The sequence below is a fragment of the Porphyromonas macacae DSM 20710 = JCM 13914 genome (assembly GCF_000379945.1).
In the GTDB taxonomy this organism is placed as follows: Bacteria; Bacteroidota; Bacteroidia; order Bacteroidales; family Porphyromonadaceae; genus Porphyromonas; species Porphyromonas macacae.
This window is the reverse complement of record NZ_KB904127.1, coordinates 1-57,671: the sequence shown is the minus strand read 5'-3', so window position 1 is coordinate 57,671 and position 57,671 is coordinate 1. Positions and strand designations below refer to the sequence as shown.

Below are 57,671 nucleotides of genomic sequence, written 5' to 3'. Positions count from 1 at the left end.
ACGTTCGGAGATTCGTTCTCTCAGGCTGGCAGACACGTTGTTTAAGCACAAAGAACGGATGGAGACGGCTGCCATGCTTCCCAAACTGGCATTGGTCGGTACCTACACGACTTCCAAACCGAATCTGTTCTCTGCACCTCGAAATAACTTTGATGGCACCTGGGGTATCGCTCTGGTAATGCAGGTTCCCATCACGGATATTTTTACAGGTGTGGAAAAACGCAAACAGGCTCATGCCGAGCGAATGGTGAAACAGCAGGAGCTGGCCGAAGCGCATGAAAAAATCAGTTTGCAAATCAAACAAACCTTATTGAACAATCAGGAGGCACACAAACAAATGAGTGCTGCCAGACTGAACCTGAATCGTGCGCAGGAAAATCTCCGTTATGCACAGATCGGTTACAAAGAAGGGGTTATCCCTCTCTTAAATCTTACAGGAGCTCAAACAGCCTGGGCTCAGGCTCACGATAATCTGATCGATGCCGTAGTGGCTTTGAGACTTTCCGAATGCAAAATAAAACATGTTATTCCACAAGAATAAAAGACGATATGGACGAGAACAAAGACATGCAGATCAGATCATCTGCTAAAGGTGCTAACGATAACGGCACTACAACGATTACAGTCGGTAAACGCCAGAAGACCATGGTTTTCACTTTTTTGGTTGTTTTGGTTGTGGTTATTCTCATTGCAATAGCCGGTTTCATATTCTTCAATCCACATCAAGAAGTCATTATCGGGCAAGCAGAGGTCGAAGAGGTGCGTATCTCGGGAAAAGTGCCGGGGCGTATATCCGAATACCTTGTAGAGGAAGGACAGAAAGTAAGCAAGGGCGATACGCTGGTGCGCATTTATTCTCCGGAAGTACTGGCCAAGCTCGAGCAGGCCGAAGCTGCCAAGTCGGCTGCCGAGTCTTTGAACAAACAAGCTCGAGAAGGAACGAGCAAAAATTTGCAAAATACGGCTTTCGAGATGTGGCAGAGTGCCAAAGTTGGTCTTGATGTTGCGCGCAAAAGCTACGAGCGAGTGAAAAACCTCTATCAACAGGGAGTTATTTCGGCCCAGAAACACGATGAAGTAGAAGCTAAATTCCACTCCATGGAAGCTGCCGAACGGGCTGCCAAAAGTCAGTACGAGCTGTCCAAAGCCGGAATTTTCTCTCAAGAAAAAGCTACAACTCAGGCTTTGGTCGATCGTACTAAAGGAATATTGAGCGAAGTCGGTGCATACATGGAAGAGAGTGCTTTGGTTTCTCCTCTGGATGGTGTGGTAACGGATATTTTTCCTCATCGGGGCGAACTCGTAGGAAGCGGAGCACCGGTTATGAATATTGCCGATACGACCACTATACACGTTCTGTTTTCGATCAGAGAAGATAAATTGAGCAACGTACACCGCGATACCGAACTCAAAGCTTATGTGCCGGCATTGGGAGGCAAAAATATCTCGCTGCGTGTAACAAAGATGAAAGATATGGGTGCTTATGCAGCCTGGAAGGCAAAGAAGCCGACCGGACAGATCGACGTGCGCACTTTTCAGGTAACGGCAAAACCGGTAGAACCCGTACCGGGTTTCATAGCCGGTATGTCTGTTGTTCTTGATGACCCAAAAGTAAAGTAGATGGCTCGCAGGGAAAATGTTAGCCGGATGACATCGGACCAGTTCTGGTGCAGCTTAAAAGCCGTAATCATCAGAGAATGGCGTCTTGTGACCACACACTCTATTTATTTGGTGGGTATGGTCATCGCTCCGCTTGTCACCCTGTTTTTCATGCTTTCGCTCATGCAATACGGTCTGCCGAGTTCGTTGCCTTTGGCAGTGGTAGACTTGGATAATACCAAAACCACTCGCAGTCTGATACGCAATCTCGACGCTTTTGACCAGACGGACATTGTTATGAACGTGTCTGATTTCACAAAAGCCAGAGAAGCGATGCAGCGGGGCGAGGTTTACGGTATTTTGCTTATTCCCGGAAATTTTACGGCATCGGCAACTTCGGGGAAGCAGCCTAAGATTACTTATTACACGAATAATAATGTAATGATGGGCGGGAGCCTCCTGTTCCGGGATATGAAAGTGATCAGTGAAATGGCTTCCGGTGCGGTGGGGTTACAGGTGGGATTGGCAAAAGGCGAGCTTAAAGAAGAAATCATGGGTAAGGTTCAACCCATATCGGTGAAAGCGCATATCACAGGGAATACTTGGCTTAACTATTCTATTTATTTGAATAGCGTTATTATTCCCGGTGTTCTTCAGTTGCTCATTTTGCAGATGACGGTATATGCCATCGGGGTGGAAATCAAGAAGAGGACCTCCCGAGAGTGGTTAACCAAAGCCGGCGGATCCATTCACGTAGCTCTTTTGGGCAAACTGCTCGTGCACACCGCTATTTATATGGCTGTCGGCTTATGCTGCCTGGGTGTTATATACGGCATTGTGGGCTTTCCGCTCAACTCCGGCTGGGCACCGATGATACTGGCCATGTTGCTGCTTATACTTGCAGCCGAGTCGTTGGGTATTCTGTTCATTTCGCTGTTGCCCATATTGCGCTTGGGATTGAGTTTGGCAAGTTTATTCGGCATGCTGGCTTTTTCCATTTCGGGCTTTTCATTCCCGGTTACTGCGATGCACGGTTCGGTACGTGCCCTAAGCAATCTGTTCCCTTTGCGCCATTACTTCCTCATTTATGCAGATCAGGCACTTAACGGTATTCCTCTCTCATACAGTTTGAAGTCTTATGGTGCCTTGATACTGCTCATGCTGATACCGCTGTTTAATTTGCGCAATCTGCGTGAAGAACTGCTGTTGGTTAAATACATTCCATAAAAATCGGACATGGTACGAATGGCAAACTCTATCAAAGAGAAACTTTCAGATATACATTATATTTGGCTGACGGAATTAAAAGCCATTTTTGCAGACCAGGGAGTGATGATTTTTTTCTTTCTGGTTCCTCTGATTTATCCGTTGCTCTATGCCGCTTTTTACAATAATGAGGTCGTTCGTGATGCCAAATTGGTTTTCGTGGACGAAGACAATAGCCGGCTGTCACGGGAATATATTCGCAGAATAGATGCCACACCGGATGTCGAAGTGGTTAAAATATTACCGACACTGGAAGAAGCAAACGAAATGCTGCGACGCAAAGAGGCTTATGGCGTAGTGTTGATTTCCAAAGATTTCTCGAAAGATCTCACCCTGCGCAGGCAAACAAACGTCACTCTATTCAGCGATCTTTCCAGTGTGCTCTATTACAAAGGTTTCATGGTGGCACTGAACGACGTATCGCTGACCATGGGAAGAGAGTTGACTGCTGCAGAAGATTACGGACCTTCGGATTTAGCTACGGCTATAAAAGTTCGCCCCGTAGAAAGCGAGTACGTGGCTTATTATAATCCTCAAACCGGTTTTGAAAGCTTCCTTATGCCGGCTATTTTAGTGCTTATTTTGCAGCAAACCATGTCTTTGGGCGTATGTATGTTGGCCGGTACGGCACGCGAGCGAAATGAGAAGCACTATATCATTCCGCCGATGATGGCGCACTACGGCGGTCCGCTGCGAGTTATGCTGGGGAAGAGCCTTGCTTACATATTCGTATATGTATTTAACTGTATCTGGATTTTAGTGCTGATGCCTTATTTCTTATCATTGCCCCGGTTGGCGGCATCGATAGATCTGATCCTTTTCTTCGTTCCATTCCTTCTGGCCAGTACGTTCTTTGCCCTGACGCTTTCTTTGTTTGTCTATCGCCGGGAAGACACGATGATTTATATCGTTTTCACATCCGTAATTTTCATTTTCCTGGTCGGCTTATCCTGGCCTCTGTATGCCATACCGCCTTTCTGGAAAGCCTTCGGTTATCTTATTCCCAGTACACCCGGCGGGCAGGGATTCTCGGCTCTGAACGGAATGGGCGCTACGCTGACCGAAGTGGAGGTGCAATACAAAACGCTTTGGATACAGACGGCTTTCTATTTCATCATTGCAGCCTTCGGTTATCGCCGGCAATATGTAAAGAGTAACCGTTCTTCATAACCTCGATTATAAAAATACAAGGCAACAAAAGCCATGCATAATCAATATTTACTGTTAATAGAAACAGCCACCAAAGCCTGCTCCGTGGCAATGGCATCTGCCGACGGGTCGCTTTTGGCACATGAATATGTGGAAAATGCGGAGGCCGGACACGCTTCCCTCATCGGCCCTATGGGAGACCGTGTAATTAAAGAGGCCGGCGTACAACCCACAGCCGTAGGTGTAAGTGCCGGTCCGGGTTCATATACGGGATTACGCATAGGTTCCTCTTATGCCAAAGGCTTATGTTTCGGTTATGGTATTCCGCTGGTTTCCGTCAGTACGCTCGAACTTATAGCTTTCATGGCGAAAAAGGAAGCGGATACGCTGGCAGCAGACCGGATATGCCCTATGATCGATGCCCGCAGGATGGAAGTGTACATGGCTCTTTTTGATCGCGCAGCCGGAAGGATAACCGGAGACAGACCGTTTATCGTCGATGAACAGGCTTTTGCGGATGAAATGGCAGAACATAAGATTCTCTTCTGCGGCAATGGTATGGAAAAGTGCCGTCCGTTGCTTTCTTCTCTTTCCTCTAACGCTTTGTTTTCAAGCAAACCGATTGAGCCGGATGCTGCTTATATGGCTCCCATCGTTTTGAAAAAACTGGAAGAAGGAAACACCGAAGATATTGCCTATTGGCAACCGCACTATCTTAAAGAGTTTCATGCCGTAGTAGGACAAAACAAAGTACTCAACCGCCAAAGCTAATCTTGCAGAAGACTTGCTTTCCTGAAATATAACGACAAGGCCGTCTTGAGGATTTACATCCGAAAGATGGCCTTTATTCATGTCAATTATTTTATCCACAGTATGTTAAATTATGCTTTTTTGTTTTATTAAACTCTTCCGGATAACATAAGTAGTTGTCTTTCTGCTTGTTTTTGCCTACTTTTGTGCCGTCTAACCAATACGTGTAAACAAATGGACGACCCTAACCCTCCGAGAGAGAAAAACGTGGTTTTGCCATAGTCGCTTGTTACACACCTTCTTATCTATCCCATAGATAACCCGTGTGTTTCCTTTTCCCGCCGAACTCTATGATGCGGGCAGATACCTACAGACTGTGGTTTGGCCACCATAGTAAATAATCAAATAGCAAAAGGAGACACTCAATTATGACCACCTTTCTGGATTTTGGAATGGGCATACAGGTTTTGCCCGAGTTCCGGCCGAAATGCTGGGTAAACGTAGAATGCCCGGATGAGGACGATTTCAATTATCTTACTCAGGAGCTGCATGTTCCTGCAGAGTTTCTGTCGGATATTGCAGACTCGGACGAGCGCCCGCGTATCGAACACGAAGACGACTGGCAACTGACCATCTTACGTATTCCTGTGGAGAGCAGCACGGCGGCAGTGCCGTACAGTACGGTGCCGTTAGGTATCATTGTGAAAGAACGGTGCATTATCAGCGTCTGTTACAAAAAGTCGCAGATGTTGCCCGATTTCATCAGCCATCTCAAGCGTAAGAATATCAGCATACGAAATGAGGCGGATTTTATCACACGCCTTATCTACTCGTCCGCCGTGTGGTTTCTGAAATACCTGAAACTTATTTACGTAGAGGTCTCTGCGGCAGAAATGGCTTTGGAGCGTAGCGTAAAGAACGAAGATCTTCTACGTCTCATGAGACTCCAGAAGTCTCTGGTTTATTTTTCTACTTCCATCAGAGGGAACGAAGCTATGCTCGGACGTATGCGTGTCACTAACAGGAGACTGGAGGTCGATCCCGATCTTGAAGAAGACGTTGTTATCGAGCTGAGACAGGCTTATAACACCGTTAAGATCTACTCCGATATCATGGGCAGTACCATGGAGGCGTACGGCAGTATTATTTCGAACAACTTGAACACCGTCATGAAGCGTATGACCAGCATCTCCATCGTACTCATGGTTCCTACGCTGATCGCCAGTTTGTACGGTATGAATGTCGAGCTTCTTTTCAGTGATAAGTCTTGGGCCTTTTCGGCTATTCTGGTCTTTTCTTTAAGTTTATCCGTTATCGTTTTCTATTTCTTCAGACGTATCAAGTGGTTTTAATTGAAGAGAATTTGGGTTTTTTTACTATTTTTATTCATAAATCATATTGATTGTCTAAAAAATCGGAAAAGAAATGGGAAATTTTGTAAAAGAATTTAAAGAGTTTGCTCTTAAGGGCAACGTAATGGATATGGCTGTGGGTATCATCATCGGTGGTGCTTTCGGTAAGATTGTATCCTCTTTTGTCAATGATGTATTGATGCCGCCCTTAAGTCTTTTAATCGGGAAAAATTTCGTAGACTCGAAAATTGTTCTGAAAGAAGCCACCACCACTGTGGTAGAAGGGGTAGAGACGGTTGTACCGGCTGTAACGCTTAATTGGGGAGCTTTTATTCAGACTGCCCTCGATTTCCTTATTATAGCTTTGGCTATTTTCCTTATGATTAAAGGTATGAACAGTCTTCGTAAAAAGAAAGAAGAGGTTCCTGCCGAGCCGGCTGCAGATCCTGCAGACATTGCTCTTCTCAAGGAGATTCGCGACGAACTTCGCAAGAGATAGCATACCGGTCTTTTTCTTATATCAAGCGCAGCCTTTCCGGAAAAGGGATGGCTGCGCTTGATTTTATCCTCTGCTTCATAAAACTTATTCTTGTGGGGCAAAAAGAGTCGTTTTTCACTTCACACATTACAGTATCGTAAGGTAAACCTGCTCTTTCCATGCAGTATCACTACATCCGGGGCATTTAATAAATACAAGGAGAACAGACCCGCATCTTCACACGAGAAACTCTCCGATTAAACCCGCTATGGTTGTTAACACTCTAAAGAGTAAGAAACTAAATAAAAAAACTATATTTGACTACAAACTAATAAGCACAATGGGTATGAAAACGAACAAATTAATGCTCTTGACCTGTAGTATATTCTTCTCGGGTATTTTGGCTTTTGCCCAGAATGTGGATCCTTATGCAGATGATGTATATTACACGAAAGAAGACGCAAAAAAAGAACAAATCAAGGCTGAAAAGGCAAAAGAGCTGAGAATTCAGCAATATAAAAAGATGCAAGAACGCGAAGAAGCCCGAAGAGCTCAGCAGTTCAACTTGCAGGACCAACTGAATCACAGTTCTCAAGATGCCATCGATGCATATAACAGACGGACTTCTCCCGATGTAAAGGACAGCATCCTGAGCAGTGCACAGGAGGCTCCCATCGAATTGAGCACCTATCAGTCTTCCAGTAAGCGTAAAACCTACGGACGTTATTCCGATCGTTTGAGACGTTTCCATTCGGATGATGCCGTAATCATCAATGCGGACAAAGTCTATCTGGTTACAGACGACGGGCTTATGCATTATGAAGATTACAACTCCTATTATGGCAATGGCAACATTTATGTAAATGTTTATACCTATGAGGACCCATGGGCATATTATTATGACTCCTGGTATCCTTGGTACACTTATCCGCACAGATACTATAGAAATCATCGCTTCTACTATGGAGGTTACCGGTGGAGATTCTGGTATGACCCCTGGTATGATCCGTACTGGTACGGATCGTATTATGGCTACTACCCCGGATACTACGGATGGGGCGGTTACCATTATGGTTACTGGGATGGATACTATGATGGCTATTGGTACGGCGGAGGTCGAAGAAATAATTATTACAGACGCAACGATGTATCGCTGAGCAGGCCTCGCGATGGGTATCGTGGCAGTGATTACTCCGGTTACGATTATGGTAACAATACCAATAGAAACGGATCGGCACGCAGCGGCTGGATGGACTATAACCCCCAAACCAATCGTTATGCACCGAATAAAGACAAATCCTCTTCTGTAAACAGCAACGGTTCGCGCGGTGAATACAATAATAGCGGTATCGACTATAACAGACGTGGCAGTTGGAGCGACCGTAACAACCAGCGTGAATATGGTACTGTAGACTCGCGCAACAATACGGTACATACACGTATCAGACAAGATATCAACACGAACGAACGGGCTATCAGAGAGCGTTCCGTAAATAATAGCGGCAGCAGAGGTTCTTATCAAAGCAGAGGCAGCTATAACAAAAGCTACAATAATAACAGTTATAACAACAATAACAGGAGCAATAGCCGGAGTTACGAAACGAGATCGTCTACACGCTCTTCATACGATTTTCCTTCACGTTCCTCTTCAAGCGGAAACTCTTCAAACAGCAATGGCAGCTCAAGAGGTTCTTACGGAGGACGCCGGTAGTCTAAACCTTATATAATGAAACAATGAAACTGAAATATCTTTTTACTTTGGCAGCATTGGCTGTACCGGCCATTGTGTTCGCACAGGGCGAGGCTGCCGTTCAGCAATATTCGCGTCAGGATCTGGGCGGATCGGCACGTTTTCAATCCATGGCCGGGGCTTTCGGTTCACTGGGAGGAGATTTCTCGTCCGTGCAGCAGAACCCTGCCGGCATAGCACTTATGCGTGCCCGTTCGGAGCTTTCCCTCACTTTTTCCGGCGGTTCCGTAAAAGACAACGCTTCCTGGCTGGGCAATAGCAACAGGATGTCCAAGGGGCTCTTCAAGATAGACGGCATCAGTTACACCTCCAGCATGAACCGCGGTAAAAAAGCAGGGTATAGTTTTGGGTTCGGCATGAATAGAAACGGAAGCTTCGAGCGAAATATATCTGTTGGAGGTTTGGCTCCGGATAGATCCTATTCGGTAGCGGACTTTATTGCCGGAATCACTACACTGGCAGAAGATAATATAGGAAAAATAGCACCGGATAATCTGGGCAAATCGGATGCCTGGAACAAAGGAATCCCCTGGTTTCCCATTTTAGGCTATCAGTCGGGGATGATTAACCCGACCAATAAGAACGGAGGGCCGTATCATACTCGCTTCACATACATGGACGGAAACCGGTTGGTCCCGTTCGGTCCCCGATCGGCAGAGTTGACTCAGTATAGAGAAAGCGGAGATATTCTGAATATAGACTTCAGTTTTGGCTTGAATGTTCAGGAAACTTTTTACTTCGGAGCATCACTCACGTATAAAAGCATCTTTTATAAACTGAGAAGCGGCTACAACGAATCTTTCATGAAGCCCGACTATCTGTTCATCCAGAACGCATTGGAAACGGACGGCAGCGGCTTGGGAGGCTCGTTGGGGATGATCGTACAGCCGGTACAGGGCCTTAAGTTCGGTGTGGCATATTTTACCCCCACATGGTATTATATGCGTGATCGCTACATCGGTTATGCCGAAAGTCGTACGCCCAATCTTTCGCCCGATGGCAGTTATGAAATCGTGGATAAAGACGGTAAGCCGGTATTTTTCCTGAAAACAGAATCGCCCGAAGGTACCACAGATTATCGGATGAAGACCCCGGGACGCTTTGTGGCAAGTGCTTCTTATATTTTCCAAAAAATCGGATTGCTCAGTTTCGACTATGAATATCGTAAAGTAGGGCAAAACCGCTTGTCCGACACCGAGTACAACTATAATGTTTACAAAGACATCAACGATGCGGTAAGAGATGATTTCGGAGAAGAACACACCTGGCGTGTGGGCTTGGAAGTGAAGCCATCCGTACGCAGTGCATTAAGGGCAGGATATATGTATCGCACCAATCCGCTGAATAAGAAACTGACGGAAAACTTCGAGGCTCCTGCACCGGTGGAGATTATTACGGGTACCACTCTGCCTCATTACACGTTATTTGAAGGACAACAGGCATTTACTTTCGGGGGTGGTTACCGCATAACTCCCAAGCTGTATATGGATGTGGCCATGATTTTTGCCTCGCAGAAATCCCATACCTATACGTTCCCCTCGATAAATACTCCGAAGGTTAAGGTCGAATCCTTACCTGCCATCAATGTAGACAGCAAAAAGTTTTCAGCGGCATTAACCATCGGATATAAATTCTGACGAGAGCGAGAAACACCTTTATGTGTTTTATCAATTTTGTTTGTTTTCATTTATAGTTTGGCTACCCCGAGTTCCTTTTCAGGAGCTCGGGGTAGTTTTTATGTTATCGCAGGATATTTATTTTTTGATAAAAACGAATCTATTCATTTTAGCAAAGAAAAAATCTGCCTGATGGTTAAAAATTCTTCAGGCAAAGAATTTTCAACCAAGTTAACTTGGATTTTTATTTTCCTTAACGAGAATTCTCAACCATCAGGCAGAGTCTTTTATCTTCTTGAAGGTTGTAAAAAGTTATGGGAAAGAAGATAAAAAATTGATAATGGCAGGGTAGTGAGTGCCGAGACAGTTTTGTTATTCTTATTTGTTGTTTTTGCAAAGAGAATTCCAGCATAATGCGCTAAGTGCTCCGCCAATGAGAGGGGCTGCAATAAATAACCAAAGTTGCTGCAACGCGATACCTCCTTCAAAAAGAGCCGGACCTATACTGCGTGCCGGATTCACGGAAGTGCCTGTAATGGGTATTCCGATGATATGTACCAAAGTTAAACTCAGTCCTATTGCAAGTCCGGCAAAATTTCCTGCTCCTTTTTCATTGTCTGTCGTACCCAAAACCACAAAAACAAAGACATAGGTCAGAACTACTTCAGCAATAAAAGCCTGAGCCAATTCCCCCGCTTTGTATACATTGGCCCCTGTAGCGGTGGGACCCGCATGGCTTCCTGTTGAGACCAAAGCGTAAAGAATAGCAGAGCCAAGAATGGCACCGATAATCTGAAATAAAATATACATAGCCATATCTTTACCTGTCATGCGACCGGAAAGAAAGACCCCTAATGAAATAGCCGGATTGATATGGCAACCGGATATACCTCCAATAGTATAAGCCATCACAACAACAGACAAACCAAAAGCAAAGGCTACCCCTAAGGTGCCTACACCGGCTCCAACCATACCCACAGCATTACCGGCAAAAACAGCACTGCCACAACCCAACAGTACCAGAACCATTGTTCCTAACATTTCCGCAATGTACTTTTTCATAAGATTCATATTACGTTAAACAAAGTGGTTTTAATTATCTACAAAATAATTGAGGGAAGAAAAAAGATTTATAAAAAATAAAAGTTCGACTTATTATGGCATTTATGTAGATAATTATTTATAAATGTAGCTAATTGAAAAGCAATTAACAAAATATTCGATCGTTATATTACAAATTAAGTTTGATTCCCAAGAAATATTGCTGTCTATTGGTAATTATTATTTTTTTCGATGAATGATACGACCATATGCTTTCTAACGTAAAGTTTCGAGATATCCGAAAACGCAGTAACGAACTGAGTCGGTAACCTCGTCCGTAGACAAACGGCATCTCATAATAATACTGTGCTCTGGGAAGAGAAGCGTAAAGACGGGCAGGCCAGCCTGTGGTGTTGAATATCGCCCCTCCCAAGCCTATTCTGAAACGTCGGTTGGAGCTGTTGTAATCGCCTTTCATTCCCCAAGACCAGCCATAATCGGAATACTCGTAGTTCTCTTCTGTTTTATTATAATTATAAAGCCTGATGTATCGCGCCTGCATCTGTATGTTCCATAAGCCGGAGGAAGGCAGCAAATGGAGCGATGCCGTAAAATGACGTTTACGCAACGACTCTTTATCATTAACTCTTCTATGGCTCAAATGGAATTTGACAATCCGTGAAAAAGAATAACCGAGATAAGCCGTGCAGTCCAAAACAGAAGTATTACCCTCCCGGCCATAACGTGGTGCAGGGCTTCCGTAAATATCGGCATAACCTCCCAAAGTCATACTCCTGAAAGCCGGCAATTCGGCTGAAATGAATAGACCTTTCTCATTGCCCGGTACGGAAAAATGAGTGAATGATCGGCTTTGCGGAGACCAATAGCGAGGACTTATATAACGCATCAGCACCTTGTATGACCCTGTCAGATCTTGTTGCCATTCAATCCCCTGAACACATGCCAAAGCATCTTTCTCTTGTCCACGGGCTATTTCTCCATAAAGACGAAAGCCGGCATTATCGTTTTCATACCGGTAAAAAGCTCCGTAGTTGAACTGCTTTTGAAGATATGAATATTCGGACGTCGTGTATGGAGCATAAGATTTTCGTAGTAGACGGTTACCCCATGAATGGCGGGCAGCCTCTATACCGAAACGCCATTTTCCCGAACGAAAAGAAATTTCACCTCCCACACTGCGAAAGCCGATTGCATTTTTACGTGCCAATTCATCCTCCGTACGGTGCAGACCGTTGTTTTGTAAGGAGGTGATGATTTCCTCTCCCTCTTCTTCCCGTATGGTAGCATCATGCGGAACTTGGGATGCGAAAAGAAGGGCAGTCCAGGCCCCGGAAACCCATCGGGCACCGGCACCACGCATATAGCCATACTCTACGGTGGAAAATTTGGGACGAATGGAGGAGGCTTCCGGCAAACTGCGATGAGAGAAGAGATTGCCGCCATAGCCGTACTGTGCCTGATTGAGGATAAGCCCCAAGCCCATACCCACACGGAAATCACCCAGTATCAGAGTTTCCAATGCACCCGCTTTGCGCAGCATCAAATGCCCCGAATAAGCGTCATAGCCCCGTATATAACGGTTGAAAAAAGGTTCTCCGAAATCTTTTTCTGCGGTAAAAGCAACTGAAAGCCGGTCTTTATACCGGTGTCGCCATCGAAAAGAAGTAGCAAAAGGCTTTCCCAAATATGTTTTTTCTTCCGATGTCGCACGGTGCGTACAGGTCAAGTGCAGTTCGCTCTTCCCGTCGCGTATCATACGTATGGGACCCGGGCTTTGGTTAACCGTATCCGGCACATAAACAAAAGGTAAAAACCGCTCGATGGTATCCATATCCCAGCCTTCGACGTTTTTCAGATCATATAAAGATGTGAAAGGGGGATGCTCCAGTCTGTATTTTATGAAATGATGGATTTGAAACTCATTCAGAAAAGGTAAACGAACCAACTCCTCCCGGGTGATTTCATTCAAATTCTGCGGATCAGAGACAGCTGCTTCCAATTCATCCCGGAGGTCGTCGGCCTCGGTTTCACTCATCCGTCCGTCCTGTACGGCGATGCCGATATATTCTTCCAGCCAGATACGCCAGGCATCGGGATTGACGATACGCTGTGCCGGACTCGCGAATGAAACACAAAGCAGCAGAGACAGGAAGGTAAAAAGAGATGAAAAAGTTAACGCTTTATCGCTTGCACGATTCATTATATAAGGAGGTATCGGATTAAAGGTTTTTATAGAAAAAGACTGTGTGTCAGCATGCGCAAATTACTGCAACTTGAAAGGGGCTGTGTCGAGACTTTTTTGCACAACCCCTTTCAGGTACATCAATTCTCTACGGGCGTAACGATGATAGACGTTGCCCCTAACGTGATTACGTCGCCGAAGTGAAGTGAAGCGAACTCGCCTTTCTCCAATAAACGTCCGGCTAAAAATGTGCCTGTACGGCTGTCGTCGTCTGCCACCCATAACCGTACGTTGCCATCTGTTGTATGCCCTGCTTTGAAAATACAGTGGTGGCGGTCCATGCTGGGGTCGGACGTGAGCACCGCTATATCTACCGGTGTATCTTTGTTTCTACGCCCCAGATGCGTTATTCCCTCATAAAGAGGAAACTGCTGCTTAAAACCAAAAATATTTTCGACTACAGAAAGAACGGCCAGAGGGACGGCCTCCGTTCTTTCGGACGTATTCTTGCGACGCACATTGAGACGCATACGAAGCTGGTGCCCGCAAGCATCGCATACCACATCCAAACGCCCTTCCCGCTTTTCTATGGCTTCCCGTATTTTCTCGTCGGAAAGTGTAATCATCTGATCGCACTTGGGGCAAAAGACACGTTTCACTATGATTGTTTTTTAGGAGTAAGGATTGATTTGTACTGCTCCGGGTTCTTCAGAATCTCCACCGCTTTGGCCGTATCCTTATCGCTTTTGAGCATATAACGAACGGCTCCGCTCTGATAGTAGTAACGCGATATAATGGCGTTGTTCAGGTAATCGGTGATTTCTTTTTTGAAGGTTTTCATGTCGCGCGACAGATCCGGCTTCAACTGCGCTTCAAGCTCTTTGAGCGTATTGCCCGCACGCTCCAGATAACCTTCCACTTCGGCAACTTCTTTCAGTTTTTCCAATACTTTGGAGCTCTGCCTGTCGTAGTCGAACTTTTTGGCCTTCAATAATTGTTCAAAACGGGCATAATCTGCATCTGTGATGCTGAATTGCTCGGGTTCGGCTATCGTATCGTGATTGTTTACATAATCGGTAATGAAATCAAAAACATCATTGTTGATATCCATGTAAAACAAAATGGTGGGCAGAGAATCTTGCTTTATGGTTATGTCGGGTAAAATTCCGCCTGCATCTTTTACCGGTCTTCCGCCTGCAGTATGGAATTCATGCGTCAGGCTGTCGGGCAGAACGGCTGTTTTCCCTTCCCGGGCTTTTTGATAGTCGATGCGCTGGATGCAGCGACCGCTGGGTATGTAGTACCGGCCTGTGGTTATTTTGAGCGTACCGTTATAAGGTAAATTCAAAGGACTCTGTACCAGACCTTTGCCATAGCTTTGATTACCTATCACCACGGCGCGGTCCAAATCCTGTAAGGCTCCGGCCACGATTTCGGCCGAGCTGGCACTGTGTCCGTCAATCAGCACTACGACAGGCATAGTGGTATCTATCGGTTCGTTCTGTGTGCTGTAGGTGGTTCGCTCCTGAACACCGGGGCGTCCTTTAATGGACATCACTTCCCGTCCCTTGGGCACAAAGAAGTTGACGATCCTTACCGCTTCGCCAACCAGTCCGCCTCCATTGCTGCGCATATCCAGCACCAAAGATTTGATGCCGTGATTGTCTTTCAAATCGCGCAGTGCCGTTTCCACCTTGCGGGATGCCTGATCGGTGAAAGAAGAAAAACGAATGTAGCCGACGTCTTCACCCAGCGTGCTGTAGTAAGTAACCGGGTCGACAACGATTTTGGCACGCTTAAAGGTAAACATGCGGTCTTTCTTTTCTCCGGGCCTGCGTACTTTCAGTTTTATGGTGGTGCCGGGCAATCCTTTTAGAGCAGCACTGACTTCGGGTGTTGTGGACTTGCGAAAGTCTCTTCCGTCGATCTCCAGTATGATATCTCCGGCTCTGAGACCGGCTTCGGCTGCCGGTTGCCCCTGCATGGGACTGTTAATGATTACAGAACTGTCCGGCCGCTGGGATATGATCGAACCTATTCCCGCATATTCTCCTTTGGTGAGTAATTTCAGCTGGTCATTATCTTCGCGGGCAAAGTATTCGGTATAAGGATCGAGGCTGCCGAGCATGGCACGAATCCCGATTTTGGAAAGCCGCTCCATGCTGACGGTATCCACGAAGTTTTGCTCCACATTTCCCAAGATGGAGCCCATAACTTCCAATGCCTGAATATAATTGAACTGATTGGCATGACGTAAACTGTCCGTTGCCTTATTTTGTGCCATAGCCGGCAAGATACAACCTGCGGCAAACACCATCGATATGAGTATTGTTATTCTTTTCTTCATAATGCGAATATAACTATTTAGCTACGAAGGAACATGCTCAGGACGGTAATAACTTACGCAAACAGGCTGCAGCCAAACGAATATCTCTGAGGGACTTATCGGTAAAAAGCACCTGTGTATCCGGTCGTCCGAAATAAAGGATGCTGAAAAGAGCTCGTAATGAAGGGTATGCTCCGCTACGAATGGCTCTCCGGCCTTCCAGCATGGTGCAGAAACCGGGTTTTGAAGCTAATATATCCGTAGAAATACCGTACTGTTGCATATCTGCCATTAAAACGTTTCGGTGAAACAATAAATTATGTGCTATCACACATTGGCAGGCATTGAGCTGTTTTTCCAGTTCCCGATAGGCAACCGTCGGTTCTATGCCCTCAGCCAACATGCAGCTATCGATGCCATGTCTTGCCGTAGCTGCCTTGCTTACTTCACAATCCCTTTTGAGGATGAAACTCTGCTCCGAAAGCAGCTCCCCGTGTTTGTTCAACACGCCGAAAGCCAGTTGTACGACGGGTAATTCCTCCGGAATTGTTCCTTGCCGGTAGCACTCTTTGTTTACCTCGCAGGCAGTTTCGGTGTCGATTGCCAGATAAAAGGGAATCGAACTCTTCGATTTACCGGATGCCGGCTTGAACAGCATAGAAGAGTCTGCATCCACTTGTCCCATGGTGATACGGAGATTCGGAGATAAAAAAGATTCGTCCTTCTTATGCTGTTTTCGCATAAAAAGGACGATAGATAAGAGGGCGACAAGAGACAAGAAGAAATAAATCACCTTCGTAACAGCCGGTTATCTTATTTGCGACCGAAAAAGAAGTCCGAGTCTCTTTTCCTGGCTTTATTTACCCATTCTTCGGGTATAAACTTCCAGTTCGGTTTCTTATCAGGGGTTATGCTGCCCCGGTCTTCAAAGTATTCGATCAACGTCAGCAACTGATCATGCTTGCAGATAGCAAGAATACGGTTGGGCAATTTTTCTCTGTCTATACCTGCACCATCGGTGAGGTGTCCGCCTGCACCGCCTGCACGGTAGCTGTTCATCGCTACACGATAGCGGGCTTTCATGTCGAACGGTTTACCGTTGGTAAATCCTGTAATCCGCACACGTTCACCGATCGGTTTACTCAGATCTACGACATAGTTTATTCCCTGTGCCGAACTGTAATTATAAGTAGGAACTTTCGTTTTGTATGTATCCGTGATTTTGGCATCGGGTCGGAAGACTATTAAACGATCGTTCGGCCCTGCCATCGTTGCCGCCCACTGTTTGTAGGAGTGTTCCAGATAGCCTTTGACTTCTTCGCCGGTCAGTTCCATGGTATAAAGCATATTGGAATAGGGGAAAAACTGAAATAAATCCCGCACACAAAGATCTCCGGCATCCAATTTGGCCGAAATCTTCAGTGGAGCAGCAAAAGAAATATCGGCATCCGTGACGGCCAGCTGAAACTGATGTATTACATCCATAAAAGCAGAAGCTCCAAACAATGCATCCGCAGCAGCTACCGGAGCATTCAGGGTTCCCACCTTTTTATCCAAGTAAGATTTAACTTCTTCCCGTTCTGCCGCAAAAGTTTGCAAAAAAGCGGAGTCCGGCTCATACCGGTTGATATCCAGCAGATTAGCCTCGATATGCTTGCTCATCGGCTGTTTATTGCCTTTCCCGGTGAAAGTTATGTGTATATCCGATGCCCAATTCACATTATTGGCAGGATCTATCATCAGTACGCTGTCGCCCCGCGTATTCACAATCCATTCGTTGGCCGTTTTATGGTCATGGCCGCAAAGTACGATGTCTATACCCGATACATCCTGAGCCAACTTGCGTCCGGCATTCTCCATATAACGCGGATTATCATTATCCACACCGCTATGGATGAGAGCAATGAAAAGGTCCGGTTTGGATTTTTCTCGAATTGTTTTCACCCAATGGGTTGCAGACTCTTCAATCGATTCAAAGCGTATACCTCTCCAAAGATGTTTCGGAAGCCATTCGGGAATGGCAGGAGTAATAAGCCCCAGTACTGCAACCTTAACGCCCGAATACTCGAAAATCTTATAAGGAGAGAAATATGGTTTGTCCGTAGCCGTATCGATGGCATTGGCTGCCAAGAAAGGAAATATCGTCTGTTTGAAACATTTGTCGTATATCTCATGTCCTGTTTCAATATCGTGGTTGCCGACAGCGGCTGCATCGTATTCAAGATAGTTCATCGCTTTGACCATGAGATGAGTATCTGCCGTATTGATATAGTTGTAGTAATAGGCAGGCGGTTGACCCTGGAAAATATCGCCGCCATCCAGTAAAAGAACGTGTTCATTCTGCTCGCGGATCTGTTTGATGGCTGTGGCAAAGCGTGCCAAACTTCCTGAACCGTCACGGTCCAGGATAAAATCATAAGGATAAACATTGCCGTGCATATCCGATGTATGGATGATGCGCAGTTCTACTTTTTTTTCTTTGGATGAGCAGGCTGTCATCAACAAAGCGGCCAATACAACGATCGAAGTTGCAAAGAAGCCTTTCACACTGTTTTTCATTTTTTCTTCTTTCGATTATCCTGTTTATATATATAGAAGAACGAATACCTTTCGCCGTTATAACGTCAAAGGTATTGTTCTGAATCTTGAATATAAAAGTATCAACCGACCTTACTGCCCGGGGCCACCTCTGCCTGAGGCATCACGACCCGTAAATCTCCTGTGGCATCGACTGCCGACAGTATCATCCCGCAACTTTCTATGCCGCGCAGTTTGCGCGGGGCAAGGTTGGCAATAAAGCAAACTTGTTTGCCCACCAGATCTTCCGGCTTATAATAAGCTGCAATGCCGCTAACAATGGTGCGGCCGCCCAAGCCGTCGTCTATCCTGAATTGCAAAAGTTTATCCGTTTTAGGTACTTTGCTGCATTCCAAAACGGTACCCACACGAATGTCCATTTGTTCGAACTGTTCGAAAGCGACCTCGGCAGCTATAGGTTCGGCCCTATGAGCTTTTGCTTCGTTTTCTGTTTTGATATTCCTCAGTCTTTGCATTTGAGCCTCGATAGCTTCGTCTTCGATTTTCTCAAAAAGCAATTCTGCTTTACCGAGAGTATGCCCCACAGATAGCAAATCCACTTCACCCAAACGATCCCACCCGAACGGTTCGGTTTGCAGCATATCCAGCAGTTTCTCCGTACTGAACGGCAGGAACGGCTCGAAAGCGATGCTCAAATTTGCGGTAATCTGAAGGGCTACATTCAAAATCGTAGCCACTCTGTCCATATCCGTTTTGGCCAGTTTCCACGGCTCGGTGTCTGCCAGATATTTATTACCGATACGTGCCAGATTCATAGCCTCTTTAAGAGCTTCTCTGAAGTGGAAATTCTCCAGATTGAACTCCAGTACCGATTTAATCCGGCGGAAGTGTTCGATTGTCTCGCGATCGTATTCGTTCAGTTCTCCACGAGCCGGCAGTTTACCGTCGAAATATTTATGTGTAAGCACCAAAGCACGGTTAACGAAGTTGCCGTAAATAGCAACCAGCTCATTGTTGTTACGTGCCTGAAAATCGCGCCAGGTAAAGTCGTTGTCTTTTGTTTCGGGTGCATTGGCCGTAAGCACATAACGCAGTACATCCTGCTTGTCCGGAAAATCCTTGAGATACTCGTGCAGCCACACAGCCCAATTACGGCTTGTGGATATTTTATCTCCTTCGAGATTGAGAAACTCATTGGCTGGCACATTGTCCGGTAGAATAAAACTGCCTTCGGCTTTAAGCATGGCGGGGAAAACGATACAATGGAAAACGATATTGTCTTTTCCGATGAAATGAATCAGACGTGTATCTTGGTCTTTCCACCATTTTTCCCAGTCATCGGGACGCAATTCTTTCGTATTGCTGATATATCCGATGGGTGCATCGAACCATACATAAAGTACTTTGCCTTCGGCTCCTTTCACTGGTACAGGAATACCCCAATCCAGATCCCGGCTGACGGCGCGCGGTTGTAATCCCATATCCAGCCAGCTTTTACACTGTCCGTATACGTTGCTTTTCCATTCCTTGTGATCTTCCAAAATCCACTGACGAAGCCAATTTTCATGCTGGTCCAAAGGCAAATACCAGTGCTTCGTTTCGCGCAGCACGGGTTTTGTGCCACTGATAACGGAGTGCGGATTTTTCAGATCTGTAGGATTCAGAGAGGTACCGCACTTTTCACACTGGTCACCGTACGCTCCCTCATTATTGCAATGAGGGCAAGTGCCCACGATATAACGGTCGGCCAGAAACTGTTTTGCTTCCTCATCGTAATACTGTTCATTTGTTTGTTCTATAAACTTATTGTTTTCGTAAAGTTTTCGGAAGAATTCAGAGGCCGTTTCCCGGTGCATATCGCTTGTGGTACGACTATAAATATCGAATGTGACACCAAACTCCTCAAACGACTGTTTGATCAAATTATGGTAGCGATCCACTACGTCCTGCGGTGTAATACCTTCGGCCTTGGCTTTCAATGAGATGGGCACCCCATGTTCGTCGGATCCGCCGATGAGCAGCACATCCTCTCCTCTCAGACGTTTGTAGCGGGCATAAATATCGGCAGGTACATATACCCCTGCCAAGTGACCGATATGTACGGGGCCGTTTGCATAGGGCAATGCGGTAGTAATCAGTGTTCGTTTGAAGTCTTTCATCTTTAAGTGTCTATAAAATCCAATTTGAAATGTAAAGTTAATGAATTACCGAAAGAGCCGTATAATCCTTAATAAATATCTATTCGCACCGATATTCAATAAAATATATAAGTATCGACTTTAAAAAAAGAGTACCGATAACTATCGGCACTCTTAGAGCTTTTACAATACTTGTTTATTAGAATGGTTTTTTACTTCGTCCTGTGTTGATTACACGAAAACTTCGCACTTGAAATACATCCGGCTTCGTATCTATTTTTATATCCTCTGCCGAGTTTGATTTATTTGATTTGAAATTAACTGTAATCTCGTTATCCACAGGTATTTGTGTCATAAGATACTCCCAATAGGTTTTTCTGTTTTCAAATCCTAAAGCTAAGCCTTGATCGTCATTCGGATAAAAATGCTCCGTAAAGAAACGAATGCGAAGGGGGAGGAGTGCCTTGGAAAAATCTTTTGGAAGCTTCAACTTTATAGTCATCGGAGACCCTTGAGATTTCCAAACAGAACAAGGATTGTTATTGCTGACGTCGGTATGATTAGCCCGGATAGAAACGAAATTATACTTATCGCGTATTTGTATCTTTACACGTCGTTGCAAATCCCCTTGCCCTTTCACTCTTACAATTACTTCTGAATTATAAATCACTCCTTTGGGGAGTGCTGCAAATTGCAATGTTACCATACCATCTGAGGAAACGCTGGCATCGGTTATGATTTTATCATTCGGTTTACGAATAACCTCGATCTGATTATTTTGGGTACTCAATTTTCCCTTATCGGGATAGTACGAAGCTTTAAAAGTTAAAGAACGAACACCATCTACAACAACAAAACTCGGTTTCTCTACTCTCAACAAACCTTTACCATCAGAAAAAGAAGGGTACGGTTGCATCTCTTCCGAAAGAGCAAAGTTGTTATCCGGGATGGCGCGTTTAGCCTCTTCCAAAGTTTTACGACCTACTTCCGGAGCTCCCTTGACCCCATTGATAATGATCTTCAGGAGCTGATTACGTTTGATATCGAATCGCTGAGATTTTTCTTTGCTGTCGACCAAATCAAGTTTGAAATAACGAAAATCAACTTGATCTTTTAATCGGGCTTTGATTAAAAGATAAGGGTGTGTATCGACATCTCCCTGATTAGATTGTTCATAGGCGAAAATAGGTGTTTCGGCAGGAACGAAATCGCTCTCTTGAGTATCGTAAAGAGGATTACTCATCACCGGTGTTACATGTTGCTCATTAAAACTTACACCGTCAAATGGAGCTATCGTTCCTTTTCTTGTATTATTATACAGTGCGTATGAAACATCCAACAAATCTCCGGTAGTAACCACCAATAGGATTTTAGCTTTATTACGCAAAAGGCTTACCGAGCCCAGATCCTGTTTATCCTCAACAAGTTCATACTCTTTACGCTGCCACATGACAAAAACCTCATCTTTTGTTCTTTCTATGGCAGGTATAAGCTCTCGCTCATCACGCCCCAACCAATCGGCGATTTTATCTTCAGGCAGCGAATAGTTGGCTACGAAATGAATAGTACGTTTTGCTTTTGACTTATTCACTCTGGCTGTAAAGGCATACTTACCTCCACCCAATGATTGCACTTTTGCGTGAGAACGCTGAGTAAACAAACCTTGTTCATTGAAAATCCACAACTCCAGAGAGTTGATAGCCGATTCATCCTCGGCACCGGAACGCAGAATTTGATAATCGGGCATCTTAACGGAAAAAGTTATCAAATCCCCTCTTTCACCCGCAAGTTCGCCCTCTTTTCCCTGAGTACAACTCCAAAAGAGTAGCGGAAATAATATTATATACAAAAATCGTTTCATAAATAGTCTGTTTGAATGTTAGAAATTATAATTCTTCACATCCCGAACACAACGGGTATAAGCTCTTTCCGGTGAACCGTCTCTCCCTCTTATCATTTGATGAGCCACACCATTTGCAGCCCAATAAAATTTCCCGGTCATAATTGTTTTAACCGCACTCTTATGATTATTTTGAAGTCTATCTATAAGTGCTATTTCTGCGTCTGTGGGTAAACGCCAGTCATCAAGTATTTCTTTCCGTCCGTTGATAATTCGCGTTTCTGTATAACCCGCACAAGTCCCCAAGGCATTGGTCAATTCAATCTTTCCATTTCTATACATATCGTATAAGATATTGTCTCCATTATTTCTAACATCTTCATACCTAATAGGGAACGTTGCACCAAGTTGTGAGGCCAGTTCAAAAGAAGGAGAAACCATTTTGGCAGTTTCACGATCATTTTTTGTAACTAACTCTACTACACGTTCGTATTCACGATACTTGCGACGATAAATGCGTTTATAGAAAGTTTTTTGTTCTGTTGGAGGAAATCCTAAAATCATATTTCCATCTTTGGGAGGGATAAGAATTACCACATGATACATTGATTTATTATTAAGATTATCGGGTAATTCTTTCCGCCAGCTTGATTCAACACCGAAGGTATAAGCAATATACTGCTCGGGATACTGCACCACATGGATTTCTTCCATTAAATTATCATTGTTCGTCAACTTTATCGTAAAATGTTTCGGTACATTATTTTCTTGTAATTCGGCATTAAACGATATTTTGGTGGAACTTATCGATACTTTAGGATATTGAGAGCTATGAGTCGGAACCGGTTCTTTTACTTCTAAGCCTGTATCTGAGTCAACATAATTGTACGTACAGCTTGTGATTTCTGCTTTTACAGGGCTTGAAGACTTATAAGCGACTTCGTAGGAGGTGACTACACTCATAACAACATTTTGCTCTTCTACCAGCAAATATTTTGGAGAAGAGATCCCGAAATCTTCTTCTTTCTCATCCCAGGGTTTAACCGAAAGTTCACGTCCTTCCACATCGACAGGAGTGTCTTCATCCAAACCTCCGAGGATCTCTATCAAAACAGAAAGGTCGTAAAGTGTATTTACTTTCAATTTGTTTTCTTTCGGTTTAATGGGGATTTTATAGAAATATTTTTTAGCAGTATTGTCCTTTTCACCTTTTTTCTTCATTGTCAAAGTGAGTAATAACTGTGGGCGTTCATTACTTCCATCGGTCCATTCGGAATAGAACGAATAGAAATGAGCACTTTGATTCGTTTCATTCAGTGGAGAAAAATTCGACATCCGCTCTTTGATGCTGTTTGGCACATTCTCTGCTTTGTTTAGGTAACCTTTTACTCTATAACTGAGTAGCTTTGCCTCAGGAGTACCAATCAGTTCATAACCGTCGATGGCTATTTGGGGATTATTAATTCTGATTTTAGAGATCACCCGCTTAAGGCTTATCTTTCCAAGATTCTTAGTTTTGGGGTCTTTCATATCTACTTTTTTAGATATGTTTCCGATCATTACACAAGACTGAAATCTCTGCTCGTTTAGATTGGTATTCTCAATAACAAGACTTTTCAGTTCATCCAGTGTTTTGGGCATTGAATTTTGCTTAAAATCTTCGTTGGCAACAAGGTAAATCTGAGTTTCAATATTTCCGGGAATTTGTTGTTGCTGTTCGTCAGTTATCGCCACTTTATATTTGCCTTGAGAACTATTCAAAACCTCACAAGTATTGTGCACAAGGATGTTACCGTCAGCCCCTGCCGCAAAAAGCCAGAGTTTCTCTATCTTGTTTTCATTATATTGTTCATCGACGTTTTCTGTAGCTCTTACCACATTTTGGCTTTTGATATTGATGCTGAATGTAAGTTCACCGTCTTTCAGTAAAGGCTCTGAACCCGGTTCGTTATCTTTTGATGAACAACCGCTGCATAATCCTGATAGGAAAATTGATAACAGCATTATTGTCGTATAAAAGTTCTTTTTCATAATCGTTTCCTCCAATTAACTGTTATTCTGCCGGTTGAACAATTTTTATTATGGCTTTCTGCTCTGAACTTTTATTCAGAATCACAACTTTACCATTAACCGTGAAGTAAATTTCAGCATTTCGAGGCTCATTACCTCCCTCGCTTTTAGCCATAACACTTATCGTATAGTCCGTCCCGTCAGCTTTTCCCTCTGATACGTAAGAAGAATGAGTGTCAAAACCGAAATTCAACCCATCAGAAAGTGTAGCTTTCCACATCGTACCTTCAGAAGCTTTTATCCGAACATGGAAAGTAACAGGCTGTCCATATTTAATCGTATGCGAATGACCGTCTGTAAGTTCAGCCGGATCAAGATGCACCAAATACGGTCTAAGGAAATCGTGCTGTAGATTTTCTTTATCCCAGGGCTGCACAGAAGTTGTCAATAATAAACCGTTGTACTCGCCGATTTGAGTAATTGTTCCCTTGAGGTGATAATGATGATTCCGAAGAATTTGATATTTATTATTGCCACCCTCAGCATTGATATAGGTTTTATATGTTGTTGAAATGCCATTATACAATGCTTTTACAAAAAGTATCGGAGCACGTCCTATGGTATCTGAAACTGAATTTGAGAGATTTTCATAAACATAAAGAGCATCTTTATCCGATATAATCTGTTGTGACTTGCCGTGATTAATAAGAGAAACAGATTTACTGTCAAAAGACCAATTCCAAAGAGTATTCTTATCGACAGATTTCTTCAGATCTGCAAGTGTTGAGTTTTTGGCATTGCGAATAATCTCTATAGACTGTATTTTAATGTCATCGTTCTCTGCAGTTTTTTGATTAATCTCCAGAGTAATCTTGGCTACGGTACGGACAAGTTTTACCTCTACACTGTTTTTTCGACCTTCCGCAATGGTGATATTTTCTTGAATACCAACCATTACCGGAATTAATTCTTGATTGTTTTTTCTTTCAGGCAATTGTATTTTTTTGAAATCGTCAAAAAAGATTGTCTTGCTCAAAACAGCAGTCATATCAGCCGTTTCGTTCGCAATAACTACCACTTTGCTGTTTTGGCCAACATGGGCTTGAAGAGATATAGTAGCAGATAAGTTACCTTCTTCATAATATTTTTGCACATCAAGAGCCATACCCTTAAAGACCATTACCCTAAGGCTTTTGATTTGAGTGTCTCCGCTAAATAATTTGCGATCTGCCCGCATCACGGTTCCACTCAGGTTAAGGACAACATCTGCTTCTTTTACCTCTTTCACATTATTGTCTAATGCTTCATCTGCACCGCATCCCGAAATAATCAGAAAAAACGGTATAAGCAGGAATGGGACTATTTTTCGTAGAAACATATTATTCATCTTAGTATAACATTTCGAGATTAATACCATACGAATTGGTGAACCTCATTCCATGGAGATACCACAACCGAAACTTCAAGGTTTGCTTTCAAATCAATGAGAACGTTAAGCATACGCCCGGCTTGTGGAATTAACAATTTCCCTTTATTGTCTTTATTGACTGTGAGTTTGTTTTCTCCTTTGACAAAAAATGAGATATCCAGAGGCATATTATCTGATGTCGGATAAATAGAAAAGACATCGGTTAAAAGGTTACCGGATCTGTCTTCTCTGCCCACCGGGTGATATTTGACCTTTTTACCCATAAGCTCTCCCGTCGCAGAATAAGAATCGAAAGTCTCGCCGACTTCTATTCCATTACCTTTTATATCAAAAGGAACTATGGCTGTCCTTTTTTCCGACTCTTTATTTTTCACCCATTCGTGATAACCTCTTACCACAATACGTACTTGGGCGGTTTTGTGTTGTATATCAATAGTCTTATCCGAGTCATCTGTTACTCCTCCATAAATGATATCTGCGGTTAGAGAACCTTGAAATAGATTGGGAGCCATCTCTGCTACGCCGTTTTGCGATTGCAGCTTTAATACAATATCTTCTGTTTTTTCTGCTGCTTTGAACTGTTCGTACATGTACTCTGAGAAATTAGCCCAAGCGACAAAAGTCAGAGTTTTGGTACCGGAGTAATTTACACGAATAGGTTTACGATGAGTGATATCATTTTCATCCATTTCGATGCGATCAACCTGCTTCCCTTTCTCATCAAAGACAAAAACTATTGCGCGTTTTACCTCACCGGAAGCGGTTATGTCTTGTTGATCTGCATCTAATGCACGTATTCTTACATTAAATGGATGGGAACAGTCAGAGAGATCCTCCTTAATGCATGAAAATATTGTAAAACACACCATCAATAATGATAGAAGGAGGGAATATTTCTTTGTGCAATACATTGTCATATGATTTTATAGAACAAGTTTTAGAGAAAAGGGAGAGTCTGCATAGAGAACTCTACAGGCTCTCCCTTTTAGATTGGCTATCGTATGTTAGCTTTACCAAACAACGTTTTGGTTAACAACAATCCATTCTGCAACTTCACACTTAACATCGAGGTTTGCCACTTTTTTGTGATCCTCAGGATTATTTGTACCGGGACCTGTAATTTTTAGAGTAACCATGTACTTATGATTACGCTCAATCTTGTTCAATCCTTTACCCGTTGTGTAAGTGTATCCATCCTGTTCCCAGTTAACAAGCACAGGATAGTATGTATTACAGTTGTCATCAATCCAGCCAGCTTCTTTAGCTGCTTTCTTTTGATCTTCTGTCAAATCTTTTCCATCAGCTTGGACAAGGGTGGCTTCAACACAAAGAATAGTAGGATGCTGTGGAGAATTGTTTTCCAAAACATAAAATCCCATTCCATTTAATTCTTTGTTTTTATTATCATCCGCACATTCTATAACCAATGATGTTTCTTCGGTATATTTTTCCGGAGTATAGCTTCCTTTAGGAGTTTTAATACCAAACAAATAATTGAGATCATTATTAACCAAAGATGCTCCAAAAATGTTGGATTGCTTCTTTGCAATAAGGGCTGCAACTCTTTTCAACTTAACATTGTAAACAGTCTTAAAACCATCGGCCATTTCCACGTTTATGGTCTTAAACTCCATGCGAGCATTCACCCTTTTAATTACAAGAGGATTCTCACTTAAAATATTGTAGCCGGCTTTGTTTTTCCATCCATAAGCATTTTTACCTTCTTTAAGGTCGATGGAAACAGGCTCACAAGTCATGATCAAATTTTTACCTTCTTGTGTAGCTTTTGCCAATTCTTCTGTTGTTTTCAAAAGCTCTTGTAATGTTTTACCCCTGAAGTTTTTCTCTCCATAATTAGCGACAATTACTAATTTGCGTGTTCCGGCACTACATTCGATATTTTCTACTTCTGCTTTATTCTTTTCTTCTTTATACGCCTCTTGTGCTTCACCGTTGTAGATCATGACAGCCAGTTTGTTAATTTTGGCCTCATCCAGATCAGAACCCAAGCGCATCTTCGGTTCAGATTTCACAACTACGCTTACAGTGGCATTTTTCTCATTATGAAGAGCTTGTGTTTCTTCATCTTTGTTGCAGGCTGCTAAAGACAAAGCAGCTAATCCTAATAGTAAAGATTTTGTTACTTTCATTTTGTTACAATGTTTTTATTAAACTTTTAGTAAATTATTATGATTGCTGATTTTAAAAATTATCTTTAAGATACTTCTGTAGTTCATCAAGATTATGTGCGGCTTGTTGACTTCCATTTGCTTTGGCTTTTTGTAAAAATTCTTCCGCTTTGGCCCAATCTTCATTATAAGCATAAGCCAAGCCAAGCATAGGCCAGATTCTGGAGTCATTGCTTCTTCTTTGAAGTCTATTTACAGCATCTTGATATCTTCCGGCTTGAAGGTCCAAAATTGCAGCATTGATAGCCGGTTCCACATCTTTGGTAAATGTTTCATCTGCAATAGCCCATGCTCCGTACTGTTCTTTACTGCCTTTGGGGTGACTCTGTGCTACGGCGTACACTTCTGCCAGGCTAAGACGGGATGGGTGAGTTTTAATGGTTTCTTTGGCTTTTTCTAAAGAGAATCCTTTCACCACAATGGAGAATACAAGTTCGCTGCGTCTAAGAGGAGGATAAACTTCCTGCAAAAGCATGGAGTAAACCCGCCCATTATCCAAAGCCTTCAATGCTTTTGTACGTCCTTCCGGGGTTGGTATTTTCAAAGCTTCGAGAACATCGTCTTTGGCTGCGAAAGAAAGATTGGATACAGCCTCTTGCAAACCTTCCCAGTCTTGCCCTTTCCAGCTGTTATCGAAGCGTCCTTTTAAGAAAGGATATTTAGAGACCAGATAACCGGCAAAAGAAATGGCTCTTTTCTTTGAGAGTTCTATGTTATAGTCCACTCCTCCTTCGGGAGAGGCATAACCGACCATACCAAGACGATTGAAAACGATATCCTCATTACCTTTTAATTCATTAAGTTTTGCATCGATCTTTGCTAATTCTGAAGGATTATTCTCAAAGTCGGGGATAATATTATACTTGCCGACTTTATAAGATATGTTTGCAATCAATGTTTCTTCACGCCTTTTAACCAATTCTCCCTTTGGTACTATCATGCTGAACTTATATTCAGGTTGGTAGAGAGGATAAAGAAAATTATTTGTCAGAACTTCTTCACTTGCTCCGAGATGACATTCTGCACATCCGCTGTCTTCTGCTCTCAGTATTAAGGAAGCATCTTTCATCCAGGGCTTATAGGCGATTGAGGTGCTATAATTAAATTGTTGGAGTTCTCCGTTTTTACGAGGAATGATAACCGTATTTTCAGTTTGCCCGGGTACCGCTTTATAGTTATTCTCTATGAGCATTTTACGCTGAATAATATCATACCTTTTGCGACCTGCTACAACAAACTGAGGAAGTACGATTTCTTCTGTACCCTTGTTGGAACGAATAATTGGTGTAGCCACCCTCTTTAGATTTGTTCCCATTTTCGGCATATCTGTCAGATCGATCAGCATATTCACATTAACAGATTGACCGACTTTGTGTCCCACATACTGTTCCTGCAGCTTCATACCGGTCGTCTCTTTCTTTTGTGCGAAAGATACCGAAGCACTGCCGGTTAAAAACAGTAAAATCAATATATAACGAGTTGGTTTCATGTCGATAAAGTTATTACTTGATGAAATAAATTAGTGATACAGTGGCTTTGGTAAGGCCAAAATAATTATTGGTTCCTTCGCCTATTTTTTCTCCACATTTAGCGCATTTGAATTTTTCATAATCCAGATAAGCATAGCCGGCACTTATGGAAGCTTCCAGATTAAGTCTACGGTTTATGACCCAATGATATCCATAAGTCAAACCGCCACCGATGCCCCAACCTTGATATCGAAAATCTTTGAGATCTTTAAATCGACCAACAGGTAAATTAATATCGCTAACGTTGTATTCACCACCGATTAAATGAAGACCTAAAAAATGACCGGAAAACGACTCGCAAGTCCAAAACCTCAATTCAGGCATTACTACCCAATGTTTAAACTTACGGTTCTCATGAAAAGAGAAAGGATTATATCCCCCGGAAAGATCTACCGTCCACTTGTCGTTAAGTTTAAACTCCATGCCCAAATTGGGTGTTGTGGTACCCATATAAAGCACATTCGTTTTCAACGAAATATTCTGGGCATAAGTGGTCAGCGATGATGTAAGGACCAAGAGTGTCGATCCCAAGATCAAAAACTTTAAAACCTTGTACATATTATTTTCTTTTAACTCTGTTTTCTAAGAGTTGGAATTAAACGATTATCTTTTTAAGATTGTTTTTTGGTTTTTATTATTAAAGATGAATACCTAAAAACAAATCACTGAATTAAGACTAATTGACTATGTAAAAGTCAGGAATGACTTTCTGGACTTTTTGAATCTTGACAAACAATTAAGACAAAGTTGCTATGGATTAACTTTTCAGTTAATCGGAAGAGAAAGTATCGACACTATTTTTGTAAATTTTTTATTAGTAAAAATAAGTCAACACTCTGAGGGGAACAAGTCGTTTGCAAAATCAGACTTCATCCGAATTCTGAATCAAGATCGAAAGTTGTCAACTATATATAGTTTTGATTTTCAGTTAAGTACAGCCATTCTGAAATATGCTTCTTGTATTACGACTCATGATTTTATGTTGTTTTTAAAAAATTTTCAAATCAAATGCAGAACAAAAGTATAACATAAATAAATAAAAAGCAAGAAACATTAATATTAAAATAAGGTTTTTTTACGGCAAAGTCAAAAATCAAAAGAAGTTTTGACTTAAAGAGCCATATACGCAATACCTTGAATTTTCTACTTATTTAGTGGGATAATTGTATTAGAATTTGGCCGTTTTTTGAAATTATCTATGTTTGATCTTGGCCAATCCGTTTTTAATCAATAACCTGTTTTTTTGCAATGACTAAGGTTGCTTTTTGAAGATATTAACTATCCCATAGATTTTTTAATATGGAAAACCATGGATATCTGCCTGAAGATTTTTGTCCGAATATTTGGAGTACTTCTTTTTGTTGATTCACAAATTGATTTGAGACGATATTCTTTTTGACGGAAAGTTTTTTCAGTACACGTCACAGTACACGTCACGAAAACCTTGTTGATGAAATTTTCTGCCTGATGGTTCAAAATCCATCAGGCAAAGAAAAAAAATCCAAGTTAACTTCGTTGAAAATTCTTCAGGCAAAGGATTTTGAGCCATCAGGCAGAGAATTTTTATGCTTCTTAAAAATTCTTTTGGGTTTTTGTTTGATGGGTTTTCCGAAAAGCGATGAGATTATTTTCTGCTCAGTTTTTTTAACGACTTCATGACCTTGGAATGAAATTTTCTCTTTCAACTTCAACGGGATCGATTTTCCCGAGGATGATTAACGGGAGGTAACAGTTGTGATGAGCCAGCGATTGGCGGCCTTAGGCTCGGCTTTTAGAATGCTGCCGTAGTTTTCCTCATTCATGACCCAGTCCAGTGCAGCCAGACGCAGATAGTTGGCAAGTTCTTCCGGGGTGATGTTCGACTTTTCACATTCCCTGTCCGGTTTTTCTTTGAAATCTACGTTAATGATCAAAGTTCCGCGGGCACTTGCCGTATCTTCAGGATTTCCCTCGAAAGTTAAATCTACGTCGATGTCTACAGTATTGTCTGTCATCAGGCCGACCAGCATATCCACCACTGAGCGATATAATGTTTCGGCTTCGTCGTCGGTATGGATAACGGCCGGATATGGAAGTTCGAAGTGCCTTTTCTCAAAAAGCTCTTTCCAGGGAAAAAAAGGCAATATCCGCCCCATATCCAAATGGGTGGCTTTGAAGTTATGTTCCCCGAATATCGTTTTATCTTCCATCGTATCGTTTTGATTAAATTCGAGACTGATAATATCTTATCTTTGTAATTAACGTATTAAAGATAAAAAATATGGCGAAGATAAATTGTGTGGGGGTAATAACTTCAGGAGGCGATTCGCCCGGGATGAATGCTGCCATTCGTGCTGTGACGCGTGCAGCAATCTATTCTGGTTTATCTGTCAAAGCTATCTATCACGGCTATCGTGGGCTGATAGAGGGGGAGATTAAACTTTTTCATACGGAGAATGTAAGTAACATTATCCAACGTGGAGGTACAATTATTAAAACTGCCCGTTGCCCTGAATTCCGAACACCGGAAGGACGCCGGAAGGCATATGAAAATATGGTTAAGGAGCAGATCGATGCTCTGGTGGTTATCGGCGGAGACGGATCGCTACGCGGTGCCCGGGCTTTTGCCGAAGATTATAACGTGCCTATCGTAGGCATACCGGGAACGATCGATAATGACCTTTGTGGCACGGACAGCACCATCGGTTACAGTACGGCTCTGAATACGATTACGGATGCCGTGGACAAACTGCGCGATACGGCCTCGTCTCACGAACGTCTTTTCTTCGTGGAGGTTATGGGGCGGGAGGCCGGTTTTCTTGCACTCAATGGCGCCATAGCCAGCGGTGCCGAGGCTGCTATTATTCCCGAATATGTTTTTGAGAAAGACCAGTTGGCGGAATATATAGAGAACGGTTTCCGAAAAACCAAAAACAGCAGTATCGTATTGGTGGCCGAGAGTGAAGTAACCGGTGGAGCCATGGGGGTGGCCGAGCGGGTGAAGAAAGAGTATCCGTCTTTCAATGTGCGGGTAACCATTTTGGGGCATATTCAGCGTGGAGGTACACCCAGTGCCGAGGATCGTATTTTGGCCAGCCGTATGGGAGTGGCTGCGGTAGCTGCTCTGATAGACGGTCAGCGCAATGTGATGATCGGCATTGACAACGATACAATCGTACAGGTGCCGTTTTCTCAAGCAATCAAGAAAAATAAACCTATAGATACAGGATTGGTGGATGCCTTGCATATGCTCTCCATCTGAAATTCAAAAATCTTTGTCCCGCTGGTTCAAGCTCAACGGCAGGCAATTGCCGTGGCGTGAAACCAACGATCCTTATGCAATATGGCTTTCGGAAGTCATTTTACAGCAGACGCGTGTGGATCAGGGGATGTCTTATTATCTGCGTTTTCTCGATCGTTATCCCGATATCTTTACTTTGGCTGCTGCCGATGAGGAGGAAGTGTTGCATCTGTGGCAGGGATTAGGATACTATTCGCGCGGGCGCAACCTGTTGAAAACAGCACGCAGGGTCGTGGAGCAGTTCGATGGCTGCATGCCCCGGGATTATAAACAGATCTGTTCGCTTCCGGGCATAGGGGCTTATACCGCCTCCGCCATCCTTTCTTTTGCCTATAATCTGCCTCATGCCTGTGTGGACGGGAACATCTATCGTGTATTGAGCCGTTTGGGGGCTATCGATTTGCCTATCGACAGTACGGAAGGTAAAAAGATATTTCAGGAAGAAGCCAATGCTTTATTGGATAAAGAGAATCCGGGTCTTCATAACCAGGCTATCATGGAGTTGGGTGCATTGGTTTGTACTCCGCGCATGCCCCGCTGTACCGAATGCCCTGTGATATCCTGTTGTGCAGCGTATAAATTGGGCATACATGCAGAGCTTCCCGTAAAACGTGCCAAACCGGAGGTAAAACACCGTTATCTTACTTTTTTCTTCGTGCGTTTACTGTCTCCGGACGGGAATCGTACGCTTATTCATAAACGTCCCGGAGGAGACGTCTGGCAAGGGCTGTATGAACTGCCGTTAGTCGAAACGGATCAGGCGGCTTCCGAGGACGAGCTTTACAGGCGAGTGAGGGAGCTACTGCCTTTCGCCGGAAATGATGCACTGCTTACGGGTCCTTTATTCAGCTTAAAACATGCTCTGACGCATCAGCAGCTGCACATCCTTTTTTATTCCCTGGAGCTCTCGGCCGATCAATATACGGACGATGCCGAAGCCGCCTTCAAAAAGATCAGGATAGAGGAGCTTGATCAATATCCGTTTCCAAAACCGATTAATTTATTTTTTGAATCTGATCTATACTTTTTATGAATGCAGAACGAGTGAATAAGATGCAGGGAGTTCTTTTTATGGCCCTGTTTGCTTTTGCAGCATTTTATATTGCCGATTTTCCGATTTTCAAAACCACCCTTCGGATCAGTCCGCTGATTATCGGTATCATTTTCGGGATGATCTATGCCAATACACTACGGCATAATCTGCCCGAAGCCTGGGTGCCGGGGATAAAATTCTCCTCCAAAACCATTTTGCGCACAGCCATTGTTTTCTACGGGTTTCGTTTGACGTTGACCGATGTGGAAGCCGTGGGACTTAGTGCCGTGCTGGTAGATATCGTTATGGTGACCAGTGTAGTATTGTTAGGCTTGCTTATCGGCCGTTTGCTGAAGCTGGACAGGGATACTTCCATTCTGACCTCTACGGGCAGCGCCATTTGCGGGGCTGCTGCCGTGTTGGGCACAGAGCCGGTGCTCGGAGGCAAGCCGAATAAAACGGTTATTGCGGTAAGCACTGTGGTAATTTTCGGCACTTTGTCCATGTTCCTTTACCCGATGTTTTACCGTATGGGGCTATTGGACGGGATGACGGTAAAGCAGGTTGGCGTTTATACCGGCAGCACCCTTCATGAAGTAGCCCATGTGGCAGGTGCCGGGGCAGCCATGGGCGATCCTTTTATTGCTGCCACTGCCACCATTACAAAGATGATACGGGTTATTCTGTTGGCTCCTTATCTTGTTATCCTCGGCTTTGTCGTGAAGCCTTTGCAGTCGCAAGCGTCTCTTTCCGTGAAACGCAAAGTGCAGATTCCCTGGTTTGCCGTATGGTTTTTGGTGATGATCGGTGTTAATACTTTATTGCAAATCGGAGCCGATGCCTACGGCTTCAGAGACGGTTACGATGCTACAATGAAAGTAGTGGAGTGGTTCGATAACTTCGGTCTGACCATGGCTATGGTAGCTCTTGGTACCGATGCTTCCATCGCAAAATTCAAAGAAGCCGGGTTCAAGCCATTCCTGTTGGCATTGATTTTATTTTTCTGGTTGCTTTTTGCAGGTTATTGGGTTGTAAAGTTCATTGCATAGCCTTTTTCTATTCATAAAAATCGGCTTATTATAAATACCGGATAGCTCTATTGGTGTGTGCCTGTCTCATCGAATCAAAATAAGATTAGACGGGGTCGTGAGTTGCTGCACGTTTGCTTCAGGTGATCTTTATCACCTCCGTCTTGCTTTGGCTGAAGGTTCCGTAGCCTCCTCTTCCCAAAGCAAAACCGGCATACGAGCGAGCCGGTTGCACGTGGCTTTACATCGAATTCACATTTTTATTTTATGTGTGGTCTAATGATGTTTCGTTGGATGCGGTTATTGTAGCGATCAGGCCGAACAGACCGAAAGCAAGAATAAACAGCATTGAGCTGAAACAGGTAAAACCTTTTTTGCGTTTTTGCCTTTTCGCCACTACCCAGAAACCTGCTGCCAATATGAAGTTCAATATCAAAGCCTTGCCACTCGGATCGGTAATGACAGGAAAGATGTAGGCCGTATTATTATGGTTGATCTCTGTGCGGAACGGAAAGAGCCATTGCCGTAGGGTATTCCAAAGCTTCTTTTTGGGCGGAATATGGTAACTGCTTACCTCTTCATACGTGCGGGCATCCCAGGCAAAAGCCGTGCGTCCCTGTTCATTGTCGATCCAAATCGTCCAATAGAGCGGACTGCCGAAGATGCTTAATTTATCATTGTCCGGATCGAAGTTGCTCAGAACCTTTCGGAGTTTGAAATCCTGATTGTAAAGAGCATAAAGCTCGTTTTCCCGACTTACTGCAAAACCCAGCAAAGCATGGTCTTTCGTCGAAATCGGCAGCATATGCCGAACGGCAAATTTTTTAGATGCATGGGTGTCTGCTACTTGAGGCCTGCCCTTGACCATCTTGATTTGGTAGAGTTTACCGGTTTTGTCCAAAGAAAAATATCCGTCATCAAAAGGTTTCTTGGCAAAAGGCAAACCGGCGGTCCATTGTGCCGGAAAGGTAAAACCTGCTTTGTTTAAGGCCGCAGTGAACAATTCGCTTTTCCCTTCGTTCCTTCTGTTATTGCTGCTTTCGATAAACTCCATTTTGTTTTTCAGTCTGAACATATCGGTCGGTTCGGACAGATTAACCAACCCGGAAGCCGATTCGTACATGGGATATAGGGGTATTGAGGGATGATTTTTCTCCTCCGGTTTGTAACGAAAAGTAAACGTTTGCTTGCTGAGTTGTTCCGGGCTGACAGGCATGCCCTCGATGGTATCGGGCAAGGAGCCGTCCATCGTCAACTGTCTGTAGTAGAGCATGGGGTGCAAAGCGTAATATTCTTTCTCTGTGTATTTATTCCCGTTTTCGTCCTGATATACGGATTGTCCCTTATCGTTCTTTTGGTAAAACATAAAAGTTTTATTGATGCTGCTGAAGTGGATCATCGGGTAGCGATCGTACGAATAGGTCAGGAATTGTACGGCATCGGGTATCAACCACGAAGCAAGGAGAGATACGAATAGCAGATATATGATATAGATGATACGTTTCATTCTTTTTCGTTTTTAGATTATTCGATACCGTCTGCAAAATGTCTCAGTGAAATGCAATTGAAGAGTGCAAACAGTACGATCAGGAGAATTAAAAACCATATTATCGGGGTGTACACCAGATTTTCCTGAGACTGATAAAATATGTAGAGGGTTCCCAGAGTTATGATAATATTGAATATTCTTTTGCTCCATTTAGGTTCTATCAGTATCCAGACCATGGCAAGGTAAGCCACACAGCTGCAAATGATTGAGGGAATGGCTGTCAGAATCCATGTCTGAATGACTTCCCGCGGATAGTACAGGCTGCTGTAAGCGATGAAGAAACCCAGGCTGAGGGTCGTTATGGTCAGAGTCGTAATCAGACCGAAACCGAGCATGTTGCCGAGTGTGTGTAAATGATTCAATGGCAGGTGAAGGCTGAGTTTGAGTCTTTTCTTGCGCAGCTCGGGAACGAATTGAGTTACGCCGATGAGAATGCCCGTGAGCATAGGGATAAGACGAAGAGACTGGAAGGGAACCATTCCCTTCAAAATCATCAGCTGCCACAGATAGAGGTTTCCGACTTCTCTGCCGGCGATGTACATTTTTGAGGCTTCAAAGATGTATGCAGCCATCACAAAAAACAGCAGCACCCAGAATGTGAGCCGTGTCTTGGTCCACTCTTTATAATAGATATTTTTATTCATAGTTCGATTTGTTGTTAGTATTTGCCTGTCAGGCCGATAAAAGCATCTTCAAGACTCAATTTTTCTACTGTCAGAGTGCTTTCCGGATAGATGCCGTTTGCCGATAAAAGTTGTGTCACGTCGGTTTCTTTCAGGAATGAATAGAAAGTCCAGCGGTTTTCTTTCCTTTCTACCGATAGGAGTTCCATAAAATTCAACCGGTTTACCGATGCCGGCAGGGTTACGTGAAATCTCCGGAAGTTTTCCAGTATTTCTGCTGTGGGTTTATGAAGCATCAGTCTGCCGTAGTCCATAATCATACAGTCATCGATCAGATATTCCATATCCTGAATAATATGGGAGGTCAGAAAGATCGTTTTATTGCCGGCATGTGCCCAGTCTCGCAGATATTCTACGAAGAGTCTGCGATACCCGGGGTCTAAGCCCATGGAGAAGTCGTCGAGTATCAAAAGTTCGGGGTCTTGAGCAAAAAGAAGCCCCAGAGCCACCTGCGATCTTTGTCCGCACGACATTTTTGCTATCGGCTGTTTGGGTTCTACTTTCAGTTTCGCCATTAACTCGAAGTAAGCATCGGCATTCCAGCGGGGGTAGAAATCCCGGTAAAATTTTTCGATCTGCATGATGTTGAAGAAGGAATATTGGACATGCCCTTCCAGCAGAAGTCCGATTTTAGCTTTTGTCCGGGGAGAGATGCTTTTTGAATCTTCACCCAGTAGAAAACACTCTCCGCTGCGAGGCTTTAGGAAACCGTTCAAAATATTTATGATCGTCGTTTTTCCGGTGCCGTTTTTCCCCAGAAGTCCCAGCACTTTGCCTCGCTCTACTTCAAAAGAGAGCCCCTCATAGACCGGTTTCTGTCCATAATAGTGCGTTATATTCCGGCATTCGATGACTTTATCCATAAAAGTGGTTTATTAGAATGAATAGCCTATGGTAAATCCAACCTCATGGCTACTGTTTTTTATATGGTTGTGGTAGGTGTATTTTATAAATGGAGAAGCAAAAAGCAAACCGGTTTTCAATGCGTATCCTGCACCCGCTTTCAAGCCTATGGCATAAGTTTGTCCCTGCACCGAATTGTATCGGTGTAAAGCAAGAGCTCTTAAAACGGGATTTGAGATATTCTCTCCATCAAAACTCGTTTTTGCCTGTATATTGTGTGTAAAATCTGTGGGCAGGGCGATGTTATATACCCATTTTTGCTTCTTCCAAGTGTAACGAGGGGTGAGGGAGAAATGAAGCAGGCTGAGTTTTACACGGCGGAACGGCTCGTCGTACTGTTCACGGCTGTTTATCCAGGAATATTTCCCGGTGATTTCGAATAAACTGCTGCTCAAGCCGAGCGAGTACCCGCCTGAAAGCGAAATACTCTGCCATACATCGGAGTAAAGGTTTTGTGAGCCGATCAGAGGATATTGATCGGAAGAGGGCAGTCCGTATAAATACTCTTTGCCGGTGGTTCGTTTGTGTACGGCCTTAAGCAGTAAGTAGACGTTGCCTTCGCCGAACAGTCCCGTTTTTCCTGCCTGTGCCGATATTTCGATGCGATTGATCTCGAAAGGAGACAGATTGCCGTTTTCATCGAGGCTTTTGGTCAGTTTCTCCCTGTTGAACGCCAAACCGGCCATCCAGCCCGATGTTTTGTTTGGCGTAAAAGAAAGACCAGATCCCCACGAATAGCCGGATATATAGATGTTTCCATTGTTTGCCAAAAAGCGCGAGTGCACAAAGCCTAACCCCAGATAGTGGTAGGATTCGATCAGATCTCCGTTGCCGAACATTTTTATCTGACTGTGCTGTTTGTAGTAGCCTCCTTGAAGACCAAAAGAGAAAGCATAATCCGGGTTTACATGAAGCCTTAACGCTACATGGCCGTTGATGTCGGAAACCACATTGAGCGGTCTGGGATCCGTTTTTCGAGAAAAAGAGGCTGCACGGTAAGAGACTTCGGCACCGATGGCCGTTTTGGAGAATTGCCGGGCATATCCCGAGGTAAAGCCGTACGTTTCCGAGTGTTCGTTTCCTCCCGTATAGTCTATTGTTGTGTAAGGATAGATGCGTGAAATATCTGCCGATCCGTGCCCCAGTATTTGTTCTTTTTTTGTATTGATATAATTTGCCTGTCCCCAAACAAAATCTTTATTGCCGAGCCGGTGAAAAGCCTCTGCCTCTATTTTGAATGCAGTACGGTTTCGGCTGTATTCCGAGGGGTCTGTGTATTCTTTGCTTCGGAATGTGTTTACTCCGGTTTTCCCGATATAACAATTCTTTTTGTATAGATATATTTTATCGGAGGGAAGCATGTAAACCTCTTTCAAATGTTCGGTGCTTAACAGGTATCGGGTGGGAAACCGGTAACTTTCATTCCCGTTTTTTTCAGTCTGCTGGGCATGGAGCAGGTGGAAACAGGTAAAACAGAGTCCGCACGCCACTGACAGGTGGCGTGCAGACTGCATGAGTTTTTGCATTTTGAAGTTAAATAAGGAAGTCACCGGTGTTATTTACAAAAAGAAGGCTTTTTAATTTCAAAATCTTGTGTGCTGTTGTTTGTATCCTGATAAATTTTCCTTCCGTTTTCCTCTTTCAGCACTTTTCTGATAGTGGCCAAATCTCTTTTGGATTCGTCTTTGTTGCCATTTATGAAAGTAAACCCCTGGTCTAACTTCTTGTTCATGACATCCCAGACATATCCTTGGGCATGCGTATGGTTTACGGCATCGATTACCCAGTCATTGGGAATCATATAGCGGGAGAATTTTTTGAAAATCTTTTCTCCTTTAACAATTGTCGAATAACTATAGTCGTATTTATATTTTTTGAGGTATTCTTTTACCGGAAGTTGCATTTTTGCTATGATATATCCTCTGAACCCTTTACTGTGAGGATTCCATACCGACAGAGAGTAGGAGTAGATTTTTTCCATGTTGGGCACATTGGGAATATCTTCGTCGAGGCTCGGATCTTTCTTCGGGTCGTCGAACCATTCGAAATCAGCTTTGCTTAAATCGGGATAAGACGATTGTATTTTGCTGTGATCCTTGGCGATGTCTGCCAGTACAATCTGTTCGCCCGGCTTTACCGGCACATCTTTGCCTTTGCCCGGAACCATGAAAACCACACCTACGGGTACGGCTTTGTCCAATACAACCGGATTCAGATCTTCTCTTCTGATGTGGTTCATAAAATCCGTTTCGCAGATTACGAGGCTGTCTGCATAAAGCGTTTTGTCCGAGTTATTATAGATAACAAAGTATTTGCTTTGTCTGTACTCTTTATTGGCCGGAGTTTTACTGCCCACAATAAACAATTCGGACAGTACAAAACCGCTACCTTCGACCTCTGCCTGCAATGTCGCTTCTAAATTCAACTTTTGTTTCTCTATACTGATGTTTCTCAGGTAACAGCGAACTACCACTTCTTTAGAATCTTCTTTTCGTTTGGCAGAAGCTTTTAGTTCTATGTTGTAAATACCGGAAGGCACTTCTATTTTGACCTTCCCTCCCGATATTTCAGGGGTGAACGTAAGTTTTTGTTCCTGATTATTCACATTTGTAAAGATGATGGAGAGGTTCTTGATGTCGGAGATGTTTTCCGCCGGGCTGATCTTAAAGATTACTTCCTGTTTGGATACGCCGGGAGTATCGTCGTTTTTACAGGCAATCATGTTCAACAGTATGAAGAAAATGATGCCGAAAGACCATAAAAAATTCTTTTTCATTTTTCTATAAGTTTTTAGTTGATTAAATTTTTACATTCAATTCCATACCAAAGTAGGGATCTGTCTGTCGCCGGCTTTGGTATCCGTTTATCACGATCTTTTCTTGAATATCGAGCAGACGGTTTACGAACAGAGCCAGAGTGAAATGTTTGCCGAAAGTCTTTGTGCCTTTGAAATTGAGGAAAACCGAAATCGGCTCTTTCCGGACAAACTTTTCATTGTTGGCAGAGATATCCGAGAGCCATCGAAGCAGAGGATCATTGGCCATTTCCGGCGTATAAACATGCTCCTGTTCCTGCTTGTCTATATAGGTAATGGGTAGTTCGGCTATTCGCTTGGAGGTAAAAGTATTTTTCCAAACGCCCTGGATGCTGAACATAAAATTCATACCCAGTCGCGGAGCATAGGTGTCGAACATTAGGTTCGTGGCCATATAGTCCGAGGTATAACCGTCGTCAAAGCGATATTTACCCACAAAGGGATATTCTTTGTTGTTGAGGATGACAGACGGATGTTTGTACACCGCCTGAGAGTTGGAGTAATTATTGTGGAAATAAGCCCCGTTAAAAGTGATACGTGTCAGTATCACCGGAATACGGGGGGAGTTGTACTGAAACTCGACACCCTGTTTTTCGGTGTGACTGCCGTTGCCTATTCTTGTGGAAGCCCGTAACAGCGTATCCCGGGCGAAAGGCAACTGCGTGTAATCCGGCGGAGCGGTGATGTGGTCGTGATCGATGCCGGAATAATCGTATTTCTTATAAGTCACAGCCCTGAATTGTGTTTGCGGTCTGAAACCGTTTCTCAAATTTTCTCTGTAAACGGTTATCGACAGGTTATGTCGTTTGTACGAGGCGTCCAAGCGCACTTCCCATTTGTGATTCTGTGCATAGGAGAGTTCGTAATTCGTGGGGTTGGTTTCGTATGACCTGAATACGATACGTCTCAATTCCGGCTTTTGGTGATGGTAATTCAGTTCGACCAGATCGTCGTAATAATGTTCCGGGTAGAGATACCCGATGGTGGGAAATTTGCTGAGTCTGCCGTAGCCTGCTTGCAGGGAAAGCTGCAGCGGATTCTTCCGGATTTCGATTTCCGGAAAGAGCCATTGGATATTCATGCGTGGGTCCAAAGCCATGATTTTGGACAGGTGATATGCAGATGAGAGTGCCGGAGTGCCGGTAGCCCTTATCCCCAGACTGCTGTTTATGCGATGTCCACTGATCGGTATTTTTGTTGTGATTTCGGCAAAGGCCGACAATTGGTGAAAAGCCGGAATGTCTGAAAATTTCCTGTTTCTCGAGCGCATATTGGAGAGGTAAGGAGGCTTGAAGCGATCGAAAACCAGTCCGTCGCCCGAATTTTTGTCCAATTGCCATTCCACTCCTGTTTTGTATTGAGAAAGTACTCTGCCAAAACGCTTTTGACCGGATGCCATCGATTTTGCATGTACAGTCAGGGGTATCCCTTTTACCGCCCATTCCGAAACATATTCGGGTGCAATATAGGTGCCGATGAATTCCCCCTCTCCTTCTTCATTCGGTACGGCTGAAGGTCTTGTCAGGAATATGGTTTGCCTTCGTTTCATCCGGTCATTGCCCAATGAGACGGAAATGAGGTTATTCCATCTGTTTATCCAACCGGGTTCTTTGAAGTATAAATCGAGATTGTTGCTCCAGCTATAGCGTTGGCGCGAATTCTTGAAGAAATCGTTTTGGAAGATAATCTGTTCGTTATCTTTTTTGTAGTTGTCGAAAGAGCCGTTGAAGTCCAGATTGCTGCTCCAGATCAAGCGATGCTTTCCCAGGCTTGTGTTGTGCCTGTTTCGGACGGAAAAACTGAGTCGTTTGAATTCTTCCAGCGGATCCCTTGGATCTTTATTGCTGTGGATAAATGAAATGCCGATATTGAGGCTGCTCTTTTTCCCGCCCCATCCTTTGCCTGTATAATAGAGTTTCGAGGTCAGGTCGGATTTGAAGCGTGCCTCCCAGGGATTAGCTCCTTTTTTTCTGGTGATCTTAACCAATCCGTCAGTGAGATCACCGTATTCTACGGAGGGGATTCCCCGTTCTATCTGAATGTTTTCTATATCGTCCGCAGCAAGCGTACGCATATCCAATCCCATCCCCACGGTCGATTTATTGCCAACGAAAGTTTCTCCCGAAGCTCGCATCCCTTGCAGGTCGGAGTTTGTGCTGATGGGGCTTCCGTCAATGATAAAAGTGGTACCCAATGCCCCCGTCCCATACTTCTCGGACGGAGTATTGTTTTCTCTCAGATGAATGATGTTTGCTTTGTTCATCACCGGATCCGCAGCTTTACCGCCGGGTAACAATTCCAGCACATCTGTAATACTTGACGGCTGTAATAAATTCAACGCTTCTTTGTTAATGGACGAGATGGTACGCAGATGTCTGCTTTCCCTTGCTGTTACAACGACGTCTCCTAATGCAAAGGCCTGGTTTTTGAGCAGAATGTCTATTTGTCTGTTTTTATCCACCTCTACGGATTTGCTCCGCTTTTCGTAAGAAATAATCGAAGCGACTATTATATACCTTCCTTTAGGTATTTTCGATAGAGTATACTCTCCTTGCGTGTTTGTGATGGTGCCGGAAATAATTTTTCCGGCCTCGTTCAGCAGCATGACGGATACAGACTCGATTCCTTCTTTTGTTTCTAAGTCTTTGATTGAGCCGTTTATCTGAAAAAACTCGCTTTTTTGCTGTGCCGGAAGATATATTGTATAACCGAATGACAGGATAAGTACGAGTGCCTTTTGTGCAATGAACTTTAAATTTTGCATGCCTCGAAGATTTAAGTTCAAATATAATTGTACTCTTAACAGTGTGTCAATACCTAATAATAGGGGATTCTTTTGCTGTTTTTCTGTCTTTGCTTTTTAACAGTAGATTTTTATAAACTGCCGGTCAGGTGCTCGAGGATTATCGTTTTCGTTTTTTAGATGGATCGAATTTCAACGGGCGTAAGCCCTTATGTCCTTTCTTTGCCCTTGAATGCAGGGTGTGCGGTTTCGTAATAATTGTTAGCTTTGTAAGCAACTAAATATGCGAAGCATAGCGATTAGGAAATTCATTAACAAACAAACTGATTGGCCATGAATTCAAACAATTATTGCGTCATTATGGGCGGAGGTATAGGAAGCCGTTTCTGGCCCCTCAGCCGAGAGAATAATCCTAAACAGTTTATTGATTTCTTCGGCACCGGCCATTCCCTTCTGCAGGCTACGTATCGGCGTTTCCGGAAATTCATTCTCCCTGAAAATATATTTGTGGTAACCAACGAGCAGTATGGCGATAAAATCCGGGAGCAACTGCCGGAGTTGAATGCCGATCAGATACTGTTGGAGCCTACGCGCCGTAATACCGCTCCGGCTATTGCTTACGCTTCTTATCGTATCCTTACCCGCAATCCCGATGCCAATATCGTTGTAGCTCCTTCGGATCACCTTATCTTGCGCGAAGAGGACTTTGTGAAAGCCATAGAAAAATCGTTGGCTTTCGTTGCAGACAACGACAATTTGGTTACGATGGGTATTCGCCCGAGTCATCCCGAAACGGGTTACGGATATATCCAGATGGATGATGTGCGACAAGGTGATTTTATCAATGTCAAAACGTTTACCGAGAAGCCTAACCTTGAAATGGCCAAGCTCTTTGTCAATAGCGGCGAATTTCTTTGGAATAGCGGCATCTTTGTTTGGAATGTGCAAAGTATCATCCGGGCTTTTCGTACCCATTTGCCCGAAGTTTCGACTGCTTTAGAACAACGATTGGCACTCTTCGATACTCCCGGAGAGGCCGATTATATCCGTGAAAGTTTTCCTCTGTGTCCCAATATTTCCATTGACTACGGAATTATGGAAAAGACCGATTTGGTAATGGTATTGCCCGTGGATTTCGGATGGGCCGATTTGGGCACATGGGGGGCTCTTTATGATTTAAGTCCTAAGGATGAGCAGCAGAATGTGTCCTTGCGCGGTAGAGTTCAGTTCTATGAATCCGAGCGCAATATCGTTTTCATGGATGATCCCGAAAGATTGGTTGTGATACAGGGGCTTACGGACTGTGTGGTGGCCGAATCGGAAAATGTTCTTCTCATTTGTAAGAAAAGCGAAGAACAGAGAATCAAGCAGTTTGCAGCCGATGCCACCATCCGTTTCGACAATAAATACAATTAGTCCGCTTTCTTAAAAGCAGTGGAAACTCTGCTATATTATATTTGGCAAAAACAGCACTATAGGGCATTGACTCCGGTAGGGAGCCTGTCCGGTAGTGCTGTTGAGGTTATAGACCCCGGCATTCGTAATACGGACGCCGGCCCCGATTTCTTTAATGCGAAGATTCGAATAAACGGTCTTTTGTGGGTAGGCAATGTAGAGATACACGCCAAATCTTCGGAATGGTATGTCCATGGTCACCAGCATGACAGAAACTATGATAACTGCATATTGCACGTAGTACTCAAACAGGATCGCCCCGTATTTACGGCTTCAGGAGTTGAAATCCCGGCGTGTGAGATTGAAGTTTCCCCCGAGATGTATGATATGGCATCCCTTTTATCCCGGGGTGTTGGAGAACTGCCTTGTGCCTGCCGGCTGAAAGATCTCACCTCTATCCGGCAACATGGCTGGATGGACCGATTGCTTGTAGAGCGTCTGGAACGGAAAGCCGGAGACGTTCGTAAGTTTTACGAGATGTCCGGCGGCGATTGGTCTCAGACTTTTTATATACTGCTCACACGCTATTTCGGTTTCAGGGTAAACAATGACCCGATGGAGCGTCTGGCACGTTCGTTGCCATTGCGGATTTTGCAAAAACATCGCAGCAGTTTATTCCAGTTGGAGGCTCTCCTTTTGGGGCAGGCCGGTTTTTTAGGCGATGTAGACGAGACGGCCGCAGACTATGTGATACGACTTCGGGATGAATACCTTTTTCTGAAACATAAGTTCGGGCTCGAGCCCCTTCCCGGCAATGCTTTTCGCTTGCATCGCATACGTCCTGTGGCTTCGCCCCACAGAAGGCTGGCACAGCTTGCTGCTATATGGCATCATGCCGAATGGATCGGGGATGCCTGCCTGAAGAGCAATTATCCGGACGATTTGAAGCCTTTGTTTATGCCCGAAGTATCCGATTTCTGGCAATCTCATTACAGCTTGTTTGGCCCCGAAGGAGAGACCCGCCCTGAAAAGGGACGTATCAGTGAAGATTCTTATCATCTTATTCTAATCAATGTTGTTGCGCCTTATCTCTATGCTTATGCTCAGGAACGAAAAATTCCGCTTTTGGCTGAAAAAGCAGTAAAACTTTTTGAGCTTTTACCTCCTGAGAACAACCGTATTATACGTCTTTTCCGGAAAGCCGGGGTCGAGGTGGACTCGGCGGCCGACAGCCAGTCGCTAATCCAGCTGATGGATGGATACTGTACATCCGGAAAATGCTTTTTCTGTCATTGGGGCATCTCTCTTTTCTCCTTAAAAAAATAGAATTTTCAGTTTTCGGTTTTGCGAGATTCCGAAAAAAGGCCTTTTGCCGTTAAACCTGTTTCCTGAAAAACACTCTTACATAGTACTTGCATACATCATGATGCGGTATGCGCTTTCTAATAAATCACTTAAAAACAGTTAATTAAATAGAATCCTATGAAAAGCTCTTTGCATGTGCGTTTCTTAGCCTCTTTATTTCTCTTGCTGTTCCCTCTTTGGGCAATGGCACAGGCAACACTGTCCGGCAGGGTTATGGACGAAGAAAAAAAGCCCCTCCCCATGGCTTCCGTGAAGCTTTTTAATTCCCAGGGAGAGATGGTTTATGGTACGGCCACGGACAACAATGGTTACTTCTCCCTGAAAAATGTCAAGAACAATCAGTATTCGCTGACTATCTCTTATGTGGGACTGACGGAGTATACCCAAGCCGTCCGCGTGGGCAATGCCGATCAAAAGTTGAAAACCATTACTTTGAAAGAAGGGATGGGGAAGCTTCTGAACAATGTAACCGTCACGGCCAAGGCTGCCGAGGTCGTTATTAACAACGATACGCTGGAATATAATGCCGGCAGTTATAATTTACAGACAGGAGCATCTCTCGAAGAGCTTATCAAAAAGTTGCCCGGAGCCGAAGTGGATGCCGATGGCAATATCACCGTAAATGGAAAAGCCGTCAAACGTATTATGGTGGATGGCAAAGATTTCTTTACCAGCGATCCGAAGGTCGCCAGTAAAAATCTGCCTGCAGATATGGTACAGCGGGTACAGGTGGTAGACCGCCGATCCGATATGGCACGGATGAGCGGATTTGATGACGGAGAGGAAGAAACCGTTATCAATCTCAAAATCAAACCCGACAAGAAAAAAGGTCTTTTCGGCTCTGTTTTTGCCGGAGCCGGTTCGGAGAAACGCTGGGAAACGAATGGTATCGTAAATCGCTTTTCCGGTGATTCGCAATGGACGGTCGTAGCCGGGGGAAACAATACCAATAATATGGGCTTTTCGGATATCGGTGTGGATCTGAGCCAGGCCGGTTTGCCCCGTTCGGCGCGCCGTTCGAGCAATGAAGGCGTTACCGCCAGTTATATTCTGGGAACGAATGCCGCACATATATTTTCTCCGCGATATGAAATGGGTGGAAATGCCAATTACGGATATGCAGACAAGTCTTTGATTTCGAATGTGGAGCAGCAAAATCTTCTGGAGTCCGGTAGCACTACATCGAAACAAAATTCAGCTAACAATTCCAAAACACAAGCCGCCGATGTGCGGATGCGAATGGAGTGGAAACCGAATGACAAAACAGAAATAATCATCGAGCCTTCACTCAATTTGAGCAAAGGTGTCGTGGACAACACGGAGGATTTTGAAACCCGGAACGATGCAGACGGTTCCATGGTCAACAAAGGTAACTCCGTTCAACACGCAGATACCAGGGGCCTGAACGCCAATCTTAATGTAGAGGCTTCGCGCAAACTGAACGATGACGGTCGCACGTTGTCTTTGTCTCTGCGCGGCGGTTATGAAGACAGCCGTATCGAGGGTTTGTATCAATCGAAACTCACAGGTGGCACAGGCGTCGTTTTGCAGGATGTCGATCAGCTCTTGAACAGCAACAATCAGGCTTACCGGTTCCGTGTGCGTCTTTCCTGGGTGGAGCCTCTGGGTAAAAACTATTTTCTGCAGGGTATCTATCAGATAAGAAACAGCAAGCGCAAAAGCGAGCGTGAAGCTTTCAGACCGGATGCCGATGGTAACTATGTATTGCCGCAAACGGAATATAGTCGCAATTTTACGAATTCATTGCTGACCCATACTTTTGGCCTTAATATTAAGAAAACAGGCGCCTTGTATGACTTGACCGCAGGTATCAATTTCGACCCTAACACCACCAAAAGCCATAGTGAAGCCGGTGGCGTGCAAATTGAGCCGGTTAAAATAAGCCGCTTGAATATCTCTCCCTCGCTGCGTTTCAATTATAAGCCGAGCAAGAGCACCAACCTGCAACTTGTGTACCGCGGTAATACGAACCAACCGTCTGTGCAGCAGATGATACCGGTGCCCGATATTACCAATCCGCTGGTAGAATACATCGGCAATCCGTCTCTTCGCCCCTCTTATCGCAACGATTTGCGTATGCATTTCCGCACATTCAGTACTCAAACGAAAACTTCTCTGGCTATGTTTGTAGGTGGCAGCTTTACTTTGGACGATATCGTTTCTTCCAGTATGTATGATGTTAAAACAGGTAAACGCACCATCGAGTACAAAAATGTAAACGGTAACTGGCGTATGATGGTGGGCGGGTTCTGGACCATGCCTCTCTTTAACTCCGGCTTCTCTCTGCGTTTGGGCACTTTCAACATGGTCAATCGAAATATCGGTTTTATCAACGGAGCCCGCAACAGCTCTCTGGCCACTATGTTGAATGAAGATTTGGCGCTTGTTTATCGCAACGAATGGCTCGATACCGGTTTGCGCGGAACGTTGAGGTATCAAAATGTGAAAAACAGCATTGAAGTGCAGAATCAGATGAAAAACAGTTTCGACTATACGATCGGAAACGAAACCACAATTCGTTTGCCGTTCAACTTCGATTTGGAGTATGACATTACCTACAGGACCAATAGAGGCTATTCTGCCGCCTATGCGGCCGATGAGTGGATTTTGAACGGAGGCCTTTCATACAGTTTTCTACCCGGCCGCTCTGCCACGATACGCGTTAAGGGTTACGACATTCTCAATCAACGCAGCAATATCAGCCGTACCAACACAGCTTTGGCCATTCGCAACGAAAGCACCAATACTTTGGGGCGGTATCTGATGGTACACTTTATTTACCGCTTCAACATTTTTTCCTCCGGTTCCGGTAAAAATGATATGCGCTCACCGGCTTTTGAAAGAGAATTCAGAGGCAGAGGACCTCATTAGCCGAAAGGACTCTTGTTTTTAGAGCAGGTTTGTTATTTGTTTTCTCAATCATTCAACAGGGGGGCTGTGTCAAAATCGAATTTTGGCACAGCCCCCTTTTTAGATTCATCAGAATGCCTAAAGTACAAGGCGCTGAGACTGAAGGGAGCATACCGAAGTACGTGTCCGAAGTCGAATGTCGCAGGGAACGCAGTCATTTGCGCATGATGACACACCGCCCTGTTTTGATGGGTTTTTGAGTAAACGTTTCGGATAACCGGGAGAAGGATGAAAATTCTCTGCCTGATGGTTCGAAATCCTTTGCCTGAAAAATTTTCAACGAAGTTAACTTGGATTTTTTTTCTTTGCCTGATGGATTTTGAACCATCAGGCAATAAATTTCTGCTCTCCGGGTTAATCGATTGTTTTGCTCTTTTTTAGGTATAAAAATGTATTAAAAAACAGTGCTAATCATCATTTTTGAGTATTGCGTTTTCTTCCCGGTCGCTCTAATTTTGCCGATACTTAAATAAAATTTATTACCTGCTTTATGAAAACCAAGATTTATACAGCCCTTATGGCTGTGCTTTTCCTGTCTTTGACTTCTTGTGATAAAGACAATAAAAAAGAAAAAGAACCGACTCCGACTCCTCCCCCCGCTACTCTTAAGGAGATAACCATTAACGCATCCGATTATGCCAAATGGACTTACGTCAACTTGAAGACCGGCGAGATGAAATCTTTTTTTGACTTTAGCGATTGTAATTACTTTAAGAATGGAAAAATCGTGGAAAGCAAACCTGCCAGAGGGAAAGAATCCGATCTTGCCGGGTTTGAGTGGCATATTGCCTTGAATCATGCTTTTATCCGTACCAACGGCGGTGAAGCCATAGAGACTGCCGTAAAAGATCTCAATACAGCCGAAATACCTGCATCCGGATATAAAAAGGACGTGGTTGTGGAAAATAAGGTGCTTATCGATATGACTTTTATGATGCAGGGTAAGATGGGTTATGCTGCCAAATCGTATGTTAACTCGGAGTTGTATAAAGCTTATGAACATATTAAAACCGGCGGTATGCCTCCGGTGGAATATAAACCTGTGGGTAAGGTGATGGTGTTGAAATGCAAGGATGGCAGTCTGGCAAAACTGAAATTCGGTAATTTTTACAAAGAAGGAAAAGCCGGTTATGTGGCTTTGTCATACCTGTTTTTCCCTGCCAAATAAGAAGGGATGAAGAAACTTTTTATATTGCTTTTGATCTTGTTCACGGTGGCTTCGGTCACCGTGTATGCTAATAATATCAACCGTGAATATCCGTATAAAATTCACGGAGTGGTATTGGATAAACGGAATGAGCCTGTGCCCGGAGCTTCGGTGTGGGTGGTCGGTTCTACTATCGGTGTGCAAACCAATTCGCGGGGCGAATACGTGCTTAAGTTGAGAGAAAAGAAAAATGTGAAGCTCCGTTTCTCCTGTCTTGGTTATATCCCTTTGGAGAAGGAGGTGTTAACCGGTAAGGAAGATGTTTCGGTCGTGTCGGTTTCCCTTGCAGAAGCGGTGAATCAGCTGGAAGAAGTGGTCGTAACAGGCAACAGGGTAGAGAAGCCTCTGAAGGATGTACCTGTTCTGACACGGGTCATATCGCATAGAGATATTCAGATGCTTAACCCCGTAAACCTGGAATCGCTTTTGCAGTACGAACTCCCCGGCCTGCAGATCGGTTATAACTCCATGAGCCAAATGCCTTACATCACTTATCAGGGAGTAGGAGGTGCCTATCTGCTTTTCCTGGTCGATGGAGAGCGTGTCAGCGGTGAAGGTTCGGATCATAATGTCGACTTTTCCCGTTTTAATATCGACGATATCGAGCGTGTGGAGGTGATCAAAGGTTCGCAGTCCACAAGTTATGGCTCCAACGCTTTGGGAGGGGTAATCAATATTATCACCAAAAAAGCCAATCGGCCGGTGATCGCTTCTTTCAACGGTCGCTATGCCGGCGCCAACGGCCGGAAATACAACCTTTCGGGCGGTGTCAAAAGAAGTATTTACTCTACCCTGACCTCTGTTACTTACCGTATGCGTGATACTTATAAGATAGGCAATCCTTCGCCCCCTCAGGAAGGAAAACCTTCTACGGGTGCTTTGATTCGCGGTTTTAAGGTTTGGGATGCCGTGCAGAAGCTTAGCTGTAACATCACGGATAATCTGAGTGTGGAACTGAAAGGAAGCTATTACCATAATAAAAGAGCACCGCAGGAGACGAAGGGCTTTCAGGATATTTTTTCGGACTATACGCTTAACGGCAGAGTCAACTACCTGATTTCACCGGAACAGCAACTCAAGATTTCTTATCTTTTCGATCACTATAAAAAGGATAAAGATTTCGAGTCGGGTAGAGTACGTACCGATTATCGTAACCGCACCCAAACCGCCCGTGCAGACTATGTGGGCACTTTCGGCGATCATACGGTCAGTGCCGGTTTGGATTTCAACTATGAGTATCTCAAGCATTATATGCTTAAAGACAGTGCCGATGCCAAAGCCGGAACGTATGCGCTTTATGCGCAGGAGGATTGGAAAATCGGCAACAAAATCAATTTTATTCTTGGCCTGCGTGCCGATTACCACAGCAAGTATCATTGGCACTTGACTCCCAAATTGTCGGCCATGTATCGTCCGGTTTCTTCTTTGGCCTTACGTGCCGGCTTTTCTCAGGGTTTTCGTTCTCCGTCGCTCAAAGAGCTTTATCAGGAGTACGATATGGGAGGTTTGGGTATCATGATGTTATATGGTAATCCGGATCTGAAACCCGAAACCAGCCACCAGTTTGCTTTGTCTGCCGAATATACGGAAGGGCCTTTCAATGCCTCCGTCTCTGCTTATTACAATCGTTTCAGAAATAAGATCGTATATGCTTTGTTGGGCGATAATACCAAAGACCGGCGCTATGTCAATGCCGAAAAGGCCAAAACGCTGGGAGCCGAGTATATCATGCGTTATCGCTTTTCATGGGGGCTTACGTTGACCGGGGCTTATGCTTATGTCAATGATTTTCAGGAAACAAAGGGTAAGAACACTTCTTTCGTTCGTCCTCACAGCATAACGTTCAGCGGTATGTATTCAAAGCGCATCGGCAAGGTCAGATCTTTTGTTTCCCTCAATGGGCAGTGGGATTCCAAGTTAAAAACGTATGATTTTTCTTCGGACGGCACTCATACATTGGCTGTTTACGATGCCCGTACGCTTTGTTCGCTCAATCTGGGGGCGCAGTTCCCTCGTGGTATTATGCTGATGCTCGGCATCGATAATCTTTTCAATTATAAAGACAAGGCTGCCGACAGTTCTCTGCAATTGCCTCAGAAAGGTCTCAGCCTGGTAGGGACGCTTAATTTGAATTTTGCAGATATGTTTAATTGGTAAAGGCACATTTTCTTTTCTGTCAGGAGAGAGAGGGCACGTCGAACATCTCGACGTGCCCTCTTTGATTTTTCTGCGACTCGTATTTTTTAGGTTTTATACCTTCAAAACTGTCCGATATTTTTGTTTTAGGGCGTTTTTAATTGAAGGTGGCCGTTATTTCTTTTCTTCCGTTGTTTGTTTGATGATAATTGGTTTTTTTGTCGTTGTATTTTCGTAAACGGTTTTTATATTGTTTGATATAATAAAATGTATTTATATATTAATGATTAGTTTCTTTTTGTGTTATTTCTATGTTTAATTTTTGCAGATAGTTTTCTTTTCTTGTATTTATTGTTCATTATTAAAAGTTGGAGTATGAAAAAAGTTACGCTATTTCTTGCTTTCTTATTGTTCACAGTAGGAATGGCATTGGCACAACAGAAGACTTTTTCCGGAGTTGTCATCTCTTCCGAAGATGGTAAGCCGGTTATCGGAGCTTCTGTCGTGGCAAAAGGTTTCCCGGGAGTCGGAGCTCAAACGGACCTCGATGGTAAGTTCAGCTTTAGTGGCCCCACTTCTGTGAAAACATTGATGATCAGCTACATTGGCATGAAGACCGTCGAGGCGCCTGCTTCTGCCAATATGAAAATTACCCTTGACCCTGAGGCCAAAGCTCTTGAGGGTATTGTGGTAACCGGTATGGGTGTTAAGCGTTCTCAAAAATCATTGGGCTATTCTGTCCAACAGGTAAAGTCGGACGATCTGAAAACAACCCGAACCACCGATTTGAACAATGCCTTGGCCGGTAAGATCTCGGGAGCCCGTTTTATAGGAGGTTCGGGTGCTACGTTCGATGCCGGTTCGATCGTGTTGCGGGGTACCTCTTCTTTGAGTCCGGGCGGTTCGGAGCCGATTTATGTTGTGGATGGGGTAATCACCAATAAAAACATGGTCAATATGGATGATGTGGTGAGCCTCAACGTACTGAAAGGGCCTGCTGCTACGGCTGTTTACGGTTCTGAGGGCGGTAACGGCGCCATTATTATCACTACTCGTGGCGGAACTGCTTCCGGTGGTGGCAGTGCTGTGCAAACAGTGGTAGACTTCAGCCATACCACCACCTTTGAAAAGCCGGTTAATTATTTCGACTTCCAGCAGGAATACGGTGGCGGTTATATGGGTGCCGATGCCGAGTTGTATGTATATAGATGGAAAGAGGGACATAATCCCGAATGGAAAGTGCTTGACGGACAACGCTTCTATGACTATGCAAACGATGCCAGTTGGGGACCGAAATTCGACGGCAAACCTTATATCCCATTTTATGCCTGGGATACCACAGATCCTCGTTTCGGGCAGACTGCGCTCTGGCAGGCTCATGGTAAGGACAACATCCTGGAGCTTTTCCGTACGGGTATTACCAATACCACCAATATCGGTTTCGGCCGGGCAAGTCAGGATCACATGACGCGTGTCTCTTTTACCAATGTTTCACGTCGTGGTATGGCTTATAACAGCGATGCGGTTCGCCGTTTCCTGAGTGTGAAAACCAGCTTCAGACCGATGGAGCGTATGACGGTGGATTTGGACTATAAGTATACCTACCGTGAAAATCACAATGCGGTCAATGAGGAATACGGAGCATTTAATCCGGTGTATTCATTTACCCAATGGGGGCACGAACGTTAACATCAAAGACCTTAAAGAGAATTATGTGCGTCCTGACGGTTCTTTCAGAACATGGAATATTATAAGTCCGAGAGATTTTACCCCGGCCTATCATAATAATCCGTTTGCTTTGATGAACGAGGTTAACAGATATTCCAGATATAGTTGGAACGTGTTCAGCACCAATGCCACGTATGAAATCACCGATAAGATAAAAGCTACGGCTTCTCTCTTCGGGAACTTGCGTAATTATATGAGTGAAACCAAAGTGGGTTTGAATTTGGTTGGTAAAGATCTTGTTCCATATTACGGACAGGAGCAAAACAGGATTATTGATGTTCGAGCACAGGGTAAGGTGGCCTATTCCGATCGTTTCTGGGAGGATCAACTGACTTTGGATGCAGCTGTTTATGTGGAAGACAGAACCAATCGTTATGACCGGTTGATTGGCAAAACAACGGATGGTTTGACCGACTTGCGTTTTAATTTCGGTGCTTCCAACGGTAAACCTTTGGCTGAAAACTTTACCAGCAAATATCACACTCGCAGCCTTTTCGGTACATTGACCCTCGGGCTGAAGAATACTTACTATGCAGATTTCTCCGCCCGCAACGACTGGTCTTCCACGTTGCCCGACAAGAACAACAGTTATTTCTTCGGAGGTGTTTCTTTGGCTGCCATTGCAAGTAATTTGATCGAGAGAAATCCGGTGCTCAATTTTTGGAAGATACGGGCCTCTTTGGCTCAGGTGGGTTCTACCATGAATCCTTATAATGTATATCAAACCTATGAGACCGGCAAATACGGTTCCACTACCTGGGCACGCAATATCCGCACTTTGAACGACCCCGAAATCAGACCGACCATTTCCACTTCTTATGAAGTCGGCACGGAGTTTCGTATGTTTAATAATCGTTTCTGGGGAGATATCAACTTTTACAGCCGTGTGGCAAAAGATCAGATTATCAACCTGAATAATGCTCCGGCTTCGGGTTTCTCTTATAGAAAAGTCAATGCTGGTAAGATTCGGAATCGCGGTATCGAGATCTCGTTGGGCGGTTCTCCTGTTAAAACGAATGACTGGCAATGGGATGTTAATTTCAATTTTGCCAAGAATGTTAATAAACTCCTTGAACTGGATGGTATCCGTCAGGACTATCGTGTAAATTGGATGGGCTTCGGTTCGCGTGCAAGTCTGTATGCGATCGTCGGTAAACCTGTTGGTGCTATTTTGGCCAATGACTGGAAATACGATGATTTAGGACGCCAGGTATTCAGAAAACGAACAGAAAAAGATGAGAAAGGCAAAATAATAGATATAGAGAAAGGAGAGTATGATTTGGTAACAGATCAAACGGCTCATGAAATCGGCAATGTGCAACCCGATTTTACAGGAGGTTTCTCTACTTCTTTACGCTGGAAAAATCTAACCTTCCGTACATCTTTGGATTTTCAGATCGGCGGAAACATTCTGTCCGTATCGAATATGTTCGGTGAGGGTAGCGGTTTGCTCTCTTCTACCATCGGTAAAAATGCTCGTGGAGGCGACGTCCGTGCACCATTGGACCAAAATGGCGGTGTGCATGTGGTTGGAGTGGATACGGAGGGAAACAAAGTGGACTCTTATATAGAGGCTTCTTATTACTTCAATAGTGCCAAATCTTCTTTGTGGGGGCCGTATTGTTACGATGCTACTTATGTGAAAATGAGAGAGTTGGCCATTTCTTATGAATTCCGGAAGAGTCTGCTGGATAAAACCGGATTCCTCAAAGGCGCCAGCATTGCTTTCGTTGCCAATAATCCCTGGCTGATATATTCCGGGGTGCCTAATTTGGATGTGTCCGAGGCGATAAACTCTTTTGGCGGTTATATGGAAATGGGACAGACGCTTAGCTCTCGTACATTTGGTTTTACGGTTAATCTAACATTCTAAATGATATTGTTATGAAAAGAATTAAATATATATTATCGATTGCACTGCTTGCGTTCGGGGTTACTGCCTGCGATGATTTTGGAGATATAAACGTAGATCCGAACCAGATGTCCAATCCGGAAACAACACACCTGTTGCTGGGGGCGGAGATGCGGATGCCGTTTTTCTCGATTAATGACACTTACAATCCGTGGACTCAGATTAATGCGGGATATTTTTCCGAACCTCGAAATTTCCAATTCACTCGTTTTACGCCCGCCTTGTTGCAGTTTGCAAATGGAGGATTGTATACTCAGCCCATTCACAATTGTGAAAAGATCATTGCCATGAACCGGGAGGAAAACAATCCTCGAACCGGTGCATTGGGGGGAGGAAAAAACAATCAGATTGCCGTGGCGGAAACGCTTCGTGCATATTATTATATGCACATCGCCGATGCTACTGGTATGACCCCGTACTTTGAAGCGATTAAGGCGCTCGAGGGTAAGCATGCTCCCAAGTATGACAACATGAAGGATATTTATGCCGATTTGGATAAACGTCTGACCGAAGCTTATAAAATGTTTGATCCGGGTAAAAAATTGAATGGCCGTTTTGAAATCCTGTATAAAGGAGATATCGTCAAGTGGAAAAAGCTGAATGCTTCTTTGCGTATGATGATGGCCATTAAGTTGGCGGATGTCGATCCGGCAGCCGGTAAAGAGCGTTTTGCCCGGGCTTTTGCCGATGGCGGTCTGGAAACGGACGGTGCGGCTGTTTTGGGCGATGGCGATACATTCGCATTCCCTTATCTAAAAGAGAATGATAATGCGAACCTTCTTTATTTAAATATTGTTGTGGATGGCCGTAGAGATTTCTCTCCCAGCCATTATGTAGTGGATAATTTCCTGGCATTGAACGACCCCCGTATTGTCGATTATGCCACACCGTTAAGCGATGGTACCTATGTGGGTTGTCCGTTTGGTGTTAAGAATGAAAAGTCGATACCTTATTCGGAGTTTACGCAAAAATACTATCAGCAGGATGCTGCGCAGGAGGTGATTTCTGCTGCCCACATCAAATTGCTACAGGCAGAAGCCGCTTTGCGCGGTTGGATTACGGGAAGTGCATCGAAGTATTATGTCGAAGGTATTCAGCAGGCTTTCAATAATTGCGGAATAGGTGAAGGAATGGTTTTTCCGCAGCTGGCTCCCGAGCTTTTGGCCAAATTGAAAGCCAACGTGCTTGTTGCTTCTTATGTGGCTCAGCCTGCAGTGGCTCTTACCGGCGACATGGCGAGCGATCTGAAGAAGATTGCCATGCAACGCTGGCTTAACAACTATTTGAAAGATGGTGTTGAGGCATGGTCGGATATTCGCCGCTTGGATTGGCCTTTTATTGAACCGGGGAAAGATGCTTCCGATAAGAAGATGCCTTTGCGTATGGCCTATCACCCCGATGACTATGACGCTAATAAGAAAAACTATGAAGAAGCAACTGCCATCCAACCGGATAAAACAACGACAAGACTGTGGTGGGACGTGAAGTAAATTGAATGTTGCATATTGCGTATTACAGGGGGCTGTGTCAAAATGAATTTTGGCGCAGCTCCTTTTAGTTTTGGTTTGTGGTTGGTTAAGCCACCGGTTTTAGCCTTTGAGGGATATTTTTGTGTTTTTCGAGGAGGTGGAAGCGCATGAGGCCGAGATTGAGGGTTGATATAGGTCTTTTGGGAGTGTTTTTCGCCTTTCGAGCAACCTTAGCACATAGTTTCTTCAGATTAAAGGCCATAGCTAGAAAGGCGAAGTCCATCTTGACCT

General features: G+C 44.0%; 43 protein-coding genes (1 of these 43 running past the window's edge). 21 read left to right on the top strand and 22 right to left on the bottom strand.

Going from position 1 to position 57,671, the window contains the following annotated elements; genetic code table 11:
• The 9 genes from A3GI_RS0104205 to A3GI_RS0104165 form a co-directional block, all read left to right on the top strand.
• Positions 1-541 carry the 3' end of a TolC family protein gene (locus tag A3GI_RS0104205; protein ID WP_018360232.1) on the top strand. It extends 854 nt beyond the left edge of the window, so the window shows 541 of its 1,395 coding nt (coding positions 855-1,395); its start codon lies beyond the left edge, outside the window; it ends in the stop codon at positions 539-541.
• 8 nt (positions 542-549) lie between these two features.
• On the top strand, positions 550-1,620 hold the full coding sequence (locus A3GI_RS0104200; protein WP_018360231.1) for an HlyD family secretion protein: 1,071 nt from the start codon (positions 550-552) through the stop codon (positions 1,618-1,620).
• A complete protein-coding gene (locus A3GI_RS0104195) occupies positions 1,621-2,826 on the top strand; it encodes an ABC transporter permease (protein WP_018360230.1) in 1,206 nt (401 codons plus the stop codon).
• Between the two features lie 9 nt (positions 2,827-2,835).
• Positions 2,836-4,035, top strand: a complete 1,200-nt coding sequence (locus A3GI_RS10500; RefSeq protein ID WP_018360229.1) for an ABC transporter permease — start codon at positions 2,836-2,838, stop codon at positions 4,033-4,035.
• Positions 4,036-4,068: 33 nt separating this feature from the next.
• Positions 4,069-4,785 carry a tRNA (adenosine(37)-N6)-threonylcarbamoyltransferase complex dimerization subunit type 1 TsaB gene (gene tsaB, locus A3GI_RS0104185; RefSeq protein WP_018360228.1) on the top strand — a complete coding sequence of 239 codons (717 nt, stop codon included), beginning with the start codon at positions 4,069-4,071 and terminating at the stop codon, positions 4,783-4,785.
• Positions 4,786-5,192: 407 nt separating this feature from the next.
• Positions 5,193-6,116, top strand: a complete 924-nt coding sequence (locus A3GI_RS0104180) for a magnesium transporter CorA family protein (RefSeq protein ID WP_018360227.1) — start codon at positions 5,193-5,195, stop codon at positions 6,114-6,116.
• A 73-nt stretch (positions 6,117-6,189) separates the two neighbouring features.
• Positions 6,190-6,615: a large-conductance mechanosensitive channel protein MscL gene (mscL, locus tag A3GI_RS0104175; RefSeq protein WP_018360226.1), complete on the top strand. Its 426-nt coding sequence runs from the start codon at positions 6,190-6,192 to the stop codon at positions 6,613-6,615.
• A 325-nt stretch (positions 6,616-6,940) separates the two neighbouring features.
• On the top strand, positions 6,941-8,305 hold the full coding sequence (locus A3GI_RS0104170; RefSeq protein WP_147277711.1) for a hypothetical protein: 1,365 nt from the start codon (positions 6,941-6,943) through the stop codon (positions 8,303-8,305).
• Positions 8,306-8,328: 23 nt separating this feature from the next.
• Positions 8,329-9,981 (top strand): OmpP1/FadL family transporter, encoded by a 1,653-nt coding sequence (locus tag A3GI_RS0104165; protein ID WP_018360224.1) that lies wholly within the window; start codon positions 8,329-8,331, stop codon positions 9,979-9,981.
• A gap of 357 nt (positions 9,982-10,338) precedes the next feature.
• Here the strand turns inward: A3GI_RS0104165 and A3GI_RS0104160 are convergent, their stop codons facing one another.
• From A3GI_RS0104160 to A3GI_RS11155, 15 genes are all read right to left on the bottom strand, one after another.
• A complete protein-coding gene (locus tag A3GI_RS0104160; protein WP_025079530.1) occupies positions 10,339-11,022 on the bottom strand; it encodes an MIP family channel protein in 684 nt (227 codons plus the stop codon).
• Between the two features lie 169 nt (positions 11,023-11,191).
• The gene (locus tag A3GI_RS0104155) at positions 11,192-13,222 is read right to left on the bottom strand and encodes a ComEA family DNA-binding protein (RefSeq protein WP_018360222.1); all 2,031 of its coding nucleotides are present in this window, start codon (positions 13,220-13,222) and stop codon (positions 11,192-11,194) included.
• A gap of 122 nt (positions 13,223-13,344) precedes the next feature.
• The gene (locus A3GI_RS0104150) at positions 13,345-13,863 is read right to left on the bottom strand and encodes an FHA domain-containing protein (protein ID WP_018360221.1); all 519 of its coding nucleotides are present in this window, start codon (positions 13,861-13,863) and stop codon (positions 13,345-13,347) included.
• Positions 13,863-15,551 carry a S41 family peptidase gene (locus A3GI_RS0104145; RefSeq protein ID WP_036869986.1) on the bottom strand — a complete coding sequence of 563 codons (1,689 nt, stop codon included), beginning with the start codon at positions 15,549-15,551 and terminating at the stop codon, positions 13,863-13,865. The genes A3GI_RS0104150 and A3GI_RS0104145 overlap by 1 nt, the downstream gene beginning before the upstream one ends.
• Before the next feature lie 37 nt (positions 15,552-15,588).
• The gene (locus A3GI_RS0104140; RefSeq protein ID WP_026215929.1) at positions 15,589-16,272 is read right to left on the bottom strand and encodes a 3'-5' exonuclease; all 684 of its coding nucleotides are present in this window, start codon (positions 16,270-16,272) and stop codon (positions 15,589-15,591) included.
• 71 nt (positions 16,273-16,343) lie between these two features.
• Positions 16,344-18,089 (bottom strand): bifunctional metallophosphatase/5'-nucleotidase, encoded by a 1,746-nt coding sequence (locus tag A3GI_RS0104135; protein WP_018360218.1) that lies wholly within the window; start codon positions 18,087-18,089, stop codon positions 16,344-16,346.
• Positions 18,090-18,190: 101 nt separating this feature from the next.
• Positions 18,191-20,227, bottom strand: a complete 2,037-nt coding sequence (gene metG, locus A3GI_RS0104130; RefSeq protein WP_018360217.1) for a methionine--tRNA ligase — start codon at positions 20,225-20,227, stop codon at positions 18,191-18,193.
• Between the two features lie 178 nt (positions 20,228-20,405).
• Positions 20,406-22,067, bottom strand: a complete 1,662-nt coding sequence (locus A3GI_RS0104125) for a hypothetical protein (protein ID WP_018360216.1) — start codon at positions 22,065-22,067, stop codon at positions 20,406-20,408.
• A gap of 18 nt (positions 22,068-22,085) precedes the next feature.
• Positions 22,086-24,077, bottom strand: a complete 1,992-nt coding sequence (gene fimD / locus A3GI_RS0104120) for a fimbrial tip adhesin FimD (RefSeq protein ID WP_018360215.1) — start codon at positions 24,075-24,077, stop codon at positions 22,086-22,088.
• A 22-nt stretch (positions 24,078-24,099) separates the two neighbouring features.
• Positions 24,100-25,293 (bottom strand): fimbrial protein, encoded by a 1,194-nt coding sequence (locus tag A3GI_RS0104115; RefSeq protein ID WP_262497986.1) that lies wholly within the window; start codon positions 25,291-25,293, stop codon positions 24,100-24,102.
• A 170-nt stretch (positions 25,294-25,463) separates the two neighbouring features.
• Positions 25,464-26,396, bottom strand: coding sequence for a FimB/Mfa2 family fimbrial subunit (locus A3GI_RS0104110; RefSeq protein WP_238319986.1), 933 nt, complete (start codon positions 26,394-26,396; stop codon positions 25,464-25,466).
• A 99-nt stretch (positions 26,397-26,495) separates the two neighbouring features.
• Positions 26,496-27,635: a fimbrial protein gene (locus A3GI_RS0104105; RefSeq protein WP_018360212.1), complete on the bottom strand. Its 1,140-nt coding sequence runs from the start codon at positions 27,633-27,635 to the stop codon at positions 26,496-26,498.
• 52 nt (positions 27,636-27,687) lie between these two features.
• Complete coding sequence (locus A3GI_RS0104100) at positions 27,688-29,163, bottom strand: DUF3868 domain-containing protein (protein ID WP_018360211.1); 1,476 nt, start codon at positions 29,161-29,163, stop codon at positions 27,688-27,690.
• A gap of 13 nt (positions 29,164-29,176) precedes the next feature.
• Positions 29,177-29,761: a DUF3575 domain-containing protein gene (locus A3GI_RS0104095; RefSeq protein ID WP_018360210.1), complete on the bottom strand. Its 585-nt coding sequence runs from the start codon at positions 29,759-29,761 to the stop codon at positions 29,177-29,179.
• Positions 29,762-30,918: 1,157 nt separating this feature from the next.
• Positions 30,919-31,392: a hypothetical protein gene (locus A3GI_RS11155; protein ID WP_018360208.1), complete on the bottom strand. Its 474-nt coding sequence runs from the start codon at positions 31,390-31,392 to the stop codon at positions 30,919-30,921.
• A gap of 71 nt (positions 31,393-31,463) precedes the next feature.
• On the opposite strand from A3GI_RS11155, the gene pfkA reads away from it, so the two are divergent.
• Genes pfkA through A3GI_RS0104070 form a run of 3 tightly spaced genes read left to right on the top strand, consistent with a single transcriptional unit; the run spans position 31,464 to position 34,565 of the window.
• Positions 31,464-32,444 carry a 6-phosphofructokinase gene (pfkA, locus tag A3GI_RS0104080; RefSeq protein WP_018360207.1) on the top strand — a complete coding sequence of 327 codons (981 nt, stop codon included), beginning with the start codon at positions 31,464-31,466 and terminating at the stop codon, positions 32,442-32,444.
• A complete protein-coding gene (gene mutY, locus A3GI_RS0104075) occupies positions 32,419-33,516 on the top strand; it encodes an A/G-specific adenine glycosylase (RefSeq protein WP_018360206.1) in 1,098 nt (365 codons plus the stop codon). The genes pfkA and mutY overlap by 26 nt, the downstream gene beginning before the upstream one ends.
• Complete coding sequence (locus tag A3GI_RS0104070) at positions 33,513-34,565, top strand: YeiH family protein (protein ID WP_025079538.1); 1,053 nt, start codon at positions 33,513-33,515, stop codon at positions 34,563-34,565. The genes mutY and A3GI_RS0104070 overlap by 4 nt, the downstream gene beginning before the upstream one ends.
• Before the next feature lie 244 nt (positions 34,566-34,809).
• Here the strand turns inward: A3GI_RS0104070 and A3GI_RS0104065 are convergent, their stop codons facing one another.
• From A3GI_RS0104065 to A3GI_RS0104040, 6 genes are read right to left on the bottom strand one after another with little or no spacing between them, the layout of a single operon-like run.
• Positions 34,810-36,051 carry a DUF4857 domain-containing protein gene (locus A3GI_RS0104065; RefSeq protein ID WP_018360204.1) on the bottom strand — a complete coding sequence of 414 codons (1,242 nt, stop codon included), beginning with the start codon at positions 36,049-36,051 and terminating at the stop codon, positions 34,810-34,812.
• A gap of 17 nt (positions 36,052-36,068) precedes the next feature.
• Entirely contained in the window at positions 36,069-36,737 is a 669-nt protein-coding gene (locus A3GI_RS0104060; RefSeq protein ID WP_018360203.1) for a hypothetical protein, read from the bottom strand.
• A gap of 14 nt (positions 36,738-36,751) precedes the next feature.
• On the bottom strand, positions 36,752-37,639 hold the full coding sequence (locus A3GI_RS0104055) for an ABC transporter ATP-binding protein (RefSeq protein ID WP_018360202.1): 888 nt from the start codon (positions 37,637-37,639) through the stop codon (positions 36,752-36,754).
• Between the two features lie 12 nt (positions 37,640-37,651).
• Entirely contained in the window at positions 37,652-39,229 is a 1,578-nt protein-coding gene (locus A3GI_RS0104050; protein WP_026215924.1) for a DUF6850 family outer membrane beta-barrel protein, read from the bottom strand.
• A gap of 5 nt (positions 39,230-39,234) precedes the next feature.
• Positions 39,235-40,455, bottom strand: coding sequence for a DUF4876 domain-containing protein (locus tag A3GI_RS10490; protein ID WP_018360200.1), 1,221 nt, complete (start codon positions 40,453-40,455; stop codon positions 39,235-39,237).
• A 22-nt stretch (positions 40,456-40,477) separates the two neighbouring features.
• Positions 40,478-43,258 (bottom strand): TonB-dependent receptor, encoded by a 2,781-nt coding sequence (locus A3GI_RS0104040; protein ID WP_018360199.1) that lies wholly within the window; start codon positions 43,256-43,258, stop codon positions 40,478-40,480.
• Between the two features lie 312 nt (positions 43,259-43,570).
• Between A3GI_RS0104040 and A3GI_RS0104035 the strand changes: the two genes are divergently transcribed.
• From A3GI_RS0104035 to A3GI_RS0104005, 9 genes are all read left to right on the top strand, one after another.
• Positions 43,571-44,653, top strand: coding sequence for a mannose-1-phosphate guanylyltransferase (locus tag A3GI_RS0104035; RefSeq protein WP_025079541.1), 1,083 nt, complete (start codon positions 43,571-43,573; stop codon positions 44,651-44,653).
• An 18-nt stretch (positions 44,654-44,671) separates the two neighbouring features.
• Positions 44,672-45,958, top strand: a complete 1,287-nt coding sequence (locus A3GI_RS0104030) for a DUF2851 family protein (protein WP_018360197.1) — start codon at positions 44,672-44,674, stop codon at positions 45,956-45,958.
• A 156-nt stretch (positions 45,959-46,114) separates the two neighbouring features.
• Positions 46,115-48,889: a TonB-dependent receptor gene (locus A3GI_RS10485; RefSeq protein WP_018360196.1), complete on the top strand. Its 2,775-nt coding sequence runs from the start codon at positions 46,115-46,117 to the stop codon at positions 48,887-48,889.
• Between the two features lie 113 nt (positions 48,890-49,002).
• Positions 49,003-49,128 carry a hypothetical protein gene (locus A3GI_RS11900; RefSeq protein WP_256592964.1) on the top strand — a complete coding sequence of 42 codons (126 nt, stop codon included), beginning with the start codon at positions 49,003-49,005 and terminating at the stop codon, positions 49,126-49,128.
• A gap of 290 nt (positions 49,129-49,418) precedes the next feature.
• A complete protein-coding gene (locus A3GI_RS10480) occupies positions 49,419-50,096 on the top strand; it encodes an HmuY family protein (RefSeq protein WP_018360193.1) in 678 nt (225 codons plus the stop codon).
• Between the two features lie 6 nt (positions 50,097-50,102).
• The gene (locus A3GI_RS0104015) at positions 50,103-52,292 is read left to right on the top strand and encodes a TonB-dependent receptor (RefSeq protein WP_018360192.1); all 2,190 of its coding nucleotides are present in this window, start codon (positions 50,103-50,105) and stop codon (positions 52,290-52,292) included.
• A gap of 354 nt (positions 52,293-52,646) precedes the next feature.
• A complete protein-coding gene (locus tag A3GI_RS11840) occupies positions 52,647-53,960 on the top strand; it encodes a carboxypeptidase-like regulatory domain-containing protein (RefSeq protein ID WP_238319990.1) in 1,314 nt (437 codons plus the stop codon).
• Entirely contained in the window at positions 53,899-55,872 is a 1,974-nt protein-coding gene (locus A3GI_RS11835) for a TonB-dependent receptor (RefSeq protein ID WP_238319991.1), read from the top strand. Before A3GI_RS11840 ends, A3GI_RS11835 begins: the two co-directional genes overlap by 62 nt.
• A gap of 11 nt (positions 55,873-55,883) precedes the next feature.
• Positions 55,884-57,401 (top strand): SusD/RagB family nutrient-binding outer membrane lipoprotein, encoded by a 1,518-nt coding sequence (locus A3GI_RS0104005; RefSeq protein WP_018360191.1) that lies wholly within the window; start codon positions 55,884-55,886, stop codon positions 57,399-57,401.
• A gap of 85 nt (positions 57,402-57,486) precedes the next feature.
• On the opposite strand, the gene A3GI_RS11720 is transcribed toward A3GI_RS0104005, so the two are convergent.
• Positions 57,487-57,671: hypothetical protein (locus A3GI_RS11720; protein WP_018360190.1), on the bottom strand; the 185-nt coding region annotated here is incomplete at its 5' end.

What these genes read in the sequence shown, in the direction of transcription:
- tsaB (WP_018360228.1), top strand. Translation starts at nt 4,069, where the DNA reads ATGCATAATCAATATTTACTGTTAATAGAAACAGCCACCAAAGCCTGC.
- A3GI_RS11840 (WP_238319990.1), top strand. Translation starts at nt 52,647, where the DNA reads ATGAAAAAAGTTACGCTATTTCTTGCTTTCTTATTGTTCACAGTAGGA.
- A3GI_RS11155 (WP_018360208.1), bottom strand. Translation starts at nt 31,392, where the DNA reads ATGGAAGATAAAACGATATTCGGGGAACATAACTTCAAAGCCACCCAT.
- A3GI_RS10480 (WP_018360193.1), top strand. Translation starts at nt 49,419, where the DNA reads ATGAAAACCAAGATTTATACAGCCCTTATGGCTGTGCTTTTCCTGTCT.
- fimD (WP_018360215.1), bottom strand. Translation starts at nt 24,077, where the DNA reads ATGAAAAAGAACTTTTATACGACAATAATGCTGTTATCAATTTTCCTA.
- A3GI_RS10500 (WP_018360229.1), top strand. Translation starts at nt 2,836, where the DNA reads ATGGTACGAATGGCAAACTCTATCAAAGAGAAACTTTCAGATATACAT.
- A3GI_RS0104040 (WP_018360199.1), bottom strand. Translation starts at nt 43,258, where the DNA reads ATGCAAAATTTAAAGTTCATTGCACAAAAGGCACTCGTACTTATCCTG.
- A3GI_RS0104065 (WP_018360204.1), bottom strand. Translation starts at nt 36,051, where the DNA reads ATGAAACGTATCATCTATATCATATATCTGCTATTCGTATCTCTCCTT.
- A3GI_RS0104055 (WP_018360202.1), bottom strand. Translation starts at nt 37,639, where the DNA reads ATGGATAAAGTCATCGAATGCCGGAATATAACGCACTATTATGGACAG.
- A3GI_RS0104155 (WP_018360222.1), bottom strand. Translation starts at nt 13,222, where the DNA reads ATGAATCGTGCAAGCGATAAAGCGTTAACTTTTTCATCTCTTTTTACC.
- A3GI_RS0104200 (WP_018360231.1), top strand. Translation starts at nt 550, where the DNA reads ATGGACGAGAACAAAGACATGCAGATCAGATCATCTGCTAAAGGTGCT.
- A3GI_RS0104100 (WP_018360211.1), bottom strand. Translation starts at nt 29,163, where the DNA reads ATGAAACCAACTCGTTATATATTGATTTTACTGTTTTTAACCGGCAGT.
- A3GI_RS0104145 (WP_036869986.1), bottom strand. Translation starts at nt 15,551, where the DNA reads ATGAAGAAAAGAATAACAATACTCATATCGATGGTGTTTGCCGCAGGT.
- A3GI_RS10490 (WP_018360200.1), bottom strand. Translation starts at nt 40,455, where the DNA reads ATGAAAAAGAATTTTTTATGGTCTTTCGGCATCATTTTCTTCATACTG.
- A3GI_RS11900 (WP_256592964.1), top strand. Translation starts at nt 49,003, where the DNA reads ATGCCTAAAGTACAAGGCGCTGAGACTGAAGGGAGCATACCGAAGTAC.
- A3GI_RS0104180 (WP_018360227.1), top strand. Translation starts at nt 5,193, where the DNA reads ATGACCACCTTTCTGGATTTTGGAATGGGCATACAGGTTTTGCCCGAG.
- A3GI_RS0104140 (WP_026215929.1), bottom strand. Translation starts at nt 16,272, where the DNA reads ATGCGAAAACAGCATAAGAAGGACGAATCTTTTTTATCTCCGAATCTC.
- A3GI_RS0104115 (WP_262497986.1), bottom strand. Translation starts at nt 25,293, where the DNA reads ATGCGGGCAGATCGCAAATTATTTAGCGGAGACACTCAAATCAAAAGC.
- pfkA (WP_018360207.1), top strand. Translation starts at nt 31,464, where the DNA reads ATGGCGAAGATAAATTGTGTGGGGGTAATAACTTCAGGAGGCGATTCG.
- A3GI_RS0104060 (WP_018360203.1), bottom strand. Translation starts at nt 36,737, where the DNA reads ATGAATAAAAATATCTATTATAAAGAGTGGACCAAGACACGGCTCACA.
- A3GI_RS0104135 (WP_018360218.1), bottom strand. Translation starts at nt 18,089, where the DNA reads ATGAAAAACAGTGTGAAAGGCTTCTTTGCAACTTCGATCGTTGTATTG.
- A3GI_RS0104105 (WP_018360212.1), bottom strand. Translation starts at nt 27,635, where the DNA reads ATGAAAGTAACAAAATCTTTACTATTAGGATTAGCTGCTTTGTCTTTA.
- A3GI_RS0104165 (WP_018360224.1), top strand. Translation starts at nt 8,329, where the DNA reads ATGAAACTGAAATATCTTTTTACTTTGGCAGCATTGGCTGTACCGGCC.
- A3GI_RS0104070 (WP_025079538.1), top strand. Translation starts at nt 33,513, where the DNA reads ATGAATGCAGAACGAGTGAATAAGATGCAGGGAGTTCTTTTTATGGCC.
- mutY (WP_018360206.1), top strand. Translation starts at nt 32,419, where the DNA reads ATGCCTTGCATATGCTCTCCATCTGAAATTCAAAAATCTTTGTCCCGC.
- A3GI_RS11835 (WP_238319991.1), top strand. Translation starts at nt 53,899, where the DNA reads ATGAGGAATACGGAGCATTTAATCCGGTGTATTCATTTACCCAATGGG.
- A3GI_RS10485 (WP_018360196.1), top strand. Translation starts at nt 46,115, where the DNA reads ATGAAAAGCTCTTTGCATGTGCGTTTCTTAGCCTCTTTATTTCTCTTG.
- A3GI_RS0104160 (WP_025079530.1), bottom strand. Translation starts at nt 11,022, where the DNA reads ATGAAAAAGTACATTGCGGAAATGTTAGGAACAATGGTTCTGGTACTG.
- A3GI_RS0104110 (WP_238319986.1), bottom strand. Translation starts at nt 26,396, where the DNA reads ATGTATTGCACAAAGAAATATTCCCTCCTTCTATCATTATTGATGGTG.
- A3GI_RS0104015 (WP_018360192.1), top strand. Translation starts at nt 50,103, where the DNA reads ATGAAGAAACTTTTTATATTGCTTTTGATCTTGTTCACGGTGGCTTCG.
- A3GI_RS0104170 (WP_147277711.1), top strand. Translation starts at nt 6,941, where the DNA reads ATGAAAACGAACAAATTAATGCTCTTGACCTGTAGTATATTCTTCTCG.
- A3GI_RS0104005 (WP_018360191.1), top strand. Translation starts at nt 55,884, where the DNA reads ATGAAAAGAATTAAATATATATTATCGATTGCACTGCTTGCGTTCGGG.
- A3GI_RS0104095 (WP_018360210.1), bottom strand. Translation starts at nt 29,761, where the DNA reads ATGTACAAGGTTTTAAAGTTTTTGATCTTGGGATCGACACTCTTGGTC.
- A3GI_RS0104125 (WP_018360216.1), bottom strand. Translation starts at nt 22,067, where the DNA reads ATGAAACGATTTTTGTATATAATATTATTTCCGCTACTCTTTTGGAGT.
- metG (WP_018360217.1), bottom strand. Translation starts at nt 20,227, where the DNA reads ATGAAAGACTTCAAACGAACACTGATTACTACCGCATTGCCCTATGCA.
- mscL (WP_018360226.1), top strand. Translation starts at nt 6,190, where the DNA reads ATGGGAAATTTTGTAAAAGAATTTAAAGAGTTTGCTCTTAAGGGCAAC.
- A3GI_RS0104195 (WP_018360230.1), top strand. Translation starts at nt 1,621, where the DNA reads ATGGCTCGCAGGGAAAATGTTAGCCGGATGACATCGGACCAGTTCTGG.
- A3GI_RS0104035 (WP_025079541.1), top strand. Translation starts at nt 43,571, where the DNA reads ATGAATTCAAACAATTATTGCGTCATTATGGGCGGAGGTATAGGAAGC.